Origin of the sequence: Vibrio diabolicus, from assembly GCF_011801455.1 — a bacterium.
Lineage (GTDB): Bacteria > Pseudomonadota > Gammaproteobacteria > Enterobacterales > Vibrionaceae > Vibrio > Vibrio diabolicus.
Genome location: NZ_CP042451.1, coordinates 576,712 through 634,382, shown reverse-complemented (window position 1 = coordinate 634,382; position 57,671 = coordinate 576,712). Strand labels below are relative to the sequence as shown.

Genomic DNA, 57,671 nt, shown 5'->3' with positions numbered 1-57,671 from the left:
AGAATACGCAGAAACCGGTGTCGATTACATCTCGGTGGGTGCTTTGACTAAGCACCTAAAAGCGATGGATCTTTCGATGCGCTTCAAGTAATTCCAGAGAACCAAGCGATACTAACTCTCTTAATCTCATAGAGTTACGCTTTTCAAACCGCAATAAAGAGCCGCAAGGCTCTTTATTTTTATCCGCTTAAAAAATAACACCACTCGCAAAACCTTGCATGCAATATGCAACTACAGTGCAAAGATTTTTATCTCACTCGAGAGCCCCTTCGTTTCCAGTTTCCACTTGTTTCTACTCTTTTTACTCTTCTGCCCCATGCATAAGCATTAACTAAATTAATCTTAAGGAAAGAAGATGAAAACGAATAAACAGAAGAAGCAGCAAGGTTTTACGCTGATTGAATTAATGATTGTGGTAGCGATTATCGGTGTTTTAGCAGCATATGCAATCCCTGCTTACCAAGACTATACAAAACGTGCGACTCTCGGAGAGTTCCCCAAAGCTGCATCTTCCGTAAAGGTAGCAGTTGAATTATGTGGCCATGAAAATGCAGCAGATTCTGACTCATTTAAAGATTCCTGTGTAGGTGGTACTGATGGAAACAATGGAGTTCCTGGCACATTTGAACTAAACCTTATGGAAATTACGACGGCTGAAGGTAGCGCATCAGGAGCGGTAGATATCCGAGTTAAAGCTACTGATGCCAAAGGGCCAATTAAACAAAATGAAACTTATGTATTAACTGGAACCTACTCCCAAAATGGTATTACATGGTCAGGCAAGTGTTATACCGATGCCGCTATGCAAAACGAACAAACAGATTACTGCCCATAATGCTAACCAACCTCTCAACAGTTCTTCGCCAAAAAGGGTTACTGACCTTTTCCCAAGAAGAATCGTTAATAGAGCAAGTCAAAGCTTCTGGCATTTCGATGCCAGAGGCTTTACTCAGTTCTGGATTATTGACATCAAGCGAACTCGCTGAGCACTTAAGTTCTCTCTTTAGTTTGAGTCAGCCCGAGTTATCTCAGTATGAGTACGCTTCGCTTTGTCAACAACTCGGTCTACGTGAATTAATCACTCGACATAACGCACTCCCACTCCAGCGTACGCCTTCAACTTTGTTATTAGCCGTTGCCGACCCGACGAACCAACAAACAGAAGATGACTTTCGTTTTGCGACAGGGTTACAGGTTGAACTAGTCTTGGCGGATTTTCGTCAACTCAGCGCGGCAATTCGACGCTTGTATGGTCGTTCATTGAGTCATGAGAAGTCTGGATTAAAAGAGATCAACCAAGAAGAGTTAGCCAATCTGGTTGACGTGGGCGCAGATGAAATCGACAACATTGAAGACTTGAGCCAAGATGAGTCTCCTGTTAGCCGTTACATAAACCAAATTCTGTTGGACGCTGTGCGCAAAGGCGCATCCGATATCCACTTTGAACCTTATGAAAAGATGTACCGCGTTCGCCTACGCTGTGATGGCATCTTAATTGAAACACAGCAGCCACCAAGCCACTTAAGTCGCCGCTTATCCGCTCGTATCAAAATCCTCTCTAAGCTTGATATTGCAGAGCGACGTTTACCACAAGATGGGCGTATTAAGCTCAAGTTGAATCAAGACACCGCGATTGATATGCGTGTATCCACGCTACCGACTCTATTCGGAGAGAAAATTGTATTACGACTGCTCGACAGCAGCTCTGCGTCACTGGATATCGACAAGCTTGGTTATAGCGAACAACAAAAACAATTGTACTTGGATGCGCTGCGTCGCCCACAAGGCATGATTCTGATGACAGGCCCTACCGGGAGCGGAAAAACCGTTTCTCTGTACACTGGGCTGAGTATTCTCAATAAGCCAGAAATCAACATTTCCACAGCAGAAGATCCGGTAGAAATTAACTTATCGGGCATTAACCAAGTACAAGTACAACCCAAGATCGGCTTTGGCTTCGCAGAGGCATTGCGCTCTTTTCTTCGTCAAGACCCCGATGTGGTAATGGTCGGTGAGATTCGTGACTTAGACACTGCGGAAATCGCCATAAAAGCATCGCAAACCGGTCACTTAGTACTTTCAACCTTACATACCAATTCTGCGGCTGAAACGGTGATTCGTTTATCAAACATGGGCGTAGAAAGCTTTAACTTGGCCTCCTCTCTTAGTTTGATTATTGCCCAGCGCTTGGCCCGTAAACTGTGCTCGCACTGCAAACAATCACAAGAGCTTACCGTTCAGCTACAACATCTCGGAATTCAAGCAAGCGACAACATTTTTAAAGCCGATCCCGATGGATGCAATGAGTGTACCCATGGTTATTCCGGCCGAACGGGGATTTATGAAGTGATGCGCTTTGATGAATTTCTTTCGGAAGCGCTTATTAAAGGCGCCTCGGTACATGAACTAGAAAAACTCGCCATCGCAAATGGTATGAGCACGTTACAAATGTCGGGCATAGAAAAACTCAAACAAGGGATCACAAGTTTTAGTGAACTACAGCGCGTACTTTATTTTTAATCCTTTAATCAGCAGTCTCCTCTATGAAAAGCACTACACCACAACTTAAAAACTTCCGCTGGAAAGGCATCAACAGTTCAGGCAAAAAGACGTCTGGACAAACCCTCGCGATGACAGAAATTGAAGTACGCGAGCGTCTAGACGCACAGCACATCAAGATCAAGAAGTTAAAGAAAAGCAGTATCTCGTTTCTCACTAAACTCAGCCATCGCGTAAAAGGCAGAGACATCACGGTGTTTACCCGTCAAATTTCGACGATGTTGATAACCGGTGTACCCTTAGTTCAGGCTTTAAAATTGGTCTCAGAAAACCATAAAAAAGCAGAGATGAAATCCATTTTGATGAGCGTGACACGCGCCGTTGAGGCAGGTACACCCATGTCAAAAGCCATGCGCACTGCAAGTGAACACTTTGACCCACTCTATACCGACCTTATCGCAACAGGTGAGCAATCCGGTAACTTAGCGGAAGTGTTCGAGCGCTTAGCCACCTACCGAGAAAAAAATGAGCAGCTTCGTGCGAAAGTGATAAAAGCACTGATTTACCCAGCCATGGTAGTGCTAGTAGCGTTAGGCGTGTCGTTTATCATGCTCACCAAAGTCATTCCCGAGTTTGAAAAAATGTTTGTTGGTTTTGGTGCTGACTTACCGTGGTTTACCAGGCAAGTGTTAGATCTTTCCGCCTGGACACAAAACTGGAGCCCATTTATAGCACTAGGCTCTATCAGTCTATTCATCTCGGCGAGAATCCTCTCTAAGCGTTCAGATTCTTTTCGCTTAATGCTCAATCGCTCTGTGCTTAAATTTCCTGTTCTTGGCCCTGTATTATCAAAAGCCGCTATCGCCAAATTTAGTCGAACACTCGCCACAAGCTTTACAGCGGGCATTCCAATTCTAACCAGTTTAAAAACCACATCAAAAACATCAGGAAACTTGCACTATCAACTCGCCATAGAAGAAGTCTACCGTGATACCGCCGCAGGTATGCCAATGTATGTTGCCATGCGTAACTGTAATGTGTTCCCTGAATTAGTGTTACAAATGGTCATGATCGGTGAAGAGTCTGGTCGACTTGACGATATGCTCAATAAAGTTGCAACGATCTACGAGTTTGAAGTCGATAACACCGTCGACAACCTTAGTAAAATTCTAGAGCCGCTAATTATCGTTTTTTTAGGCATCGTTGTTGGCGGATTAGTGACAGCAATGTACTTGCCAATCTTTAACTTAATGAGTGTATTGGGCTAGAATGAGCTGTTAACTCCTTTAAAACAGCATCTTGCTGATTTCACTCATCGCTCAAGAGACAAATATGGAAGTATTCCAGTACTACCCTTGGCTATTCGTTGTGTTTGCCACCATCTTCGGTCTTATCGTGGGTAGCTTCCTCAATGTGGTTATTTATCGACTACCTAAAATCATGGAACTAGAATGGCGACGCGAATGTGCCGAGTCATTTCCTGAATACAAAATAGAACCTCCTAAAGAAGTGCTGACCTTGAGCGTCCCACGCTCCTCCTGTCAGAAGTGCGCAACGCCGATACGTATTCGAGACAACATCCCTGTGATTAGCTGGCTGCTTTTAAAAGGCAAATGCCACAACTGTCAGACAGCCATTAGCGCACGCTATCCACTGATTGAACTGCTCACTGCGTTCTGCTCAGGCTTTGTCGCTTACCACTTTGGTTTTAGTTACTTTACTGTTGCCCTACTCTTTTTCACTTTTATCTTAATCGCCGCAACATTTATCGATCTCGATACTATGTTGTTACCTGACCAATTAACATTACCATTAACTTGGGCTGGCATTGCCTTAGCATTAGTCGAAATAAGTCCTGTTACTCTACAAGATTCTGTCATTGGTGCTATTGCTGGTTACCTATGTCTCTGGTCCGTTTACTGGGGCTTTAAGTTACTTACCGGTAAAGAAGGAATGGGATATGGTGATTTTAAACTACTCGCAGCACTAGGGGCTTGGCTGGGCTGGCAGTCACTGCCGATGATCATTCTACTTTCTTCTGTGGTTGGCATCGTATTTGGCATCATTCAACTACGCTTGCAAAAACAGGGAATTGAAAAAGCTTTTCCTTTCGGTCCTTACTTAGCAATTGCTGGTTGGATAAGCTTAATTTGGGGCGACCAGATTTTAAACTGGTACTTTACTTCAGTTCTAGGAGTGTAAATGGCTTTGGTTATTGGTTTAACAGGTGGTATCGCTAGCGGTAAAACAACCGTCGCGAATCTGTTCAAACAACAATTTAAAATCGATATCGTCGATGCAGACATTGTAGCAAGAGAAGTTGTCGAGCCAGGCACTCCCGGCCTAAACGCGATTATTGAACATTTTGGTCACGATATAGTTCGTGAAGACCAAACTTTAGATCGCGCAAAGCTGAGAGAGAAAATCTTTTCAAACTCAGATGAAAAAGCATGGCTCAACGCACTGTTGCACCCGATAATTCGTGAAAAGATGATCGAAGATTTGCAGCAAGTCACCTCAGAGTATGCGTTACTTGTGGTGCCGTTGCTCGTAGAAAACAAGCTAGACAGTTTGTGTGATCGAGTTCTTGTCGTCGATGTAGAACCGAATACACAGATATCTCGCACGATGAAACGAGACAATGTGAGTGAAGAACAAGCTCGCGCTATCCTTGCCTCTCAAGCATCAAGAGAGCAAAGACTCGCGCTTGCAGACGATGTGGTTAAGAATAATCCAAGTGACCCAGATCTTTTGCTTCAAATCACAGATTTGCACGAAAAGTACCTAGCCATGTGTAAGAAAAATCTGCGAAAATAGGAACGAAACTCACAAAGGCTTATGTCGATGACCACGCACAAATTTGAACATCCGTTAAATGAGAAAACTCGTATTTATCTAAGAGTAGAGTCTCTGCTGCGTCAGGCTCACTTGGCCTCTGGGTTTAGCGAAAATCACCAGTACCAACTGTTTTTCCGTGCGTTATTCGATATGGTTGAAATCTTCGAACAGATCCAGCTAAAAAGTGAACTGGCCAAAGATTTAGAGAAACAACGATTGTCGTACCGCCATTGGCTAAATGTTGATGGCGTCGATCAAGACGCATTAAATACCCTACTACAAGAGATAGATGTCGTTCATAGCCAACTGATGGGTGCAGAGCGTTTTGGTCAAGCACTAAAAGAAGATCGCTTCTTAAGCTCTATCCGCCAACGCTTTAATCTACCGGGTGGTTCATGCTGTTTTGATTTGCCAGCGTTACATTACTGGCTTCACCTACCCATTGAACGTAAAAAGCATGATGCACAGCAGTGGCAAGTAAGCTTAAAGCCCTTATCTGATGCGCTTTCGCTATGGTTGAAACTCACCAGAGAGACCGGACATTTCAAAGCTCAAATCGGTCGTGCGGGTTTCTTCCAAAGTGACGCTGATGAAGCCAATATTCTAAGGCTCCACATCCCAATGGAATATGGCGTTTATCCTATGATTTCTGGCCATAAAAACCGCTTTGCGATAAAGTTTATGTCGTTTGAAAACGGTCAAGCGTGCACACAAGATATTGAGTTTGAACTTGCTGTGTGCAGCTAAGACGACACTAAGCCTCACCCCCACAATCTAAAATTCAACGCTTTATTGTGCGTATATTGGATAAAATTTCGTAGCAGCAATAGCGCGTTGAATAAGCCATCTTGAACTCATTTAGGTATACTACCCTTTAACACCAATTAGTAATGGGACGCTCAACTATGTCTAAAATTACCATCGTTCAATGCCCACAATGTGGCGCCGACGTAGAATGGGGAGAACAAAGTCCTCATCGCCCTTTCTGCAGTAAACAATGCCAAATGATTGATTTTGGTGAATGGGCAGATGAAGAAAACACCATCCCAGGCGCCCCTGATATGTCCGACAGTGATGGCTGGTCTGAAGACCAGTATTAATTGAGGCACTAGGGTAAAGGAATATCCTAGGCTCCTTCTTGGGGAGTCTAAATCACGCTCTGTCGTCGCTGTCCAGAGTGACGAATTTTAACCGCGGAGTCCTGTAATCTTTGATCATCATTTGCCGTCATTCCGAGGAGCCATAGCGACATCAGGAATCTACTCACAGCAAGGATGAAGCTAACAACTTAAACAATTGCATTTTCGACTAGTAGATTCTGAATTACGCTCCTTCGTCGCTGTCCAGAGTGATGAATTTTAACCATTGCGGTCTGCAATCGGTATTCATTCACCCCTTTTCAACTCTGACTATTTTGATGATCTAGCAAAGCTATTTTTATTCGAGCAAGGCGGAAGCGTGGAGAGTACGTCAGTGCATGAGCATCGACAGTGCAGGTCGGGTGAAAAGAAACGAGCAAGCTAATTACACAAATAAAAAAACGGAGCCCTAAAAGGACTCCGTTTAAGATGAGAACGCTAGTTATAGCATTACTTCTTAGCAAGTTTCTCTTTGATACGAGCAGACTTACCAGAACGCTCACGTAGGTAGTACAACTTGGCACGACGTACTGCACCACGGCGTTTAACTTCGATGCTATCAACGATTGGAGAGTGTGTTTGGAACGTACGCTCAACACCTTCACCGTTAGAGATCTTACGTACAGTGAAAGCAGAGTGTAGACCACGGTTACGGATTGCGATTACAACGCCTTCGAAAGCCTGTAGACGCTCACGGTCACCTTCTTTTACCTTAACTTGAACTACAACAGTGTCACCTGGTGCAAATTTAGGTAGGTCTGATTTCATTTGCTCTTCTTCAAGAGCTTTGATGATGTTACTCATTTTTTAAATTCCTAGAATAAACTGATACTAAATAAATTAGGTTACTTTGCGTTATGTTCACTAATGAACTCAGCAAGTAATTGTTCCTGTTCGTCAGTCAGAGCTAGGTTTTCCAGGAGCTCTGGTCTTCTAAGCCAAGTTCGGCCCAGCGACTGTTTTAGTCGCCATTGACGAATGTCCTTGTGATTGCCTGACATCAGTACCGCTGGTACCTCTTTGTCATCCAATACTTCTGGACGCGTATAGTGAGGGCAATCTAACAAGCCATTTGCAAAAGAGTCTTCTTCTGCTGACGCGAAATCCCCTAGTACACCCGGAACAAACCGAGAGACAGAGTCGATTAACGTCATGGCTGGTATCTCACCACCCGTCATCACAAAATCACCAATCGACCATTCTTCGTCGACTTCAGATTGAATGATGCGCTCATCTACCCCTTCGTAACGACCACAAATCAGAAGCAAGTTCTCATTTGTTGCCAGTTCTTCCACTCCTTTCTGGTCGAGCTTACGACCTTGAGGAGAAAGGTAGATGACTTTCGTCTTGCCCGGTGAGGCTGCTTTCGCGGTATGAATGGCATCGCGCAAAGGCTGTACCATCATTAACATACCAGGGCCACCACCGTAAGGTCGGTCATCGACAGTGCGATGTTTGTCGTGAGTAAAATCTCTAGGATTCCAAGTCTCAATCGACAAAAGACCTTTTTTAACCGCTTGACCTGTTACTCCAAAATCAGTAACAGAACGGAACATTTCTGGAAAAAGGCTAATAACGCCAACCCACATGTTTATCTCGCTCTGTAATTTTGGAGATTAGAATCCAGGATCCCAGTCAACTTCGATCCGTTGAGCTTCGCGATCAACATTAATGATCACTTGCTCTTCAAGGAACGGAATTAATCGTTCCTTCTGCCCGAAAGCATCTTTAAGATTTGCTTTAACAACCAGAACATCGTTTGAGCCAGTTTCTAGCATGTCAGTAACGACACCTAGATCGTAACCTTTAGTGGTTACAACTTGCATCCCAAACAATTCGCGCCAGTAGAACTCATCTTCTGACAATTCAGGAAGTACCGCAGGGTCAATAGCAATTTCAAAGTTCGTCATTAGATGCGCGTCTTCACGAACATCCATGCCTTCCAGCTTAGCCACCATACCTTTGTTATGGCGCTTCCAGCTTTCTACTTTGTACTCAACCCACTTGCCCTTTTGGTTAATATACCAAGGGCTGTAATCGAAAATGCTTTCAGCATTGTCTGTGTAGGAAAAAACCTTAAGCCAACCTCGAATGCCGTAAGTAGCACCAAACTTGCCTACAACAATCTTTTCGTTGCTCATTGTTTCTTTACCTTTCATCGACATAAACTAGTTTCTACTTTTCAAGTAAAAAATTAAGCCGCTTTTTGAGCGTCTTTAACTAGCTTAGCAACGCGGTCAGATACAGACGCGCCTTGACCAACCCAGTGGTTAACGCGGTCTAGGTCTAGACGTAGACCTTCTTCTTGACCTTTAGCAGTTGGGTTGAAGAAACCAACTTTCTCGATGAAACGGCCAGTTGCAGCGTTGCGGCTGTCCGCTACTACGATTTGATAAAATGGACGCTTTTTAGCGCCGTGACGTGCCAAACGAATGGTTACCATGTCGTCCTCTTTGCTTTCTCAAAAATAAAATTAACCCCAAAAACCATTCAAGAAATTAAATAGTTTGGGGTCTCGTGCCAAAATAAAGCTCCGGAATTTTACTCTTCTCCCGGAGCAATGCAAGGAGTTTAGTTACTTTTTCACCAACATAAATTGAATTTAAAGTTTGTGACGTACCTAACACCCTGAATCTATGCGTGATCGATTAATTAACGACCAAATGGGTTGAAACCACCGCCTCCACCCATGCCGCCCATCATGCCTTGCATGTTGCGCATCATGCCTTTCATGCCACCTTTTTGCATCTTTTTCATCATCTTCTGCATTTGGGTGAACTGTTTTAGTAAGCGGTTTACGTCTTGAACCTGCACACCAGAACCAGCCGCAATACGCTTCTTGCGCGAGCCTTTGATAATCTCTGGGCGTTGACGTTCTTTCATTGTCATGGAGCTGATGATCGCTTCCATCTGTTTGAACATCTTGTCATCGACTTTGTCTTTCACATTGTCTGGTAGCTGAGACATGCCAGGAAGCTTATCCATCATGCCCATCATGCCGCCCATGTTTTGCATCTGGCCTAGCTGTTCACGGAAATCTTCAAGGTCGAAACCTTTCTTCTCTTTGAACTTCTTCGCCAGCTTTTCTGCTTTTTCTTGGTCAACGTTGCGTTGTAGGTCTTCAATTAAAGACAGAACGTCACCCATACCAAGAATACGTGAAGCAACACGATCTGGATGGAACGGTTCTAGCGCGTCAGTTTTTTCACCGACACCCAAGAATTTGATTGGTTTGCCCGTTACATGGCGTACTGACAGTGCCGCACCACCACGAGCATCACCATCAACCTTAGTTAGAACCACACCGGTAAGAGGTAGCGCATCGCCAAAGGCTTTTGCTGTATTTGCTGCGTCTTGACCCGTCATAGCGTCAACAACAAATAGCGTTTCTACTGGGTTGATAGCTGCGTGAAGATCTTTGATCTCCCCCATCATCTCTTCATCAATCGCCAAGCGACCTGCGGTATCGACAATCAATACGTCGTAGAATTTTTTCTTCGCATGGTCAATCGCTGCATTGGCGATATCAATAGGCTTCTGGTCTGGTGATGATGGGAAGAAGTCAACACCGATGTCTGATGCCAGCGTTTCAAGCTGCTTGATTGCCGCAGGGCGGTAAACGTCGGCAGACACAACCAAGACTTTCTTCTTGTCACGTTCTTTTAAAAGCTTAGATAGCTTACCTACCGATGTGGTTTTACCCGCACCTTGTAGACCCGCCATAAGAAGCACTGCAGGTGGTTGAGCGGCAAGGTTTAGCGCCTCATTCGACTCACCCATTACGGCTTCAAGTTCTGTTTGAACGATCTTGATAAATTCCTGACCTGGAGTCAGAGATTTAGAAACTTCTACACCTACCGCTTTTTCTTTAACGCGGTTAACAAATTCACGAACAACCGGAAGCGCAACGTCAGCTTCAAGTAAGGCCATTCGTACTTCACGTAGGGTCTCTTTAATGTTGTCTTCGGTCAGACGACCTTTGCCACTGATATTTTTCAGCGTTTTGGATAATCGATCCGTTAAATTCTCAAACATCTTTGTCTCTTCGCTAAAATGGCGATTAATTAGTGTGAGTATACATTAGCCAAGGTCTGAGTCATACCCGTACCGCTGCTCTATTCTTGTCTCTATTTCTATATGGTGCGGTAACTTATTAATTTCAATATCTCATCTCTCACGATTGATGTCGGATATAACGTAGCCCCAAAGTGTAATGCAAGGTATAATTTCCTCATTGTGCACAATAATATTTAGGATTCATGGATAGCTTAATAGCCATCGCGGCCGCCATACTTTATGTTTTGGCGATTGCGACCATCATACCCGGACTCTCACAGCAGTCAGGAATCAAAGCAAAAACAGTGTTTGCTAGTGCTGCCTGTGCGCTTGTTTTTCATGCGTGGATTTTGAGTGATCTGATTTTTGATGGTGCAGGTCAAAACCTTAGTATTCTCAACGTAGCCTCTTTGATCAGTTTTATAATTTCTCTGGTCATGAGCCTTGCTATGTTGAAAAATCGGTTGTGGTTTTTATTGCCTGTCGTTTATAGCTTTGCTGCCATCAATTTATCTGCTGCCACATTTTTGCCAAGCACGTTTATCAAGCACCTAGAGAATGACCCTAAGCTACTCATTCACATTTCTTTTGCGCTGTTCTCATACGCAACTTTAACTATCGGTGCACTCTACGCACTTCAGCTGGCTTGGTTGGATCACAAACTGAAAACAAAAAAATCTTTGGCGATTAACCCAAACCTGCCGCCTTTATTAATGGTAGAGCGTCAGCTATTCAAAATTATTTTGATCGGTAATTTATTGTTAACTGGCACGCTCATTACTGGCTTTGTCTTTGTGCAGGATATGTTTGCTCAAGGTAAAGCGCATAAAGGAATTCTTTCTTTCATCGCTTGGGTTGTGTACTCAATACTGCTTTGGGGTCATTATCAAAAAGGTTGGCGTGGTAGAAAAGTTACTTGGTTCGCTGTCGCAGGGGCAACGCTGTTAACTCTGGCGTATTTTGGCAGTCGCTTTGTGAAAGAAATCATCTTGAATTAAGGAGCTCTAGGGCTCCTATCCTTTATATTTTAGGCTAGATAAAATACAGTACGCCTTAACCCTTTGACTTAACGGACTTACTCAACCGTTATATAACCCAATACTTACAAGGAACAGCAACGTTTTGGACGACATCTCTACGGGTATCTTGTTTGCGCTACTCGCGTGTCTTATCGTCATATCAGGTTACTTTTCCGGCTCAGAAACAGGGATGATGTCTCTGAACCGTTATCGCTTAAAGCACTTAGCCAAAAATGGGCATAAAGGCGCTAAGCGAGTCGAAAGGCTATTAGACCGTCCAGATCGTTTGATTGGTCTTATTCTTATCGGCAACAACCTCGTTAATATTCTCGCGTCCGCCATCGCGACCATTATTGGTATGCGTTTGTATGGTGATTTAGGTGTCGCTATCGCAACCGGTGCACTGACTATGGTTGTATTGGTTTTTGCTGAAGTTACCCCAAAAACAATTGCAGCGCTGTACCCTGAACGCGTGTCTTACGCGAGCAGTATCCTACTGACCATATTGATGAAGTTACTATCGCCTTTGGTGATGCTCGTTAACTTTATTACGAATGGCTTTATTCGTTTACTTGGCGTAAAAGCCGATCACTCAGTAGAAGACCATCTTAGTTCCGATGAGCTGCGTACCGTAGTAAACGAAGCTGGCGGATTGATCCCTCGCCGACACCAAGACATGTTGGTATCTATTTTGGATCTTGAGCACGTCACTGTGAACGACATCATGGTGCCACGCAATGAGATTACCGGTATCGATATTAATGATGACTGGAAATCCATCGTTCGTCAGCTTACCCACTCACCACATGGACGCATTGTTTTTTATCGTGACCAAATTGATGAAGTGGTTGGCATGCTGCGCCTGCGTGAAGCTTACCGCCTGATGCTGGAAAAAAACGAGTTCAATAAAGAGACGCTATTACGTGCTGCGGATGAAGTCTATTACATCCCGGAAGGTACGCCACTGAACGTGCAAATGTTAAAGTTCCAACGCAACAAACAGCGTATTGGTCTGATTGTTGATGAATATGGCGACATTATTGGCTTGGTGACATTGGAAGATATTCTGGAAGAGATCATTGGCGAATTCACGACCTCGATTTCTCCAAGCCTTTCTGATGAAATCAGTCCTCAAGGTGACGGAAGCTTCCTCATTGAAGGCAGCACCAATATCCGAGATATCAACAAAGGCCTGAAATGGGATTTACCAACGGATGGCCCAAGAACGTTAAACGGTCTTATTTTGGAGCACCTGGAAGATATTCCAGAGAGCCATTTAAGCGTGAGAGTGGCTGGTCATCCAATGGAGCTTGTTGAGATTGAAGAAAACCGCATCAAGCTCGTTCGTGTTTATCCTAAAAAGAAAAAATAGCCTCTATCTACAACTCACGATGAGAAAAACTCAACGATAAAAAATAAAAGAGCCTGATCATGTCAGGCTCTTTTTAGTTCTGGATAAATATGCTTCTTGATAAGTTTTTAGCAACTAGTCGATGCGCAGCTCTTTTAGCATCGATTCAGGCAAAGCAAGTTCATCATTTTTGTTCACCGATACACCAGCATCCAAAATGCTCTTTGCGATCTGTTGTGCTTCTTCTAAAGAGTGCATCGCTGCCGTGCCACATTGGTATTCGTTGAGTTCAGGGATCTTGTTCTGGCTTTCTACCTTTAGTACGTCTTCCATGGCCGCAATCCAAGCATCCGCTACTTGCTGCTCTGATGGAGTGCCAATCAGGCTCATGTAAAAGCCCGTGCGGCAACCCATAGGCGAAATATCGATGATCTCAACAGAATCGCTGTTTAGATGATTGCGCATAAAGCCTGCATAAAGGTGCTCTAGTGTATGAATACCTTTTTCAGAAAGGATGTCTTTGTTTGGCGCGGTAAAGCGTAAATCGAAGACAGTAATCGTGTCCCCTTTTGGGGTCTGCATGGTCTTCGCCACTCGCACTGCCGGTGCATTCATGCGAGTGTGGTCCACGGTAAAACTATCGAGTAAAGGCATTACATCTCTCCTGATTGTAACTCCAATACCTCTCGGTACTGGATAAATGTCATTCATCCCTACAGCACATAAACAGGCTGTAGGTTAAAAGAACCAGCTGCTGTTGTCTTCCAATTCCTGACGACATTGCTTCAGCTGCCAGCCATAAGTTTTTGCAGTTTGTTCAACACGTCGAGCGACTTTGAGCAAGCTGGGCTTTCGCTTATAAGTACCTCGCTTGTACCCACCTCGACCTTCATGATAAGCCAGATATTGACTGTATGGGTCCCATAACGAAATCCCTAGTTGGCGCCTCGTTTCGTGAGTATACCAACCGACAAACATCATTGAATCATCAAAGTTGGTACGAGAACCGCCCTGACCCGTCGCATCTTGGAAATCTTCCCAAGCAGGATCTTGAGCTTGAGCGTAACCATACGCACTGCTGACTCGTCCCCAAGGGATAAATCCCAATAAATAGTCTTTGGGTGGTTTCGCATCGTGCCGAAAGCTGCTTTCTTGTTTAATGATAGCCATAGCGACATGAATGGGGGTTCCCCACTTTTCTTCCATATCTTTGGCATCATCATACCAGCCGGATTTCTCTCGAAATATCTCACATAAATTATTCTGCTGCTTTGGCGGTGCCGTGGCACAACCTGCAAGTAACATGCTTCCGAGTACCGATACTACTAACGGTTTAATGTTCAATCCCACCCAACCTTTACCTATTCACTACTGCTTCAGATAAGCAAAGTAATCTTCCAAAAAATCATCAAAAGATAGCGTGTCACTTTGTTCCGCTTGCTTTTGCTTTTCTACTGACGACGCCACTTCCGTTTCCATCGTATCTTGCGAGTAGTACTGATAACCGTGAGCTAGATTTTCCTCGCGGTACTTCATGCCAAGCGCACAGCCGACTTTACCTAACCCACCAAGCTCTTTCGTCAGCTCTAATAGTTGACCTGAAATCGTTAGTTCTGGGTTATCAATCCATGTCTCGAGTTTATTACACACATCTTGGTATGCACTGCCACCAGCAGCCATATCCATTTGCTGTGCTATCTGACGCAGCTCGACAAACACTCGATGCGCCCAATCTTGCAGAGATAGACGTTCACCTTGACAACCAATTTGAAGCATTAGCCCTTTTTCACGACCAGAAACAATGACTTTGTTCCAGTTGTCGCGCCAACACTCTAATTCACAGTTGTCCATTGGATCCGAGTCTGACAAGGCCGCCCAAGTCAGGAAGAGATCAAGGAATCGTACTTGCTCTTCATCCACCCCCACTGCGCTGAATGGGTTAACGTCTAGAGAGCGAACTTCAATGTACTCAACCCCACCGCGTCGTAACGCATCTGAAGGCTTCTCACCACTTTTCGACACGCGTTTCGGGCGAATTGGAGCGTATAGCTCGTTCTCAATTTGTAAAATATTGGAATTAAGCTGGCGGTATTCACCGTCCACTTTGACGCCTATTTTCGCAAACTCTTCTGATGGGTGACGAATCGCATCGCTCAAACCATCCAGATACTGATCAATGCTGTTAAAGCCAATTTTCAGTACACTTTGCGCACTATTGGTGTAGCCCAGATCGCTCAAACGCAAAGACGTCGATTTCGGCAAATACAAAGTGCCGCCAATTTTCTCGAATGGCAGATCGGTTTCACGACCTTGAATAAAAGAGCCGCATAACGCTGGCGATGCACCGAAGAAATACGGAATCATCCAACCAAAACGGTAATAGTTACGGATCAGCGCAAAGTAGGCATCAGACTTAGCATCTTGGCGGGCTTGTTCATCTTGCTCGCCGTATAGCGCATCCCAAAATGTCTCAGGGAACGAGAAGTTAAAATGCACACCTGAAATGATTTGCATCAGGCTGCCATAGCGGCGTTTTAGGCCTTCTCGGTACAGGGTTTTCATTTTTGCTGCATTCGAAGAGCCGTACTGAGCAAGCTGAATATCCTCTTCCGAGCCAACATAACATGGCATAGAAAGAGGCCACATCTTTTCTTCACCCATTTTTGTCTGCGTGAAGTGATGGATATCTTTCAGTTGTGCCATCAGTTCTGGAATTTCATGTGACACAGGAGTAATGAACTCTAACAATGATTCAGAAAAATCAGTCGTGATCCATTGGTTTGTGAACGCTGAGCCTAACCCCTCTGGATGAGGTGTTGTTGCTAGATGTCCATCCTGACGATAGCGCAAAGTTTCTCGCTCAACACCGCGTCCAAACTGCTTAAATACTTCGGGGTTTGATGCAACTTTTTTTAGTCGCGCAGCAAAATCAGTCAAAATGAGGTTCGCTTATATTGGGAGCAGGACACTTATCACAAAGGACAAGCGTAAGCTAAGTTATTGATATTTAATGCATCTAGATAAATAACCCACGAAAAGTCGCTTATCTAGATGAATAGCGGAGAAACGTTTCTCCGCTATTAAATGTGTACTCTATCGAATGATTTCAAGCTCTTCTACGTCTTTCCCCAACTTTTCTAATTGAGGACGCAGTGATTTAGCATCACCAACGACGATAATTTGATAGTCATTTGGATCAAACCACTTTTGAGCCAATGCATTCAAAGTCTGCTTATCGACTTTTTCTACGATAGCGTTTCTTTGCTGCAAGTAATCTTGATCGAGGTTGTACTTAAGAATATCACTGATGAGTTCCGCTTTTTGTGTTGGCGTTTCATACTTCAGTGCATCTTTTTGACCGACCGCTTGACGCATAAATTTCATCTCTTCATCAGTAATTCCTGACTGCGAGTATTCATTTAGCTCATTTTCCATCTCAATGATAGAAGCAACCGTTGCATCCGCTCGTACTTGCGCGGTGAAAACAACCGAGCCAGTTTCTGGATTTCCAGAGAAGTAGCCGTAAGCGCCGTATGTGTAACCCTTGTCTTCACGTAGGTTTTGGTTAATGCGGCTATTGAAGTTTCCAGCTAAGTTGAAGTTTGCCAGTTGGCTTAGGTAAAAATCGCCCGTTGCATCGTAAGGCATACCCTGACGAACCATCATGACCACACTTTGTGGTGCACCTGGTTTATCAACAAGATGGATCTTTTGCTCACCTAATGCAGCGATGCTTTGCGGTGCATACAATGGCGCAGCTTCATCCTGCCAGTTTTTCCAGAACGTCAGTTGCTGTTCAATTTCCTGTTGGTCAATGTCACCAACAACGACGATTTGCGCACTTTGTGGCGTGTAATGCTTCGAGTAGAATTCACGGACATCATCCAACGTTAGTGCACTAACACCTGCTTGCGTGCCGTCTTTTGGTCGAGCAAAAACAGAGTCTCCATAGAGCACTTGGCGACTCGCTTGTGATGCCATCCAGCTTGGGTTTTGGTGCTCATACACAAGACCTTCTAGCGCTTGCATCTTCACACGCTCAAAGTCTGCTTGCTTGAATGCAGGAGACAGCAACATCTCTTCGACAATTTTCAACGTCGGCTCTAAGTTCTTTTCTAAAGCAGAAACGCTGATGTTTGTTGTGTAGCCCGTTGCATTCACTGAGATGACACTACCTAGTTTATCGAGCTCAGCTTGAATCTCTTCGACACTACGTTTCGTTGTGCCTTCTTGCAACATCGCGGCAGTCAATTGGGCAAGACCTTCTTTGCCCTTTTCAACAAAACGTGTTCCCGCAGGTAAACTAAACTGCATCATGACCGTTGGTGTTTCATCGCTAACCGCACCAAGCAATTCCGAGCCATTATTGAAATGAAGCTCGTACAACTCAGGCATCGTCGCTTTCACTGGCTCCCCTACAGGCGGTTGCACAGAGCGATCGAAGTTATCGGTCGCACGACGATACGCCAATTGATCATCAGTGATCTTCTCGTATTCTGGTAGCGTACGCTTTGGCGTCACAAAGGTCGCTGGTTTTACGACAAGGTCAGTTTTTCCTTTTGGTACCACGCTTAGGGTCACTTTGTTCTTACCTTGGATAAAATCCGTATACGCTTTTTCTACCGATGCAGGCGTGACTGCGCGGATCTGCTCAAGCTGTTGCTCAAGACGATCAGGATCGCCGAAAAATGTCTCGTTGGAAGCCAACTGCGTTACTTTGCCTTTAACGCTTTCTAATGCAAAGATAGCATCCGCTTCCGCCTTACCCTTTAACTGCTCAAGGCGATCTTCTGTCACGCCTTTTTCAGCAAACTGATTGAGTGACTGTAAAAGCTCGTCGTACAGTTTTGATAGGTCGCCTTTGTCCCCAGAATCACCCATTGCATAAACGTAAAAGTTACACGCCAGTTCTGCACAGTCATGGAATGAGCCCGCATCGACGGCTTTTTGAGTCTTGACTAAGTCTTGGTAGAGCACGCTGTTTGTACCGCCACCTAGCACTTCAGATAGCGTATCGAGAGACGCTTGGCTTTCTTCGCCGTTGTAAGTTGTTGGCCACGCGATCATCACCATCGGTTGTTGAATCCGATCTTCTAGCGTGATGTATTTGTCTTCTTGCAGCTTTGCAGGTTGTTTCGGCGCATTTTCAACCTCTGGCCCACGAGGAATCGAACCGAAGTACTTATTTACCCACTCAAGAGTTTGTTCAACGTCTAAGTCACCACCGATCGTGATAGTCGCATTGTTTGGGCCATACCAACGCAAGAAAAACGCTTTGAGATCGTTCACATCAACACGGTCAAGATCTTCAACATAACCAATGGTTTGCCACGAATACGGATGACCTTCAGGATATAGCGCTTCAGACATGCGCTCCCAAATTAAGCCATAAGGACGATTATCGTAACGCTGAGCTCGCTCATTTTTTACAGTAGAACGCTGAATTTCAAATTTGCGTTGAGAAACCGCATCCAGCAAAAAGCCCATACGGTCAGACTCTAACCACAGCATTTTCTCTAGCTGGTTAGCAGGGACAGTTTCAAAGTAGTTAGTACGATCACGGTTTGTCGTACCATTTAACGTACCGCCAGCCTCTGTGATGATTCTGAAGTGCTCTTGGTCACCAACGTTCTCTGAACCTTGGAACATCATGTGCTCAAAGAAATGCGCAAAACCAGACTTACCCACCTCTTCACGAGCCGAACCAACATGGTAAGTCACATCCACATGGACCAATGGGTCGGAATCTTCAGGAGCTAAGACCACCGTTAAGCCATTATCGAGTTTATACTTTTGGTATGGAATCTTAACTTTGCCTTCTTCCGCTTTCGATGACTCGACGAAAGTTACCCCTTCCGGCAGTGATGAAACTGGCGTATTTGATACACAGCCCGTGATCACTAACAGTGAGCACGCGCCAACCCAAAACATCTTCATGTACTTTCCTTAAAATAATCCGAGATAGATGGCCGCAAGCAAGCTATACCTAGCAGCCTTTCCTAAAAATATTAAAATCACGCAAGGCAGAAACTTCATTCTCAGCCACCCTGCGGCTAAACACAGCGGGTCTCCAATCACGGGTAACCAGCTAAAAAATAATCCCCAATAGCCATACTTTGACAGCCACTTTAATGCGGTATGACCGTGCTTTTCTTCTTGCGCTTTGTTGGGAATCCACAAGCCAAGCCAATAATTTGTTAAGCCACCAAGCGTATTGCCGATAGTGGCGACCATAATAATTGACGAAACGGAATATTGATTTAATGAGAGAGTGGCAACTAAGCCCGCTTCAGAGCCACCAGGTAACAAAGTGGCACTGAGAAAACCGGTCATGAAAAGCACCCATAATGCTGAATCTGAAAACCAAAGCGCTAGACTTTCAAAGCTCGTATTAAATGCTTCTAGCATGTCATATCAAGCAACACCTTGCCTCTGGTTCTTCCTGATTCAACTTGCTGGTGAGCAGCAATCACATCACTCATCGGATAAACCTGTTGAATTTCAGTCTTCAGTAAACCAACGCCAACCATGTACAACAAGGTATCTAATTGCGCTGGATCTGGCTCAACCAACATGCCGTTAGCCTCAAAGCCTAGGAGTTTGGCTTTTTCACAAATCAGCTCAGCTGTGATGGTTGGAACGGTGATGACCCTCGCATCGTCTTTCAGGCATTTAAGCGCATCTAACGCGGCATCTCCACCTACTAAATCAATCAAAACATCAACGTCTTCAACACGTTCTGACACTGGTGCAAATTGATAGTTCACTGCGTGAGCGCCAAGGGTAGCCAGGTAGTCTAAATTTCGTTCACTGCAGGTTGTAAAGACTTCCGCTTTAGTCGCGACCGCGATTTGTACCGCGAGGTGTCCAACTCCACCGGCTCCTGCGAGGATAAGTACGCGATCGTTTTCTGTCACATTGGCTTTGCTGAGTGCTTGTGCCGCAGTTTGGCCTGCCAACGGCAATGCTGCTGCAGCCTCTAAAGTGACTGAACTGGGAACATGACTTAACTCAGCTTCTGGAACACATACGTACTGACTGTACCCACCGCCTCGGACTGGGAAACCGATAAATCCAGCCACCTCATCACCATCATTAAAACGCGACGCCCCCTCTCCACTGGACACGACTTTTCCTGATATGTCGTAACCTGGTACCCAAGGTAAATTATCCTTGTTCTGCGCAGCTGCCCAACCGAGTCCGGCTCGAGTTTTAACATCAATAGGATTTACGCCTGAAAAAGCGACTTTTACTAAGACTTCACCAGGCTGTGGTGATGGTGTAGAAGCATGTTGAATCGCGAGTACGTTGGCATCACCAAATTCAGTGATAACGATCTGTTTGTGTTCCATAAACCATTCCCTGCAAGAAAACAAAAAGGGATGCGAAAGCATCCCTTTGACTATAAACCATTTTGTTAACCGAAGTTAATCGTGATTTTGTAAATTGGTTGATCATTCCATTTTCGGTAATGACTAGCCGACAAGTGCTAGCAAGATACCAGCGGCCACTGCTGAGCCCAATACACCTGCAACGTTTGGTCCCATCGCATGCATCAACAAGAAGTTTTGCGGGTTAGCTTGTAAGCCGACCTTGTTCACCACACGCGCGGCCATTGGTACCGCAGAAACGCCAGCCGCACCGATAAGTGGGTTGATGTCTTCTTTTGAGAACTTGTTCAGCAACTTAGCCATTAGTACACCAGCACCCGTACCAATACTAAACGCAACCGCACCAAGACCTAGAATGCCTAATGTTTCTAAGTTTAGGAATTGATCCGCTTGCAGCTTCGAGCCAACCCCTAAGCCCAAGAAGATCGTCACGATGTTGATCAGCTCATTTTGTGCGGTTTTCGATAGACGATCGACCACACCCGCTTCACGCATTAAGTTACCAAGACAGAACATACCGACAAGAGGCGTTGCTGAAGGTAGGAAAAGAATCGTCATGAGTAATACTGCCATCGGGAACAATACCTTTTCCCATTTACCCACGTGACGCAGTTGCGCCATTTGAATCTCACGTTCTTCCTTAGTGGTTAGCGCCTTCATGATTGGCGGCTGAATGATTGGCACTAAAGCCATGTAGCTGTACGCGGCTACAGCAATCGCACCAAGCAAATCTGGTGATAACTTACTTGCTAAGAAAATCGCCGTTGGGCCATCCGCACCACCGATGATAGCGATAGACGATGCATCCGCCATGGAGAACTCCATGCCAGGTACATAGTTGAGCAAAATAGCGCCAAACAGTGTCGCAAAAATACCAAACTGAGCTGCCGCACCTAGCCACAACGTTTTTGGGTTTGCGATCAAAGCACCAAAGTCGGTCATCGCACCCACACCCATGAAGATCAACAACGGGAACACACCCGATTCAATCCCAATGTAGTAAACGTAGTAGAGCAAGCCGCCAGGCTCAGTAAAGCCAGCATTTGGAATATTCGCCAAGATAGCACCAAAGCCAATCGGCAATAACAGTAAAGGCTCAAAGCCTTTTTTGATTGCCAAAAACAGCAAGGTACAACCAACCAGCATCATACAGATTTGGCCGAACTCGAAGTTAGCGATCCCTGTTTCTGCCCAAAGGGTTAACAATCCGTCCATGATACTCCCTTACGCCAGGCTCAGCAGAGGCGCACCTACTGTGACAGCATCGCCTTCTTTAACGTTCAACTCTTGAACCACACCACCACGCGCCGCACGCACTTCTGTTTCCATCTTCATAGCTTCAAGGATGAGTAGTACATCGCCTTCAGCCACTTCAGCGCCAGGCTGAACATTCACTTTAAAGATGTTACCGGCAAGAGGAGCAGGCACCGCTTCAGCAGAAGCACTAGAAGGTGCGCTAGGTGCCGTCGATTTTGCAGGCGCTGCAGAAGGAGCGACAGAGGTTAGCTCGCCTTGAGGACCGACTTCCACCTCATACACCTGTCCGTCAACACGTACGCTATAAGTTTCTACGCTGCCAGTTGCTGTTTGCGCCGCAGGTACAGCAGGCTTCGCGGCTTCTAGCGTTGGTGCAGATTCAAATGCTTCTGGGTTGTCACGATTCTTAAGGAACTTGAGACCAACTTGAGGGAAAAGCGCATAAGTAAGTACATCATCAACACGCTCACTTGCTAGCTTAATACCCTCTGATTTCGCTTTCTCCATTAGATCAACAGTAAGCGTCTCCATTTCAGGCTCAAGCAAATCGGCAGGACGACAAGTAATAGGCTCTTTGCCATCAAGTACTTTAGCTTGCAGCTCTGCATTTAACTCGGCTGGCGCTTGACCGTATTCGCCTTTCAATAGACCAGCGGTTTCCTTAGTAATGCTCTTATAGCGTTCGCCAGTAAGAACGTTAATCACCGCTTGCGTTCCGACGATCTGCGAAGTTGGAGTCACCAATGGAATGAAACCAAGATCTTCGCGTACACGAGGGATCTCTTCTAAGACTTCATCAATGCGATCCGCCGCGCCCTGTTCTTTCAGCTGGCCTTCCATGTTGGTCAGCATGCCGCCAGGCACTTGAGCAATCAGGATGCGAGAGTCTACACCTTTCAACTGACCTTCCCACTTCGCGTACTTCTTACGTACTTCACGGAAATACGCGGCGATAGGTTCTAGTTGCTCGAGCTTCAAATTCGTATCTCGCTCGGTTCCTTCTAGCATCGCGACTACCGTTTCCGTCGGCGTGTGGCCATAGGTACAACTCATTGAAGAAATCGCTGTATCGAGAATATCAATACCAGCTTCAACTGCTTTTACCGCTGTCGCAGTAGACAAGCCTGTCGTCGCGTGACAATGAAGTGCTAATGGCACATCACAAGACGCTTTGATACGCGTGATAAGCTCTTCCGCTTCATAAGGCTTGAGTAAGCCAGACATATCTTTAATACACAGTGAATGACAACCTAAATCCTCTAGGCGTTTTGCCAAGTCAACCCAAGTGTCTGCGTTATGCACAGGGCTTGTTGTGTAAGACAGCGTACCTTGAGCATGTGCGCCAACATCGACCGTTGCTTTAACAGCCTTCTGGAAGTTTCGCACGTCATTCATTGCATCAAAGATACGGAATACGTCCATACCGTTAGCATGTGCGCGTTCAACGAACTTCTCTACTACGTCGTCGGCATAATGGCGGTATCCTAAAAGGTTTTGACCACGCAGTAGCATTTGCATTGGCGTATTAGGCATCGCTTTTTTCAGCTCACGTAAACGCTCCCAAGGGTCTTCCCCTAAGAATCGAATACAAGAATCAAACGTTGCGCCACCCCAAGTCTCTAGAGACCAGTAACCAACCTTATCCAACTCAGCTGCGATAGGCAGCATATCCTCAATACGCATACGCGTAGCAAATAGTGATTGATGGGCATCACGAAGGACCACATCTGTAATAGCTAGTGGTTTAGACATGCTCTTAAACTCCTTTTTAATCCTGGTTCGGCTACTTCGCGAATGAGGCGCGATGTTTATGAATCGCAGCCGAGATCGCCGCCACTACTTGTGGACTAACAGCTGAAGAGGTTGATTGAATATTAGTATTTGTTTTTGGTGCTGCGATCGGCTCTGGTACTTCTTCTGGTACCAATTTCGACATTAGCCGAACGAGATAAACAAGAATAGTGAGGAAAATAAATACGACCGCCATCCCCGTTAGCATCAGGGTGGCCGCATCTACTAGCAGGCTTCCTATATTAGTCATGTTGCTTCCTTTCTTTGTCATCCTGACAACGTGCAGGACTTTAATAGCGTCAAATCCCGACCAATGGATTATCTCGATTGGTTAAATTTTGTCAATTTTGTTTAAGGAAGGTTTGTAATAATCCTGATAAATGATTATTTATTCACTACCCAGATCACAGTTCATGACAAAATAATTACTGCGAATCTGCTATCTCCTTACGAACAGAGTAAAGGAGGACATAAATAAAAACTGCGATTTGGATTTCAAAACCAAATCGAGATTTACACATAAAAACTAATAAAAACAAAAGGATGTCATTAAATAACAATTAATAAACAAATAAAAAACAAAGAAGTTACATTTGAACAATTGAAGTGAAAGAAACGGAAATCAATATACAGGAGAGATAGTAAGGATGGATTCACAAACTACAGCTGAAACTTTATTCCAAATTGCTTAGATAAGCACATATTCGCTTTTGGAAAAGAAGGACCTCGCCTCTAACAACTCTAGGCTATATTTCCTGATGTCCAGATACAAAAAAGCCTCGCAATTGCGAGGCTTTTTCAGTAAATGGCGCGTCCTGGAGGATTCGAACCTCCGACCGCCTGGTTCGTAGCCAGGTACTCTATCCAGCTGAGCTAAGGACGCGCAAGTTTTCGATATCGACTTTCATCAATATCAGGGCATTACCCTTTAATAAGTGGCGCGTCCTGGAGGATTCGAACCTCCGACCGCCTGGTTCGTAGCCAGGTACTCTATCCAGCTGAGCTAAGGACGCGCAGTTTTCGATATCAACTTTCGTCAACATCAGGGCATTACCCTTCAATAAGTGGCGCGTCCTGGAGGATTCGAACCTCCGACCGCCTGGTTCGTAGCCAGGTACTCTATCCAGCTGAGCTAAGGACGCGCAAGTTTTCGATATCGACTTTCATCAATATCAGGGCATTACCCTTTAATAAGTGGCGCGTCCTGGAGGATTCGAACCTCCGACCGCCTGGTTCGTAGCCAGGTACTCTATCCAGCTGAGCTAAGGACGCGCAGTTTTCGACATCAACTTTCGTCAATATCAGGGCAATACCCTTTAATAAGTGGCGCGTCCTGGAGGATTCGAACCTCCGACCGCCTGGTTCGTAGCCAGGTACTCTATCCAGCTGAGCTAAGGACGCGCAATTTTCGATATCAACTTTCGTCAATATCAGGGCAATACCCTTTAATAAGTGGCGCGTCCTGGAGGATTCGAACCTCCGACCGCCTGGTTCGTAGCCAGGTACTCTATCCAGCTGAGCTAAGGACGCGCAATAATCTTATTTTACTTTGTATAACCCGTTTATCAAACGAATTATTAAATAGTGGCGCGTCCTGGAGGATTCGAACCTCCGACCGCCTGGTTCGTAGCCAGGTACTCTATCCAGCTGAGCTAAGGACGCGCAGATCTTCTTGCTAGGAAGTTGTGAAGCAAATCACATTCATTTCTTACGAAACAAAAAAAAGGCCATCGGGCCAGTCAATGAATGGCGGTGAAGGAGGGATTCGAACCCTCGATACGGGATAAACCGTATACTCCCTTAGCAGGGGAGCGCCTTCAGCCTCTCGGCCACCTCACCGTTTTCATTGTTATATCTCAGAAGAGATATGGCGCGTCCTGGAGGATTCGAACCTCCGACCGCCTGGTTCGTAGCCAGGTACTCTATCCAGCTGAGCTAAGGACGCACTTTCTTGTTGATGTCTCAACGTTGCAAGAATGGCGGTGAGGGAGGGATTCGAACCCTCGATACGGGATAAACCGTATACTCCCTTAGCAGGGGAGCGCCTTCAGCCTCTCGGCCACCTCACCGTCTTGCGGAGGCACATATTACGTTTTACCGAAAATATGTCAAACACTTTCTTTGAAAAAATCCACGAAACTGACTTAACCGTTGCTGATTTAATCAAAGTGACTATTAAACGAACTTTACCACTCTATTATGATGAAAAAAAGAGAGTCTTCTCTGAAAAAAAGACATTTATTTTCAAACGACTTCCTGGTGTTCGATTCAACAATATTGACGGATTCACCGCCACACTCAACACAATGGTTTCCGCAAATCTTCAAAAACATTAAAGACTAAAAAGGCCAACCCTTCGGTTAGCCTTTTTCATTCAAACTAAGCTCTGTAAACAGGAGCGACTTAGTAGTTACCTGAAGCAACGTTGCCATTGCCTTTTTCAGCTTGAATGCGCATGTAGATTTCTTCACGGTGAACTGAAACCTCTTTCGGAGCGTTAACGCCGATACGTACTTGGTTACCTTTCACACCTAGTACAGTTACAGTCACTTCATCACCAATCATCAGTGTTTCGCCTACGCGGCGAGTCAAAATTAGCATTCTTTGCTCCTTGAGTAATCTCTAAATTTTCTTGCTACAAAGCTATTATCCAACAAAAGTTATATTTTCGTAAACTACCTTGTTAGCGAAAATCAGCCTAAAAAGGCATGTTTTTGTTGAATGTTTAATGCTTCACTAGACGTAATGTAAGCATCATGCAGAATGTTTGCTGCTGTATCCACACATTCGGGTGCTAAAACTAGCATCATAGTGAGTGCATTCGTTGCGCTGAAATTGATCTCAATATCTCGCTTTGCCAACAAATCGCATGCGTGCTCTACCATTCCATTGGCCTCAAGCCCCACTGCGGTCAACAGGCTTACCACTTCACTATTACGGATTTTGTCGCTGAACACCAGATCGAACTTGGCACATGCATCTTGTTTTATCATGATACCTGCCCGTTCTGCTTCCTCGATCACATTCCAAATGTCTATACCCAACATCTGACATTGTTTTGTAGCACTAGATAAATGTTCTTTATCGACTTCGATAATGGCAAGGTCACGTTGAATGGCTATACCAGAGACGGCTTGACTGCCTGACTCCCCCTTTACCAAACTGCCTTCATTAACATCAAATGTCGAAAGCACGCGTAGTGGCACATTATTCTTCCATGCAAATTGCACTGAAGGTAAATGTAATACTTTTGCGCCTCGGCTTGCCATCGCTTCCATTGAAGGAAAATCGATAACCGCCAATTTGCGCGCATTTTTCACTACACGTGGGTCACAAGTATAAATACCATCAACGTCGGTAAAGATTTGACACTCGTTAGCGCGCAATGCGCCCGCCAGTGCCACAGCGCTCGTATCTGAGCCACCTCGACCTAATGTGGTGATATCCCCGTTCTCATTCACACCTTGAAATCCCGCAACAATCACGATTTGGTCTTGCTCAAGCAATCCCATAATTGTCGTGGTATCAATGTGTTTAATCGTTGCGTCATTGTGTTGATTATCCGTCACAATATTCGCCTGTGCTCCGGTAAGCGAGCGCGCAGCATGACCCATTTTATTCAAAGTCATGGCTAACAGTGCCATTGACACTTGCTCACCAGCAGAGAGCAAAACATCAAGTTCTCGAGCTGTAGGTACGCTATCTATCTGTTTAGCGAGATCCATCAGTCTGTTTGTTTCGCCTGACATTGCAGACACGACAACAACAACTTGATTGCCATCATTTTTCGCCTTAATGATGTGTTCAGCGACTTGGTGGATTCTTTCAATTGAACCCACAGAGGTTCCGCCAAACTTTTGCACGATAAGGGGCTTTTTCACCAGTCTTCACCTTCCCAAGACCGAAGTCTCTTTAGAACTGCTTACATCTTAAATATTTCCTTTGAGAAAAATTATATAAGCAGTAGTTACAACAAAAACCAAGCAGCTTAAATGACTCGGTTAACTTTTGGTCAATTAAACCACTTGGTTGCTAAAAAAAATTACGCTCAATCAAAGAAACTTGATTGAGCGTAATTTTATTAGTTAAGAGCTTATAAACGCTCTTCTAGCCAAGGCTGAACTGTTTTGATTGCCTCTGGTAGTGCTGAAACATCAGTACCACCGGCTTGAGCCATGTCTGGACGACCACCGCCCTTACCACCGACTTGCTCTGCAACCATTTTAACTAGATCACCTGCTTTTACTTTACCAGTGAGATCTTTAGTCACACCAGCAATCAAGCCAACCTTGTCACCCGTTACGTTTGCAAGCAGTACAACACCAGAACCCATTTGATTCTTGATGTCATCAACCATGGTACGTAGGTTCTTGCTATCAGCACCTTCAAGGGCCGCAACTAGAACTTTTGTGCCATTTACTTCAACCGCTTTGCCCATGATGTTAGCGCTTTCTGCGGCTGCCATCTTATCTTTTAGCTTCTGCACTTCTTTCTCTAGTGCTTTTGCTTTCTGTGCAGATTCTGCCAGTTTCTCTTCGTACTTCGCATTTTGAGCTTCAATGGCGTCTAATGCCGCCTCGCCTGTTACCGCTTCAATACGACGAATACCGGCTGCAATACCGCTTTCTGATGTGATTTTGAATAGACCAATATCACCCGTGCTTGATGCGTGAATACCACCACAAAGCTCAGTAGAGAAATCGCCCATAGATAGCACGCGAACTTCGTCATCGTACTTCTCACCAAACAGTGCCATTGCGCCTTTCTTCTTAGCAGACTCAATATCCATCACGTTGGTTTCAATCGTGTGGTTACGACGGATTTGCGCGTTAACTAGGCGCTCAACTTCTTTCAACTCTGCTGCGGTTACGGCTTCTAGATGCGAGAAGTCGAAACGTAGGTTGTCTGCCTTCACCAATGAGCCTTTCTGCGTTACGTGCTCACCTAAAACTTGGCGTAGTGCTGCGTGTAGCAAGTGCGTTGCTGAGTGGTTTAGAGAGATAGCTGCTCGACGCTCTGCGTCAACGATAGTTGCTACTTCGTCGCCTTTCGCTAGAACGCCTTCTGCCATTACACCGTGGTGTGCAATTGCGTTACCGAGTTTTTGAGTGTCCTCAACGCGGAATACACCAGACTCAGTACGGATTTCACCAGCGTCACCACACTGACCGCCTGACTCTGCGTAGAATGGCGTTTCACCAAGTACGATGATGGCTTTGTCGCCCGCAGATAGCGAATCTACTTCGTTACCTTCAACAAACATCGCGGCTACAGAGCTAGAGCCTTTAGTACCTGTGTAACCACAGAATTCTGTTTGCGTATCAACTTTGATTGCTGCGTTATAATCTGTACCGAATTGACCAGCTTCACGCGCACGTTGACGCTGCTCTTCCATCGCTTTTTCGAAACCCTCTTCGTCGATCGCGAACTCACGCTCACGTGCAACGTCGTTAGTGAGGTCTGCTGGGAAGCCGTAAGTATCGTAAAGCTTGAATACCGTTTCTCCGTCTAGCACTTTGCCATCTAGGTTATCTAATGCTTCGTTAAGAATTACCATACCTCGCTCAAGTGTACGACCGAAGTTTTCTTCTTCGATACGCAGTACTTTTTCAACCACTGCTTGTTGACGCTTCAGCTCTTCGCCTGCTGTACCCATTACTTCTGCTAATACGCCAACAAGCTTATAGAAGAATGCACCTTGTGCACCTAGCTTGTTACCATGACGTACGGCACGACGAATGATACGACGTAGTACGTAACCACGACCTTCGTTTGAAGGCATCACACCATCAACAATCAAGAATGAACATGAACGGATGTGGTCAGCAATAACGCGTAGCGATTGGTTCGATAGATCTTCATAACCAATGACTTCAGCCGCTGCTTTGATAAGAGTTTGGAATACATCGATTTCGTAGTTTGAGTGAACGCCTTGCATGATTGCAGAGATACGCTCGATACCCATACCAGTATCTACCGATGGTTTTGGTAGCGGTTCCATAGTGCCGTCTGCGTGACGGTTGAACTGCATGAATACGTTGTTCCAGATCTCGATGAAACGGTCACCATCTTCTTCAGGCGTGCCAGGACGACCACCCCAGATGTGTTCACCGTGATCGTAGAAGATTTCAGTACATGGACCACAAGGACCAGTGTCGCCCATTTGCCAGAAGTTATCAGACTCGTAAGGCTTGCCACCTTCTTTGTCACCAATACGCACGATACGATCAGCAGGCACGCCAACTTTTTTGTTCCAAATGTCGAATGCTTCGTCATCGGTTTCGTAAACGGTTACCAATAGACGATCCGCAGGCAGTTTAAGAACTTCGGTTAGGAATTCCCAAGCAAATGAAATCGCATCTTCTTTGAAGTAGTCACCAAAGCTGAAGTTACCTAGCATTTCAAAGAATGTGTGGTGACGAGCGGTAAAGCCAACATTTTCCAGGTCGTTGTGTTTACCACCAGCACGTACACAACGTTGAGCCGTAGTCGCTCGAGTATAGGCTCGTTTTTCTAAGCCTAAGAAACAATCTTTAAATTGGTTCATACCTGCGTTTGTGAACAGCAGGGTTGGGTCGTTATGTGGAACTAACGATGAACTTTCTACGATTTGGTGTCCTTTGCTTTCAAAGAACTTGAGGAACGCGTTACGAACCTCGTCAGTGCTCATGTACATGCAGCTCTTCCTGAAAATAGTCGAGTTAGAATTTTGCCGTATTGTAGATCATGCAAACAGCTGAGACTAGTTTTCTTGAGGAAAAGAGAGAGTAGAAGAAAAAATTTGAAGCAAAACAAAAATCAGCGCAATTGGATCAACGCTAATCTTGGTCTTCAAAGGCAAGCGCATAGCTAATTTGGTCGAAACTGTAGCCTCGGTATTGTAGAAAACGGACTTGTTTCGCGTATTCTTTTTGGTCCTTGGCTTTGACACCTTTGAATTTCTTTTCTGCCGCCTGCTTAGCAAGTTCAAACCAGTCTTGCGGTTCTTCAGCCATGGCTTGCTCAATCACCGATTCCGCAACACGTTTCTGGTTTAACTCTTGGCGAATTCGACGCTCTCCATGTCCTTTGTATACATGCTGCCGAATTTGGCTCTTCGCATAACGTAAATCATCTAAATAGTTATGGTCTAAGCAAAAATTAATCGCGATTTCGATGTCTGATGCTTCATAGCCTTTCATCGACAGTTTTTGGTACAGCTCATACTGACCATGATCGCGACGGCTAAGCAGTTGGATAGCCGCCTCTTTGCTCGATAATGTTGGTGTCTGGCGCTTTTGGTACATGGTGATCCTAAAGGTATTTTTGCTGTACAGACTCTCAATGGCCTTTGTGATGATTCGATTTTTGATGTCAATAGATACAACAAAGCCCCGCATTGCAGGGCTTTATCACTTTTTAATCTGTGAAGGGATTAAAACTCTTCAGCTTGCTCAGGCGCCTCGCCTGCTTCAGGAGCTTCCGCAAGGGCTGGCGCTAACAACATTTCACGCAATTTAGTGTCGATGGTTTTAGCCACTTCAGGATGCTCACGTAGGTAGTTGCACGCGTTCGCTTTACCTTGACCAATCTTATCGCCTTGGTAGCTGTACCAAGCACCAGCTTTTTCAACCAGTTTGTGCTTCACGCCTAGATCTACTAGTTCACCTTCGCGGTTAAAGCCTTGGCCGTACATGATTTGCGTATTGGCTTCTTTAAACGGTGCAGCAATCTTGTTCTTAACTACTTTGATGCGCGTTTCGTTACCAACGACTTCGTCACCTTCTTTGATTGCGCCAGTACGACGAATATCAAGACGAACAGAAGCGTAGAATTTAAGTGCGTTACCACCCGTGGTCGTTTCTGGGTTACCGAACATCACACCAATCTTCATACGGATTTGGTTGATGAAGATACACATACAGTTAGACTGTTTTAGGTTACCTGTTAGCTTACGCATCGCTTGAGAAAGCATACGTGCTTGCAGACCCATGTGGCTGTCGCCCATTTCGCCTTCAATTTCTGCTTTTGGTGTTAGCGCCGCAACTGAGTCAACAACCATTACGTCGATAGCGCCAGAGCGAGCTAGTGCATCACAAATCTCTAGTGCTTGCTCACCAGTGTCTGGCTGAGAAACCAAGAGCGCATCGATATCAACACCAAGTTTCTTCGCGTAGACAGGATCCAGAGCGTGCTCTGCATCGATAAACGCACAAGTTTTACCTTCACGTTGCGCAGCAGCGATAAGCTCAAGCGTTAGTGTTGTTTTACCTGAAGATTCTGGACCGTAGACTTCTACGATACGACCCATTGGCAGACCACCTGCACCCAAAGCGATATCAAGAGAAAGAGAGCCTGTTGAGATGGTTTCTACGTCCATTGCTCGGTTATCACCAAGGCGCATGATAGAGCCTTTACCGAATTGCTTTTCAATTTGACCTAGCGCAGCGGCGAGCGCTTTCTGTTTGTTCTCGTCCATTACTTTCTCCGATTTATTCATCTTCTTTGGGCGACGAATAGTAATTCATTTTTCTTAAGCAGCTAACCTGCTCAGCAATGAAAGTTATTATACTGTTGATTCATACAGTGTCTATACCTGTATAGAAAAAATTTAGTTCACTGCTTCTAAGGATTTGCTCTAGCCCTTATCAATTCTGGGCTAAGACAGTGTAAGAAATTCTAAATTAAATGTTGATGCAATCGAGTCAATGCATGCATCACCGCTTGTTGACGAACTTCCGCCCTGTCACCAGAAAAATGCATGGTCTCAACAAAGAGCCAGTCGTGCTTATCCGCAAAAGCAAAGCAGACGGTTCCAACCGGCTTTTCATCAGTGCCTCCCCCCGGTCCAGCAACACCACTGATGGAAACCCCAATAGTGGCATTCGAGTGTTGAAGCGCACCTTGCACCATTTCAAGCACAACAGGCTCACTCACGGCACCATGTTCCTCTAAGGTTTCCACTCTCACACCCAGCATTTCCATTTTGGCTTCGTTGCTGTAAGTGACAAAAGCTCTATCTAACCAACCTGAGCTGCCTGCAATATCAGTAATAGCGGTCGCAACACCGCCACCCGTGCACGATTCTGCCGTTGTTAAAACATGACCATACTTTGCCAATAATGCGCCTAAATCTGCGCTCAATTTTGTTGTTTTTTCCATAGCCAAAATGCCCTTTGTCTCTTTTTACTTGATAGGGATTCACGTATCCTAAGCCGCTACGGAAATAAACAAAAGAATTTACCTGTGAAAGCTGAACAAAAACACACTCCGATGATGCAGCAATACCTCAAGCTAAAAGCTGAGAACCCTGAGATTTTGCTGTTCTACCGCATGGGCGATTTCTACGAACTCTTTTACGATGATGCAAAGCGAGCGTCCCAACTGCTTGATATTTCGCTAACTAAGCGCGGTTCGTCAGCTGGAGAGCCTATTCCTATGGCGGGAGTGCCATTTCACGCAGTAGAAGGCTATCTAGCAAAACTTGTTCAGCTTGGTGAATCAGTCGCAATCTGCGAACAAATTGGCGATCCAGCCACCAGCAAGGGTCCGGTAGAACGTAAAGTTGTGCGTATCGTGACACCAGGCACTGTGACGGATGAAGCGCTGCTTTCTGAGCGTGTCGATAACTTAATCGCAGCAATTTACCATCACAACGGTAAGTTCGGTTATGCGACGCTGGATGTCACCTCTGGTCGCTTCCAACTGACAGAACCAGAAACTGAAGAAGCAATGACAGCCGAGCTTCAACGTACCGCACCACGTGAGTTGCTATTCCCAGAAGATTTTGAACCTGTACATTTAATGGCGAGCCGAAACGGTAACCGTCGTCGCCCAGTATGGGAGTTTGAGCTTGATACGGCTAAGCAACAACTCAATCAACAGTTTGGCACCAAAGATCTGGTTGGTTTTGGCGTAGAACATGCGTCCTTAGGGTTATGTGCTGCTGGTTGTTTGATCCAGTATGTGAAAGATACACAACGTACGGCTTTACCTCATATTCGCTCTTTAACGTTTGATCATCAGGACCAATCCGTCATCCTTGATGCCGCTACCCGACGCAACCTGGAAATTACTCAAAATCTAGCAGGCGGAACCGATAACACGCTCGCTGCGGTACTCGACCATTGTGCGACGCCGATGGGCAGCCGAATGCTGAAGCGTTGGTTGCATCAACCTATGCGTTGCATTGAAACGTTAAACAATCGTCTTGATGCGATTGGTGAGATTAAAGAACAAGCGCTGTTTGCCGATCTTCAACCAACGTTAAAACAAATTGGTGATATTGAACGTATCTTAGCACGCCTTGCACTACGCTCTGCTCGCCCTCGCGATATGGCTAGACTTCGCAATGCCATGCAGCAGCTACCAGAGCTAGAATCTGTCACCGCTTCTTTGACCCATCCATATCTAGCAAAACTGGCGCAATACGCAGCTCCGATTGACGAAGTATGTGATCTGTTAGAGCGTGCAATTAAAGAAAATCCGCCAGTTGTTATTCGTGATGGTGGTGTGATCGCTGAGGGCTATAATGCCGAGCTCGATGAATGGCGCAAATTAGCAGACGGTGCAACAGAATACCTTGAGCAGCTTGAGCGAGATGAGCGTGAACGACACGGCATCGATACGCTTAAAGTCGGCTACAACAACGTACATGGCTTCTTTATTCAAGTGAGCCGTGGCCAGAGCCATTTGGTTCCACCGCACTATGTACGTCGCCAAACACTAAAAAATGCCGAACGCTATATCATCCCAGAGCTTAAAGAGCACGAAGACAAAGTACTTAACTCGAAATCGAAAGCGCTGGCACTTGAAAAGCAGCTGTGGGAAGAACTGTTTGATCTATTGATGCCAAATCTGGAGAAGCTGCAGAATTTAGCTTCTGCTCTGTCTCAACTCGATGTACTACAAAACCTAGCAGAGCGTGCAGATTCGTTGGATTACTGCCGACCAACGCTTGTGAAAGACGCTGGCATTCACATTCAAGCGGGTCGTCACCCAGTCGTAGAGCAAGTAACAACAGAACCGTTCATCGCGAACCCAATAGAGCTTAACCCAGCACGTAAAATGTTAATCATCACCGGTCCAAACATGGGTGGTAAATCCACTTACATGCGTCAAACTGCGCTGATTGCATTGATGGCACATATCGGCTCTTATGTACCTGCAGAATCTGCACAAATTGGTTCTTTAGATCGTATATTTACTCGTATTGGAGCGTCAGATGATCTTGCATCTGGTCGTTCGACCTTCATGGTAGAAATGACGGAAACCGCTAATATTCTGCACAATGCAACTAAAAACAGTTTAGTGCTAATGGATGAAATCGGTCGCGGTACCAGTACTTACGATGGCCTATCTTTAGCTTGGGCAAGTGCGGAATGGCTCGCAACACAAATTGGTGCGATGACACTATTTGCAACTCACTACTTCGAATTGACAGAGTTGCCAAACCAACTGCCAAACTTAGCGAACGTTCACTTGGATGCCGTAGAACATGGTGACAGCATTGCCTTTATGCACGCAGTTCAAGAAGGTGCGGCAAGTAAGTCTTACGGCCTAGCTGTTGCGGGCTTAGCTGGTGTACCAAAAACGGTTATCAAAAATGCGCGTAACAAGCTATCTCAGCTAGAGCAACTAGGGCAAAACAGTGACGCACCACGTCCAAGTGCAGTAGATGTGGCTAACCAATTGAGTCTAATTCCAGAACCTAGCGAGATCGAACAAGCCTTATCTAGTATTGATCCTGATGATTTGACTCCACGTCAAGCACTTGAAGAGTTGTATCGTTTGAAGAAGATGCTTTAAATCGATTCACTTTAGCGAGCGCAAAAAAAAAGGCTATGGATAACCATAGCCTTTTGCATATCTACTGAAGTACGGATTATTTAATCATCTTCGACGTTAAATAAGTTTTCCATATTCAAACCTTGCTTGATTAAAACTTCACGAAGACGACGTAAACCTTCTACTTGGATTTGACGTACGCGCTCACGTGTCAAACCAATCTCTCGACCAACTTCTTCAAGCGTCGAAGGCTCATAGCCTAGAAGACCAAAACGTCGTGCAAGTACTTCTTTCTGTTTTGGATTCAACTCTTCTAACCAATGAATCAGCGATGATTTGATATCGTCATCTTGAGTCGAGACTTCAGGATCGGAGTTGTTTGCGTCGGGAATAATATCCAACAGCGCTTTTTCACCGTCACCACCGATTGGTGTGTCGACAGAACTGATACGCTCATTGAGACGTAGCATTTTGCTTACATCTTCGACTGGAATATCTAACTGAGCAGCAATTTCTTCTGCGGTAGGTTCGTGATCGAGCTTCTGAGAAAGTTCACGCGCAGTACGCAGATAAATGTTCAGCTCTTTCACGACATGAATAGGTAGACGGATCGTACGAGTTTGGTTCATCAACGCACGTTCGATCGTTTGTCGGATCCACCAGGTCGCATAAGTAGAGAAGCGGAAACCACGCTCTGGATCGAACTTCTCGACCGCACGGATCAAACCAAGGTTACCTTCTTCAATCAGATCGAGTAGTGCTAGACCTCGATTACTGTATCGACGAGAGATCTTGACCACCAAACGTAGGTTACTTTCGATCATACGTTTACGTGCCGCTTCGTCGCCACGCAGGGCTCGTCGAGCATAAAGCACTTCTTCTTCGGCAGTAAGTAGAGGTGAGAAGCCAATTTCACCTAAATACAACTGAGTTGCGTCTAAGCTTTTACTGCTCGCGTCAAATTCTTCACGCGCAGCCGTTTTGCTTTCTGTGGATGATGATTTTTCGAGTTCGTTATCAATGGTCTTCACTGACGCATTGTCAAATGCAAACTCTTCAACTTTGGTTACTGTGTTGCTGATACTCATAACGCCTCCCCCTGGCGAGTTAGCAAGACATGACAACTCAATATGTCGCTAAATGATGTCGCAAGTTGTTTTTCAAAGTTTTAAGGCAAATAGCGCTTTGGATTCACTGATTTACCTTGATAGCGAATTTCAAAGTGTAGTTTGACCGACTTTGCACCTGAACTACCCATGGTGGCGATTTTTTGTCCGCTTTTTACGCTTTGTCCTTCTGTGACCAGCAGTTTGTCATTGTGTGCGTATGCGCTTAAATAATTGTCGTTATGCTTTACTATAATTAAGTTGCCATAACCTCGTAGCGCATTGCCTGAATAAACGACTGTGCCGGCTGCGGTTGAAACGATAGGTTGACCACGCTGTCCTGCGATGTCGATACCTTTATTTCCCTGTTCTCCCGCCGAAAAGTTCTTGATTACTCTCCCTTTTGTTGGCCACAACCACTTAGAAACTTTATCACTCTTCGCCGTGGTAACTGGCGATTTTTGCTTCACTTTTTGGTTATCTTTTGAACCAACATACTCCTTTGTTTTCGATTGTTCAACCTTCTTTGGAGGCTGTTTTTGTACGACTTTAGGCTTAGTCTCTGTAGGTTTTTGACTAGAGTTTTTACTTGAAGTTTTCGGTTTAGAGGCTGTTGATGTTTTCGTCACTGGGGCTGGTGGCGTCGTAACAACAGGAACCACAACGGGTTCAACTTTTTGGCCATATTTAGGGGCGACATATTTCGGAGCCCAAAGTTTTAGCCTCTGTCCAGGGTAGATGGTGTAAGGCTGAGTTAACTCATTGTAACGGACAAGATCATTTACATCTTTATCTGTGACATAAGCTATGAAGTAAAGTGTATCGCCTTTTTTTACCTCATAATAACTCCCTCTGTAACTCCCTCTTTCAAGGCTTGAATAGTCTTTTTTTAGGCTAGAGACAGGTGCAGGGGAATGCGCTGCACAACCAACTAGTCCTGCAGCAAACACAAAGCTAATACCAATATGACGTAGTAACTTATTCACCTATCCCTAACCCTTAAGCTAAATCACCCGCAACCAGAGGTACGAACCGAACCATTTCTACAACGGTAGAGAGATATTCGTCTCCCTTACGCTCTATTTTTAATAACTGTTGTTCCGTATCTCCAACAGGAATGACCATTTTGCCGCCATCTCTTAATTGTGAGAGAAGAGCTTGGGGGATCACTTCTGCAGCTGCAGTAACAATGATGGCATCGAAAGGACCACGAGCTTCCCAGCCTTGCCATCCATCAGCATGCTTGGTTGAAACATTGTAGATATCCAATTGTTTCAGACGGCGTTTTGCTTCCCATTGCAACGATTTAATTCGCTCAACGGAGTATACATGGTCAACAATTTGCGCCAGTACTGCGGTTTGATAACCGGAACCCGTTCCGATTTCCAGTACGTGACTCGTTGGCTCTAGTTCGAGTAACTCGGTCATACGAGCAACAATATAAGGTTGAGAAATAGTTTGTCCCTGACCAATCGGTAACGCATTGTTATCGTAGGCTTGGTGCATCATCGCTTGAGAGACAAAGCTTTCTCGTGGTAAGCGTTGGATAGCATCCAGAACTCTTTGGTCTTTGATGCCACTGGAGATAAGAAACGCTATCAACCTGTCAGCATGTGGGTTACTCATTACTTCTCTTCCTTTAACCAACTATCCATTGCACGCAGCGACTCATGAGCAGTGAGATCAACTTGCAGAGGCGTCATTGAAACTCGACCATGTTCAATCGCATAAAAGTCGGTGCCCTCCCCCGCATCTTGCTCTTTTCCTGGAGGCCCTAGCCAATAAATATCATGACCTCTCGGATCTTTCTGCTTAATCATATTCTCTGCGTGATGACGCGCACCTAAACGCGTGACTTCGATTTCGCCCAGGTTTTCTGCTGGTAAGTCAGGCACGTTTACGTTCAATAACCGATTCGTTGGAATCGGAGACGCTAAATGCTGTTGCACAATTTGACGTGCAATTTTTGCGGCAGATTCGAAATGACGCTTACCCACCAGCGAAAAAGCAACCGACTGAACACCAAGGAAATGCCCTTCCATTGCTGCAGCTACCGTTCCTGAGTAAAGAACGTCATCACCCAAATTTGCACCATGATTGATGCCTGATAAAACAAGATCGGGCAAATCATCTTTCATCAGCTCATTCAGCGCGAAATGTACACAATCTGTAGGCGTTCCTTGCACTGAATAGATATTTGGGGCAATTTCAGTTACGCGCAATGGTTGCTCTAGTGTCAGTGAGTTCGAAGCACCTGAACGATTTCGGTCGGGTGCGACAATGGTCACTTCAGCGATATCTCGCAACTCATCAGCAAGTGCATGAATCCCTTGCGCATGTACGCCATCGTCGTTGCTGATTAAGACTCTTAGGGGCTTCGCGTTTAGTGAATCCTGTTCCATTAGTATTCTCTTTCTACTTCAACCTCATTAACTAACTCACGAACGATAGAGGTTGCAAAAGATCCCGCATCCAGTGAGAAAGTCAGCGTAATGTTGTTACCTTCAACCGTCCAAGCTAAATCTTTTGGCTTCAGCGCAATATCGCGACGGTCGTGGCGCATGCGATTACCACGAATCAGCGCCATGAGATCAGGCTCTTCATCTAAGAACGGTTGTTCTAAAGTAAGCGCATCCGCTTGAGTTGGAAGCGCATTATCACCTGCTAGAGCCGCGGTAATTGCCACTTCGCCTGCAGCAAATTGTGCTTGTAGATCTGCGATATTGCTTGCATCAACCAACTGAGTGCCAGAACTTGTCTGTGCAATATCACCATCGATGAATTTATCAAACACACCATTTTCTAGACGAGCAGAAACGATACGGTTGAAGATCCACGAACGCGCCGCTGATAAATACATGCTGCGCTTATTTTGATTACGGGTACGAACGTTTTCGCGTCCCCATCGACGTGCTTCTTCAAGGTTGTTGCCATCATTGCCAAAACGCTGACTACCAAAGTAGTTTGGCACACCAACTTGTTTCACTTTTTCAAGGCGTTGCTCTACATCTTCAACGTCAGTCACTTCAGACAAAGTGACAACAAACTCGTTCCCTATTAAGTCTCCAGGACGCAGTTTTTTGTTGTGTCGATCAGTCGCTAAGATCTCAATACTCGGATATTGAGCTAGGAATGCCGAGAAGTCCGGCGTTTCCCCTTTCGGTAAATGGACACTCAGCCACTGTTCCGTCACCGCATGGCGGTCTTTAAGGCCTGCCCAGCTAACGTCTTTCGACTTTACGCCACAAGCTTTCGCCAACTCATTCGCAACAAAACTGGTATTTTCTCCAGTTTTTCGAATACGCACCATTAGGTGCTCGCCTTCGCCAGTAAAGGCAAAACCTAAATCCTCACGAACCTGAAAATGTTCTGGTTGCGCTTTGATTTTTGCCGATGCAACAGGCTTACCCGTTAGATAAGCCAATGAAGATAAAATATCTGACATAATGTTTTTCCGCTGTTTACACAGCATTAAGGAGCAAGTTGGTTAATTATTGCTTGAACAGAAGCACCACGGCTTCCGTTGCAATGCCTTCTTTGCGTCCAGTAAAACCGAGACGCTCTGTCGTCGTCGCTTTTACGTTAATGTTACTAATATCGGTTTCTAGGTCTTCCGCAATCGCCGCACACATCGCGTCAATATGAGGTGCCATCTTAGGTGCTTGTGCCATGATGGTGACATCGGCATTACCAAGGCGGTAGCCTTGCTCTTTGACACGACGATAAACGTCCTTCAACAATTCGCGGCTATTTGCCCCTTTCCATTTATCGTCGGTATCCGGGAAGTGACGACCAATATCACCCGCAGCAATCGCCCCGAGTAGCGCATCAGTCAAAGCATGAAGAGCAACATCACCATCTGAGTGGGCTACTAAGCCCTGCTCGTAAGGGATAGCAACACCACCGATAATGACCGGGCCTTCACCACCAAATTTATGCACGTCAAAACCGTGACCAATTCGAATCATTTTTTATCCTTTCTTTTTTAGCCGCGCTCACGGCTCAGATAAAACTCGGCTAACGCGAGATCTTCTGGCTGAGTAATTTTTATGTTATTCGCATTACCCTGGACTAAAGCAGGCGTTTCGCCCAACCACTCTAAAGCCGATGCTTCATCCGTGATGGCTACGCCTTGTTCTAATGCGTCAGCCAGTGCTCGAGTCAGTTGTTGAGTTTTAAACATTTGTGGAGTTAATGCATGCCACAATGCTTCTCTCTCTACCGTATGACCGATATCTTGTGCTGCATTTGCTCGCTTCATTGTGTCTCTCACTGGAGATGCGAGGATGCCACCCGTTGGGTGAGCGCAGCAAACATCAATCAAACGGTCAATGTCGGATGTTAATACACATGGCCTTGCAGCGTCGTGGACCAATACCCACTCGCTTTCCAGATGTTCATTGACATAGTTTAGCCCTGAAAGTACGGAATCAGCGCGCTCTTTGCCACCCGCGACTTGAATTACATCGGGATGGTTCGCGATGGTTAACTCAGGGAAATAAGGGTCACCTTCGGTAATGGCGACAACCACTTTCGAAATTCGTGGGTGCGACAGCAACTTTTCTACAGTGTGTTCCAGCACCGCTTTTCCGTCGATCAATAAATATTGCTTAGGGCGGTCAGCCTTCATTCGACTACCGACACCGGCAGCAGGAACAATTGCGACATGCGATGAGTTCACATCCAACATTTTAATGATTTTCCTCACCTATAATGCGGTAGAAAGTCTCGCCATCTTTAACTAAACCAAGCTCATGACGCGCACGTTCTTCAATCGCATCAAGACCTTGCCTTAAGTCATCAATCTCAGCAAACATTTCATTATTGCGAGCTTGTAGCTTGCTGTTCACTTGTTGCTGAACTTCAATTTCATCTTTTACTGTGTAGTAGTCAGACACTCCGTTTTTACCAAACCATAGAGTGTATTGAAGCAAGCCAAACAGTAGCGTAAGGGCTATAACAAAGATTCGCATATCGCTGCTAACATTCTGTACCGGAAGGAATTAGATAAGGTGACATATATAGCATAAATGCGAGGTTGCCTCTAGGGGAGAAAGGGAGACTCACACGCTCCTTACAAGAAATAAGCAGCAAAATGAAACAAAGACATATGAAGCTATTCTTAGCACTCACCAAAGTAAGACCAAGAAATACAAGCCTATAGATACAAAAACACCCCGCAAAATCAGGGTATTTTCAAAGCTTCAATCTAAGCGGTTAATCCAATGAAGAACTAAGCTTGAACTTCTTTAAGACCGCTTCTTTGAAACATGGAGGAGCGTGCTCATCGCTCTTAAATAAAAAACGCCCCACCGAAGTGGAGCGTTTCTAGAAAGCTATTTAGCTAAACTTATTCAATTAAGAATTAAGCTTGACCTTTAACTTCTTTAAGACCGTTGAAAGGAGCGCGCTCACCTAGAGCTTCCTCGATACGGATTAGTTGGTTGTACTTAGCAACACGGTCAGAACGGCTCATAGAACCAGTTTTGATTTGACCTGCAGCAGTACCTACCGCTAGATCAGCGATAGTTGCATCTTCAGTTTCGCCAGAACGGTGAGAGATTACTGCTGTGTAACCTGCGTCTTTAGCCATCTTGATTGCAGCTAGAGTCTCAGTTAGAGAACCGATTTGGTTGAACTTGATAAGGATAGAGTTAGCTACGCCTTTCTCGATACCTTCAGCAAGGATCTTAGTGTTAGTAACGAATAGGTCGTCACCTACTAGTTGAAGTTTGTCACCTAGTAGTTCAGTTTGGTGCTTGAAGCCATCCCAGTCAGACTCGTCTAGACCGTCTTCGATAGAAACGATTGGGAATTGGTTAGCTAGCTCAGCTAGGTAGTGGTTGAACTCTTCAGAAGTGAAAGTTTTACCTTCGCCTTTCATGTTGTAGATGCCAGCTTCTTTGTCGAAGAACTCAGATGCTGCACAGTCCATAGCTAGAGTAACGTCTTTACCTAGTTCGTAACCAGCAGCTGCAACAGCTTCTGCGATAACTTCTAGAGCTTCAGCGTTAGATTTAAGGTTAGGAGCGAAACCACCTTCGTCACCAACTGCAGTGCTGTAGCCTTTAGACTTAAGAACTTTAGCTAGGTTGTGGAATACTTCAGCACCGATACGTAGACCTTCTTTAAGAGTCTTAGCGCCAACTGGTTGGATCATGAACTCTTGGATGTCAACGTTGTTGTCTGCGTGCTCACCACCGTTGATGATGTTCATCATTGGTAGAGGCATAGAGAACTGACCAGCTGTACCGTTTAGTTCAGCGATGTGCTCGTATAGAGGCATGCCTTTAGCTGCAGCAGCAGCTTTAGCGTTTGCTAGAGAAACAGCTAGGATAGCGTTAGCACCGAATTTAGATTTGTTTTCAGTGCCGTCTAGTTCGATCATTACTGCGTCGATTGCAGCTTGGTCTTTAGCGTCTTTGCCAACTAGAGCTTCAGCGATTGGGCCGTTTACAGCTTCAACTGCTTTAAGAACACCTTTACCTAGGAAACGTGCTTTGTCACCGTCACGTAGCTCAAGAGCTTCGCGAGAACCAGTAGATGCGCCAGATGGAGCTGCCGCCATACCTACGAAACCGCCTTCTAGGTGTACTTCAGCTTCTACAGTTGGGTTACCACGTGAGTCGATGATTTCACGACCTAGAACTTTAACGATCTTAGACATTAATGTTTCCTCTCGTTTCAAATATAAATGTCAATTTTAAAGGGCAGCAGCACAACCTTCGCCGCCGCCCGTATCCTTTTACTTCTCGAATTCGCCGCGTGCGTTTTGGCCCGCAGCCTTAACGAAACCTGCAAACAATGGGTGGCCATCGCGAGGAGTCGATGTGAATTCTGGGTGGAACTGAGCCGCTACAAACCATGGGTGAGCTGGGTTCTCAATCATTTCCACTAACTTCTTGTCCGCTGATAGGCCAGAAACTTTCAGACCTGCTTTTTCGATTTGCGGACGAAGCACATTATTCACTTCGTAACGGTGACGGTGACGTTCATGGATCGTCGCGCTACCGTACAGTTCACGAGCTTTCGTCCCTTTCTCTAGGTGACATAGCTGTGAACCAAGACGCATCGTACCACCTAGGTCAGACTTTTCAGTACGCTCTTCTACGTTACCTGACTCGTCTACCCACTCTGTGATCAAACCTACCACAGGGTACTTAGTCTCTTTGTTAAATTCTGTTGAATGTGCACCTTCCATACCCGCAACGTTACGCGCGTATTCAATTAGTGCAACTTGCATACCCAAACAAATACCTAGGTAAGGCACATTGTTTTCACGTGCGTATTGAGCTGCACGGATCTTGCCTTCAATACCACGATCGCCGAAGCCACCTGGTACTAGGATCGCATCTAAGCCTTCTAGCAGCTCAACACCTTTTGTTTCGATATCTTGTGAGTCTACATATTTAATTGTGACACTTAGACGGTTTTTCAAGCCAGCGTGTTTAAGCGCTTCGTTCACAGACTTGTATGCATCTGGCAATTCAGTGTATTTACCAACCATACCGATGGTTACTTCACCAGTAGGATTTGCTTCTTCGTAAATAACCTGTTCCCACTCAGAAAGGTCAGCTTCAGGAGCTGTGATGCCAAAGCGAGCACACACAAGATCATCTAGACCTTGAGACTTGATCAATTGAGGAATCTTGTAGATAGAATCTACGTCCTTCATTGAAATTACTGCTTTTTCTGGAACATTACAGAATAGTGCGATTTTCTTACGTTCATTCGCTGGAATAACGCGGTCGCTACGGCAAACTAGGATATCTGGCTGAATACCGATAGATAGAAGTTCTTTTACAGAGTGTTGAGTTGGCTTAGTTTTCACTTCGCCCGCTGCCGCTAGGTAAGGAACAAGTGTTAGGTGCATGAACATTGCGCGCTCACGGCCTAGTTCAACGGCTAGCTGACGAATCGCTTCCATAAATGGTAGTGATTCGATATCACCAACGGTACCGCCAACTTCAACGATAGCCACATCATGGCCTTCAGAGCCAGCAATTACACGGTCTTTGATCGCGTTAGTGATGTGAGGGATAACTTGAATAGTTGCGCCTAGGTAGTCACCACGACGTTCTTTACGAAGTACGTCGGCATAAACACGACCTGCAGTGAAGTTGTTACGCTTGGTCATCTTGGTACGGATGAAACGCTCGTAGTGACCAAGGTCAAGGTCAGTCTCTGCGCCATCTTCTGTAACGAACACTTCACCGTGCTGAGTAGGGCTCATTGTGCCCGGGTCAACGTTGATGTAAGGGTCAAGCTTCATCATAGTCACTTTAAGACCACGAGCTTCTAGAATAGCCGCAAGAGATGCTGCTGCAATACCTTTACCTAGAGAGGATACAACCCCGCCAGTAACAAAAATGTAATTTGTCGTCATGTTTAACCTGAAATTGGTTGAATGAGGGAAATGGAGTGCTTCTGGACGGGAGATAAATATACCAGAAGCTCCTTACCGCCACAACGTGAAATCTATCACACCGTAATTTTTTATTTTTTGCTTCAAATCAAAGTGAGCAAAGACAAACCAAAGTCCGTTTTCGTGTTAAGAGGCAAACTGGCCTCATATTGTATATTCCGCTTATTTTCCCCTATCTAGACTCTTCTCGCTTTACTTCATCCCAGAAATCGTCGAGCTCTGATAAAGAACAATCTGTAAGCGCTTTGCCTGACTGCTGGACCTTTCCTTCAACTTGCTTAAAACGTCTCGCAAACTTTAAGTTTGCTTTCCCTAGTGCGACTTCTGGATTTTTATCAAGATGGCGTGCCAAATTGACGGTCGCAAATAGCAAATCGCCGAGTTCCAACTCCACTTTTTCTTCATCAGGCTGAACTTGTAATGCTTCTTCCATGACTTCATCAATTTCTTCTCGCACCTTATCGACGACCGGGCCAAGAGAGTCCCAGTCAAATCCATATTTCGCACATTTTTTCTGTATCTTTGTAGCACGAGAAAGTGCTGGCAAAGAGTTTGGTATTGAGTCTAGGATACTTTCTTCCGCTTTGCCTACCTGCGCTTTTTCTTTTGCTTTTTCGGCTTCCCAGTTGGCGTTGATTTCCTCGTCCGATTCAAACTCAACATCTGAAAAAACATGCGGATGACGGCGAGTCAGTTTTTCATTCACAGTTTCGACAACATCCGAAAAGTCGAACAGCTCTTGCTCTTTCGCTAATTGACTGTAAAAAATCACCTGGAACAACAAATCACCCAACTCTTCTTGTAAGTTCGGCCAATCACGGTTTTGAATCGCGTCCACCACTTCGTAAGTTTCTTCGATGGTGTGCGGAACGATGGTGTCAAAGGTTTGTTTTAAGTCCCAAGGGCAACCGTTTTCTGGGTCACGCAACTTCGCCATGATTTGTTCTAATTGTTCAATTGGATGACTCATTTTTTGTTCCTTTAAACCTTTCTACTAAAGAAAAAGGTGAGCGGCCAAAACCACTCACCTTTGTTATACGTTGATCAATTCTCTAAATAATTGAAGCTGTAGCTAGGCGGCAAGCGAGCGAGACTCCTGAGCATAGCTCGTCTATGTGATGGAGCGAGTGAGCGCAGTCAACAACGCTATCAGCTTCAAGTATGACGAGAATTTTAGCCAAGGCGTTTCACCGTCATCACATCCTTAATCTGCTCAACACGTTTAGAAACACGAGAAAGCACCTCAATATTGGTGACTTCTAGATCAAAGTCCATGATGGCGAGTTGACGTCTGTAATCGACTCGGTTCTTCATACTGGTCACTTTGATCTTTTCGTTGGCGAACAGTGTCGTAATGTCTTTGAGTAGACCACCTCGCTCCATCGCTTCAACACGGACGGTGAGGATGTATGACCCGACGAAGCCGCTGCCCCAGACAGTATCGATGATACGCTCTGGCGCGTGATGGCGCAGTTCTTCTAGCTGTTCACAGTCACTACGGTGTACTGAAATCCCACGACCTTGCGTTATGTAACCACAGATATCGTCACCTGGAATTGGCTGACAGCAACGTGCTAGGTGTGTCATTAGGTTATCGACGCCTTCTACTACAACTGCGTCTTTTTTCGGTCGGCTTTGCGCGGGTGATTTGTGCTCAGCTTCTTGCAGTTTTTCCAGTGCTTGCTGGTCTTCTTCCTCTGCCGTTGGCTTGTTAACTAACGCGTTAATATGGTTAATGATTTGGTTGATACGCAAATCACCGCTACCTACCCCAACATACAATTCATCTGGTGTTTTGACATTAAACCGCTTGAGGGCGTAATGCTCTGCATCTTTTAACGTTGCGCCAATTTTGGCTAACTCATGCTCAAGGATTTCACGACCCGCTTCAAGGTTCTTCTCACGGCTTTGTTTTCGGAACCAGGCGTTAATTTTGGCACGCGCACGACCAGAATGAACGAAGCCTAATGATGGGTTTAACCAGTCACGTGATGGGTTAGGTTCTTTCTGAGTGATAATCTCGACTTGGTCACCCATATGTAATTTATGCGTGAACGGCACAATACGACCTCCGACTTTGGCACCGATACAACGGTGTCCCACTTCGGAGTGAATGTGATAGGCAAAATCTAGCGGCGTTGCCCCCATTGGCAAATCGACAACATCACCACGTGGTGTAAAGGCATAAACACGGTCATCAAAGACTTGGCTACGTAGCTCATCAAGCATTTCGCCAGAATCTGACATTTCTTCTTGCCAATCCAGTAGCTTACGCAGCCACGTGATCTTCTCATCATAACCGCTTCGGCTGCTTGCCCCTTCTTTATATTTCCAGTGCGCGGCAACACCCAGCTCCGACTCTTCATGCATTTGCTTGGTACGAATCTGGATCTCGATGGTTTTGCCTTCTGGCCCTAGAATTACGGTGTGGATCGATTGATAACCGTTTGGTTTAGGGTTAGCAACGTAGTCATCAAACTCGCTCGGTAGGTGCTTGTATTTGGTGTGAACTACACCCAAAGCCGCGTAACAGTCTTGCAGTTTGTCTGCGATGATACGTACTGCTCGAACATCAAACAGCTCATCGAATGCCAAACTCTTCTTCTGCATTTTTCGCCAAATGCTGTAGATGTGCTTAGGTCGACCACTCACTTCGGCGTTAATACCTGACACTTCCATTTCGTGCGTGAGGTCTTCAACAAAGTCTTTGATGTACTGTTCACGAACGATGCGTCGCTCAGAAAGCTGCTTGGCAATTTGTTTGTAAGTTTCCGGCTGTTGGTAGCGGAAAGCGTAATCTTCAATTTCCCATTTCAGCTGACCGATGCCTAATCGGTTTGCTAGCGGCGCATAGATGTTGGCACACTCTTTTGCCGCCGCACGTCGAACTTCATCAGGCGCTTTTTTAACTTCAATAAGGTTACAAATTCGCTCCGCAAGCTTGATAACCACGCAGCGGAAGTCATCCACCATGGCAAGCAGCATGCGGCGTACGTTATCTACCTGAGATGACGCCGCACTCCCTTCCATGTTGACATTGAGTTGGCCAATAGCCGCCATTTCTTCAACGCCATCGATTAATTTTATGATTTCTTTGCTGTATTTCTCTTCCAGAATTTCTCTGTTAAAAGCACCACTTGAAACCAAAGGAAACAGTTGTGCAGCCACTAAGGTGGCCTGATCCATAGACAAGGTGATCAAAATTTCGATCATTTCTCGTCCACGCCACAACAACAGTTCCGCTTGCTCGTTATCGGCTAATACCGTCTGGCAATCTCGATATACTTCGATTAAGCGTGAGGCTGTGTTTTTCTCTTGTCCTAGGCTAGCCACCCAGTTTTCGAGTTCAAACTGTTCATCTTGGTTTAAATGCGCGCTTCTTACCGCAACCATCTCATCATCCTAATTATTATATTCGTGTGGTTTGACTAACACCGTCCAGGTTAGTTCTTTTACCTGCGCGTAAACGCTGGCTTTATGACCACCCACCACAAATAAGGGGCCAAAGTCCTAAAGTTAGGACTTTTCAAACAATGCCATCGATTCTAGATGACTGGTATGAGGGAACATGTCCAGCATACCTAATTTAGTTAATTTATAGCCTTGCTCCATCAAGCTTTGGCTGTCCCTAGCAAGGGTAGCAGGATTACAAGAAACATAAACTACACGCTGTGCGCCAAGCTCAGAAACTTGATCGATGATCCCACTTGCCCCCGCGCGTGCTGGGTCTAACAGCACTTTATCAAACCGTTCTGCCGCCCAGACCTGCCCTTCAAAATCTTGCTCAAGGTTAGCGTGATAAAATTGCGCATTATTGATTTGGTTCAAGGATGCATTATTTGTAGCTTTTTCGACCATCTCTGCAACACCCTCGACCCCAACTACGTGCTTAGCTAACTTCGCAATCGGTAAACTGAAGTTGCCTACGCCGCAGAACAAATCTAACACTCGGTCACTCTTTTGCGGGTCTAACCACTCAACCGCTTGCTTGACCATTTTTTTGTTTACGGCTTGGTTCACTTGAATAAAATTATTTGGCGCAAAAGGAATTTTCACGCCAACTTCTTGATAGAAAGGCATATCGCCTTCAACAAGGTTTAGCTGATCTGTTGCTGGCATTAGGTACAGCGATGCATTACGACGTTTTGCTAGCTCCGTTAGAGATTGAGTTTCACTCGCTGTCAGAGCACTCAAGTGACGCAACGTAATACACGGCCCATTATCACCAAGTACCAGCTCTACATGGCCCAATTGCTCCGGCTTTTTAAACGCTTTTAGTGCTGAATAAATCTCTGGAAGCAGAACGTTCAATTCCGGCGCCAGCACTGGGCAGTCGGTCACTTGCGCGATTTGCTTACTCTGCTTTTTACGGAAACCAAAATGTAGCTGACGTGTTTTTTTATCGACAAATAAGCTCACTCGCGCACGACGACGATAGGCCAGTGAATCCCCTAATAATGGCGCATCAAGCTCGATATCATTGCCTGAAAATTTTCGCATCAGCTGACGCAGTGTTTGCTGTTTGTACGTCAATTGTTGGTCATAATCTAGATGCTGCAAATCACAGCCACCGCACTCATTATAATGTGGGCAAAATGGCTCCACGCGAGTGTCACTCGGCTTAAGAATCTTAATCAGTTTACCGCGAGCAAATTTACTTTTTTCTTCCACTAACTGCGTGACGACTTCTTCTCCCGGCAATGCGCCATCAATAAACAGCGGTTTTTTCTTTAGGTAAGCAATACCTGCGCCGTGGTGATCTAAACGCTCCACTTGCACCGCTTGATGACGAGTATTGAGTTGGGTTTTCTTTTTCGGTTGAAAGATGCGTGCCATTCTCTATGCCTGATTTATGTCTAATTGCTCTTCGGCTTCACTATTCTTGATTGCAGCCGTTGTGTGATTCGAGTGACTTGATTATGCTTACCGTTTATTAGGTGACGTCACTTCTTTGCTCAACGCCTTATCATGCGCTTGAGAAATAATGCGTTATTTTCCCATATCCAGACTCCGATGTAATTAGATAACATGACCAGATATGGCTTACGAGCACGTGTAATTACACTGACTCTCGCTCCCACTCTCATCATTGGTTTATTACTGAGCGGTTTTTTCTCATTTAATCGCTACCAAGACCTTGAGAAACAAGTTATCACCACTGGTAACAGCATCATTGAACCGTTAGCAATTGCCAGTGAAACTCATCTACTATCAGAAAGCCGAGAGGCGGTACGTCGCTTGATAAGCTACGCCCATCGCAAAAACTCTAAACTGGTTCGTAGTATCGCGGTGTTTGATGAACATCATGAGCTCTTCGTGACATCTAACTTTCACCCTAATTTCGAAGCCTTGATGTTTCCTAAAGATAAACCGATCCCGCAACTGGGCAATTCGGAAATCTACGAAAACTCACTGATATTGCGCGTACCTATTTTGTCAGAGGGTCACTATTTAGCGGAGTTGTCGAACGAAAGCCAAGGAACCAAAGCAATTGGTTATATTGCCGTTGAGTTAGATCTCTCCTCTTTGAGGCTGCAACAGTATCAAGAAGTTTTCTCTGCTTTTTTAGTTCTTATACTCGGTCTTGGCTTGGCAAGTGTGTTTGCTTCACGTCTGATGCACGATGTTACCCAGCCTATCACCCACATGAAGAATGTCGTTGACCGCATTCGCCGTGGTCACCTAGACGTGCGTATCGAAGGTAAAATGCACGGTGAGTTAGACCAACTGAAAAACGGTATTAACGCCATGGCGGTATCGCTATCGGAATATCACGTGGAGATGCAGCACAGTATAGACCAAGCCACATCAGACTTGCGTGAAACGCTTGAGCAGCTAGAGATTCAGAACGTTGAGTTAGATATCGCGAAGAAACGCGCGCAAGAAGCGGCCAGGGTTAAATCTGAGTTCTTGGCGAACATGTCGCACGAACTGCGTACTCCGCTCAATGGGGTTATTGGCTTTACTCGTCAAATGCTTAAAACACAGCTTTCTAACAGCCAAACTGATTACCTACAGACGATTGAGAAGTCGGCGAACAATCTACTGAACATCATCAATGACATTCTCGACTTCTCGAAACTAGAGGCGGGTAAGCTGGCGCTGGAAAACATTCCGTTTGATTTCCGAGAAAGTTTAGAAGAAGTGATTAACCTACAAGCCACAAGTGCACATGAGAAAGGGTTAGAAATCACCCTAAAAGTGGACCCTAAAATTCCACCGGGTTTAGTTGGGGACCCACTACGTATCCAGCAAATTTTGACGAACTTAGTCGGTAACTCAATCAAGTTTACCGAGCGAGGCAACATTGATGTTAGCGTTGAAATGCGCTCTCAATCTGGGGACTCCGTCGAACTGCAATTCATGGTGCGTGATACCGGCATTGGTATTTCTGAACGTCAGCAAGCGCAATTATTCCAAGCGTTCAGCCAAGCGGATGCCAGCATTTCACGTCGCTACGGCGGCACTGGGTTAGGTTTGGTTATCACGCAGAAATTGGTAAGCCAGATGGGTGGCGAGATCAGCTTAACTAGTCGCCTACACCAAGGTTCGACGTTCTGGTTTACGGTGCGCTTGCACTCAACCGAAATGCCGATGAGCGAACTGATTGAAGTGGAACTTCTGACTGGCAAACAGTTGCTGTTGATTGAACCAAACATGCAAGCCGCATCCGTAACCCAACAGATTCTAAGTCAAGAAGGTATCTTAGTAACCTATCGCTCTTCGCTACCGAAAAACGAAGAACAATATGACTATGTATTACTGAATTTAGCGGCAAATCAAACGCATGATGCAGACGTCATTACACCTTGGATAGAACAAGCGAAACGCATGGCTCCGAGTGTGATCCTAGGGACGCCGAGTACCGAACTGGCACTTGCCGACCAAATTATGACAGAGCATCACGTCCAATGCCTGACGAAGCCGTTGTCTCGCCGTAAACTGCTACAAAGCCTAATTAGCGAACATGTCGAATCACCACCAACATTGAGTGCTCCAATTACGCCAAGCGAAGGGGAGCGTTTACCTCTGACGGTGTTAGCGGTGGATGATAACCCAGCGAACTTGAAGCTGATTTCCGCTCTGCTTCGCGAACGAGTAGAAACCGTCACCGCCTGTAGCAATGGCCAGCAAGCGGTGAACCTTGCGACGGAGAAAAAGTACGACTTAATCTTCATGGATATCCAAATGCCACAAATGGATGGTGTGACCGCTTGTCAGCACATTAAAGAGTTGGAGTTAAATAAAGACACGCCAGTGATTGCGGTAACTGCGCATGCCATGGCGGGTGAAAGAGATCGCTTGCTCTCGGCAGGAATGGATGACTACTTGACCAAACCTATTGAAGAGCATGTGCTACAACAGGTTTTGGTTCACTGGAACCCAAATGCTTGTACAGAGAGCATTGGCAAAGTCGCCCCTTCATACGTTGATGAGCCTGAAGGGAGCGCGCCACAATCCGTTTCTTCGCCTCAGCAGGATGTGATTATTGATTGGCAAGCTGCCTTAAAACAGAGCGCGAATAAAGAAGATCTAGCCAAAGACATGCTGCGCATGTTGGTTGAGTTTATCCCTGAAGTAGAAGCAGTCGTTGACCAAGCTCTGGAGCAAGAAGATATCTCCCGTGATGACCTAATTCATGTCATCCATAAGCTGCACGGCAGTAGCTCATATTGCGGAGTGCCTAGGCTGAAATCACTCTGTGCGACGCTTGAGCAAGCACTGCGCTCAGGGATCAGTCTTGAGGAGGTTGAGCCTGAAATGTTCGAGCTGCAAGATGAAATGATTAAAGTCACAACGACTGCAAAATTATACCTTGAACAGTAATCTGCTCGAGAGACAAGAAAGCCAGAGCATCTGCTCTGGCTTTTTAGTATTTTGTTTAAGACTTACAAGCTAGGATTCAAAAATGACCGTCGCCACAGCGTAATGACGCTCATCGGAAATGGACAGGTGAATGTGGTTAACGCCCATCGCATCCGCTATTTGCTTTGCTGTGCCCGTCAATGCGAGCACCGGTTTTCCAAGCGCATCGTTCGAGATGGAAAAATCGTGAAACGTGACCCCTTTCGCGATCCCTGTCCCCAATGCTTTTGAGGCCGCTTCTTTGACCGCAAAGCGCTTAGCAAGATAACGGCCTTGCAGCTTAAGCTGTGAAAATTTAGCCATTTCTTCTTCTGAAAGAATACGCTGAGCAAAAGGCTCACCACTACGAGCTAACGCTTTTTCAATACGCTCAATTTCTGCAATGTCGGTCCCTAACCCTATAATCGCCATCTAGATAGCCCTATTACTGGCGTGCCTCAATCATCAGTGCTTTCATGTCCGCAACCGCTTTATTCAAACCATCAAATACCGCGCGACCAATGATTGAGTGACCAATGTTGAGTTCGTAAATTTCTGGTAATGCAGCAATTGGCGCGACATTGTGATAAGTCAGGCCATGCCCGGCATTAACAATAATACCTAGGTCATGAGCATAACTCGCACCAGCGGCAATCTTCTTCAGTTCTGCTTGCTGTTCGTCTTCTGTCGTCGCATCAGCATAATGACCCGTGTGCAGCTCAATAAACGGAGCACCACACTTTTTCGCAGCTTCAATCTGTTGACGATCAGCATCAATAAAGAGTGAAACTTTAATGCCTGCATCTGTCAGCTTTTTCGTCGCAGCTTTAATTTTTTCAAGCTGCCCCACAACGTCCAAGCCACCTTCCGTCGTCAGTTCTTCACGTTTTTCAGGCACTAAGCACACAAACTCTGGTTTAGTTTGCAGCGCAATCTCAACCATTTCGTCCGTCACTGCCATCTCTAGATTCATGCGCGTTTGAATGGTTTCACGCAGAATACGTACATCACGGTCCAAAATATGGCGACGGTCTTCACGTAAGTGAATTGTGATACCATCCGCGCCTGCACGCTCAGCAATTTCTGCAGCGTGAACAGGATCAGGGTATTTTGTACCACGTGCATTACGTAGAGTGGCAATATGGTCGATATTGACGCCTAAATAAATTGAGCTCATTTTCCGTTACTCCGTGCTCTGGGGGTCTGAATGAAAAATTCACGACTTTTTAAAGGTTTGCCGCCAAGATACGGCTTTAAGGCTATACGTGTAAAGCGTTTTGCCGCTTTTAGCTGCTCTTTAGTGACGAACCGCCGCTCACTGATAGCAATCAGCTCATTCCCTAAAAACGTAAGGTTATCGCGCCTAACCGAAGCTATGAAGCCTTTTTGTTCCCGGTAACGATACGTCATCTCTGGGTCGACGGGCTCGCCAGTACCTGCACAGTGCAAGAAATCCACGCCATACCCCATAGAAGAGAGCAATGCTAACTCAAAACGACGCAGTGCTGGCTCAGGGTTCTCGTTGTGTGCCAACTCTGTTAACGCATGCAAATAATCATGAAATAGCGCTGGCATCGGCACTTCAGCCATCAATATCCGACCAATCAGTTCATTAACGTACATGGCAGAGTAGAGATTAATGCCCGTTAACGGTAAACCTAGGCTTATCGGCTCAGCTTGACGCAAAGTCTTCATTGAACCTTTTCCCGACCATTTAAGTAACAGCGGAGTAAAAGGTTGCAATGCGCCTTTTAAGTTCGAACGCTTACTGCGCGCGCCTTTGGCCATTAAAGTCATTCGACCATATTCCTCACTGAATACATCAAGGATTAAGCTCGATTCACTGTAAGGGCGGCGATGTAATACAAAACAGCGCTGTAAACCTTCGGAAGAGAGATTACTCATCTAAGTCATTGTGCCTAAAAAGTGTGAAATAAAAAATAAGGAGCCGAGCGGCTCCTTATTTTAATCGATACTAATTTTTCATCGATGTTGGAGCGAAGCATCTTCGCAGCCAAGATTATAAGTCGTCGATATAACCCAACGAGCGCAGTGCTCGTTCGTCGTCTGCCCAGCCAGATTTCACTTTTACCCAGGTTTCTAGGTAAACCTTACGACCGAACAACTCTTCCATATCTAAACGCGCTTCACGACCAATGGTCTTGATCTTCTCGCCACCTTTACCAATCACCATTTTCTTCTGGCCATTACGCTCAACAAGAATCAAGGCATTGATGTGGAAACCGTCGGTTTCTGGGTTGTAATCAAAACGTTCAATCTCGACCGTTACCGAGTATGGCAATTCTTCACCCGTGAAACGCATTAACTTTTCACGCACAATTTCAGATGCCATAAAACGCTGGGAGCGATCAGTCACGTATTCTTCTGGGAAGTGGTGCGTTGCTTTAGGTAAGTGATTACGCACGTGCTTACGCAGTACATCAATGTTCTTCCCTTGCTTCGCAGAGATTGGCACAACGTCCACGAAGTCCATCTTCTTAGACATCTCAGCCATGTGTAGCATCACTTCGTTACGATCTTGCACGTTGTCGACTTTATTGACACAAAGCACAACTGGGAAGTTCGATTTTTGAAGCTTAGTTAGCACCATCTCATCGTCTTTGGTCCAATGCGTACCATCGACTAAGAAGAACACTAGGTTTACATCACTTAGAGATGAGTTAGCCGCACGGTTCATCAGGCGGTTAATCGCACGCTTTTCTTCAATGTGAAGTCCTGGCGTGTCGACGTAAATCGCTTGGTAATCGCCATCCGTGTCCACACCCATAATGCGGTGGCGTGTTGTTTGCGGCTTACGTGAGGTGATCGAAATCTTCTGACCCAAGATTTTGTTCAGAAGTGTCGACTTACCTACGTTTGGGCGACCAACAATAGCAATGAAGCCACAGTGCTGGTTTTCTGGCGAGCTTAGCTCACCTTGTGATGCGAAAAACGCATCGATATCGAATTCGTTATCAGCCATTTGTTAATTGCTCAAGTGCTGTTTCAGCAGCCGCTTGTTCTGCCTTGCGGCGGCTGGTGCCTTTCCCGATTACAGGCTTGTCCACACCTGCTACTTCACACTCAACCGTAAACTCTTGGTTGTGCGCTTCACCTTTAATATTAGTCACTGTGTACACAGGCAGCGGTTTTCTTCTGCCTTGTAGGAACTCTTGTAGGCGAGTTTTCGGATCTTTTTGTGAGACGCCAGGTTTAATGGCTTCAAGGCGTGAGTTGTACCAACTCAGTACAATGCCCCGCACGACTTCAAGATCGCTGTCTAGGTAAATTGCGCCAATAATGGCTTCAACCGCATCGGCTAAAATAGAGTCTCGGCGGAAACCGCCACTCTTCAATTCACCTGGACCTAATTTTAAATAATCTCCTAGATCGAATTCACGACCCAGTTCCGCCAATGTATGTCCACGAACCAAAGTAGCACGCATACGGCTCATGTCACCCTCGTTCACTTTCGGGAAACGATGGTACAGATCATCAGCGATGACAAAACTTAAAATTGAATCGCCCAGAAACTCAAGACGTTCATTATGCTTACTGTTGGCGCTGCGGTGAGTCAGCGCCAAGTTGATAAGCCCGGCATCTTGAAACTGGTAGCCGAGCTTTCTCTCTAGTTTATCAATTGGAGAATTCATACTCTCTCGATATAAAATGGTTAGTGAATACCACCGATGCGGTTAAAACGCACACCAGTTGGAATCCATGAAGGTAGAACGCTATCTGCGCCACGATCAAACTCGAAGCTGATCCAAATGGCGACAGCTTTGCCGACTAAGTTTGCTTCAGGAACGAAGCCCCAGTAACGGCTGTCAGCACTATTGTCACGGTTATCACCCATCACAAAGTACTGACCTTGTGGTACAACCCACTCTGTCGTGCCGCTACGTGGGAAGTATTGCTCCACACGGTTACGAACAAGAGGGTTAACCAAAATATTGTGCTCCACGTTACCCAATTTTTCATCCAGTTGGATCATTGGAATACCGTTCGAGCTAAACTGACTTTCTTCAACATTGCTCAGTTTAACTGGTTTACACGCCGATTCACCTTGGCTTTGCACGCAAAGCTGCTTATCACTTGAATAACGCACTATATCACCAGGCAAACCAACAACACGCTTAATGTAATCCACACTTGGTTGTGGCGGGTATTTGAATACCACGATATCACCACGCTCAGGTTTACCTGTTTCAACTAACTGCGTGCGCCATACCGGATCTTTCAAGCCATAGGCGTATTTTTCTACCAAGATAAAGTCACCCACCAACAAAGTCGGCATCATTGAGCCTGATGGGATTTGAAATGGTTCGTAGATAAAAGAACGTAATACTAAAACGAACGCAATCACAGGAAAAATTGAGACGCTATTTTCAACCCACCAAGGCTGACGCTCAACTTTTTGCAAGGTCACTGCATCCAAACCATTAGACGTCTGAGCTTGAATCTCCGCCAGTTTTTCCTGACGCTTTTTCGCGAAAACCAGCTTTTCCAATAGCCAAACCACGCCAGTTACCAAAGTCGCAATAACCAGCATCAGTGAGAATGTATTCGCCATTAAATTCCCTTATCTAAAAATACGAAAGTGAAAGAGCCGAAACCCTTTCACTTATTTTAATATCTAACGTCTTAAGACCGACAAGTGTGAGACAAAGTTCAACTTTAGTCTTTACCTACGTGAAGGATGGCTAGGAACGCTTCTTGAGGCAGCTCAACGTTACCGATCTGCTTCATGCGCTTCTTACCTTCTTTCTGTTTCTTCAGAAGTTTCTTCTTACGACTTACGTCACCGCCGTAACATTTCGCGATTACGTTCTTACGCAGCTGTTTTACAGTTGAACGTGCGATAATGTGGTTACCAATCGCTGCTTGGATTGCGATATCAAACATTTGGCGAGGGATAAATTCTTTCATCTTCTCTACCAGCTGACGACCGCGAGTCTGAGACTGGTCTTTGTGTGTGATCATCGCCAATGCATCAACGGTGTCACCGTTCAGAAGAACGTCTACACGTACCATGTTCGACGCTTCAAAACGCTGGAAGTTGTAATCCAAAGACGCATAACCACGAGATGTCGATTTCAGACGGTCGAAGAAATCCAGTACCACTTCTGCCATTGGAATATCGTAAGTCACGGCAACCTGGTTACCGTGGTAAACCATATCGACCTGA

52 protein-coding genes and 10 tRNA genes (2 of these 62 only partly in view) are annotated in these 57,671 nt (G+C 45.5%); 12 read left to right on the top strand and 50 right to left on the bottom strand.

Going from position 1 to position 57,671, the window contains the following annotated elements; all coding sequences use genetic code 11:
* From nadC to yacG, 8 genes are all read left to right on the top strand, one after another.
* On the top strand, positions 1–91 hold the 3' end of the coding sequence (gene nadC, locus FR741_RS03135) for a carboxylating nicotinate-nucleotide diphosphorylase (protein WP_167426250.1). The gene continues 797 nt to the left of window position 1, outside the view; the window shows 91 of its 888 coding nt (coding positions 798–888); the start codon falls outside the window, past its left edge; it ends in the stop codon at positions 89–91.
* A gap of 264 nt (positions 92–355) precedes the next feature.
* Positions 356–835, top strand: a complete 480-nt coding sequence (locus FR741_RS03130) for a pilin (RefSeq protein WP_167426249.1) — start codon at positions 356–358, stop codon at positions 833–835.
* Complete coding sequence (gene pilB / locus FR741_RS03125; RefSeq protein ID WP_167426248.1) at positions 835–2,520, top strand: type IV-A pilus assembly ATPase PilB; 1,686 nt, start codon at positions 835–837, stop codon at positions 2,518–2,520. Before FR741_RS03130 ends, pilB begins: the two co-directional genes overlap by 1 nt.
* 23 nt (positions 2,521–2,543) lie before the next feature.
* Positions 2,544–3,767, top strand: a complete 1,224-nt coding sequence (locus tag FR741_RS03120) for a type II secretion system F family protein (protein WP_017635918.1) — start codon at positions 2,544–2,546, stop codon at positions 3,765–3,767.
* Between the two features lie 64 nt (positions 3,768–3,831).
* Complete coding sequence (locus FR741_RS03115) at positions 3,832–4,701, top strand: prepilin peptidase (RefSeq protein ID WP_012841418.1); 870 nt, start codon at positions 3,832–3,834, stop codon at positions 4,699–4,701.
* Positions 4,702–5,316: a dephospho-CoA kinase gene (gene coaE / locus FR741_RS03110; RefSeq protein ID WP_047008979.1), complete on the top strand. Its 615-nt coding sequence runs from the start codon at positions 4,702–4,704 to the stop codon at positions 5,314–5,316.
* Between the two features lie 27 nt (positions 5,317–5,343).
* The gene (gene zapD / locus FR741_RS03105) at positions 5,344–6,084 is read left to right on the top strand and encodes a cell division protein ZapD (RefSeq protein ID WP_012841416.1); all 741 of its coding nucleotides are present in this window, start codon (positions 5,344–5,346) and stop codon (positions 6,082–6,084) included.
* A 158-nt stretch (positions 6,085–6,242) separates the two neighbouring features.
* On the top strand, positions 6,243–6,437 hold the full coding sequence (yacG, locus tag FR741_RS03100; protein WP_005396692.1) for a DNA gyrase inhibitor YacG: 195 nt from the start codon (positions 6,243–6,245) through the stop codon (positions 6,435–6,437).
* A gap of 489 nt (positions 6,438–6,926) precedes the next feature.
* On the opposite strand, the gene rplS is transcribed toward yacG, so the two are convergent.
* From rplS to ffh, 5 genes are all read right to left on the bottom strand, one after another.
* Positions 6,927–7,280, bottom strand: a complete 354-nt coding sequence (gene rplS, locus FR741_RS03095) for a 50S ribosomal protein L19 (RefSeq protein ID WP_005379971.1) — start codon at positions 7,278–7,280, stop codon at positions 6,927–6,929.
* 41 nt (positions 7,281–7,321) lie between these two features.
* Positions 7,322–8,065: a tRNA (guanosine(37)-N1)-methyltransferase TrmD gene (trmD, locus tag FR741_RS03090; RefSeq protein ID WP_005425529.1), complete on the bottom strand. Its 744-nt coding sequence runs from the start codon at positions 8,063–8,065 to the stop codon at positions 7,322–7,324.
* Between the two features lie 27 nt (positions 8,066–8,092).
* Complete coding sequence (gene rimM / locus FR741_RS03085) at positions 8,093–8,641, bottom strand: ribosome maturation factor RimM (RefSeq protein ID WP_005379964.1); 549 nt, start codon at positions 8,639–8,641, stop codon at positions 8,093–8,095.
* A 29-nt stretch (positions 8,642–8,670) separates the two neighbouring features.
* Complete coding sequence (rpsP, locus tag FR741_RS03080) at positions 8,671–8,919, bottom strand: 30S ribosomal protein S16 (protein ID WP_005379962.1); 249 nt, start codon at positions 8,917–8,919, stop codon at positions 8,671–8,673.
* Between the two features lie 209 nt (positions 8,920–9,128).
* Positions 9,129–10,511, bottom strand: coding sequence for a signal recognition particle protein (ffh, locus tag FR741_RS03075; RefSeq protein ID WP_005385423.1), 1,383 nt, complete (start codon positions 10,509–10,511; stop codon positions 9,129–9,131).
* A 224-nt stretch (positions 10,512–10,735) separates the two neighbouring features.
* On the opposite strand from ffh, the gene FR741_RS03070 reads away from it, so the two are divergent.
* Both FR741_RS03070 and FR741_RS03065 read left to right on the top strand, forming a co-directional pair.
* A complete protein-coding gene (locus FR741_RS03070; RefSeq protein WP_167426247.1) occupies positions 10,736–11,530 on the top strand; it encodes a cytochrome C assembly family protein in 795 nt (264 codons plus the stop codon).
* Positions 11,531–11,654: 124 nt separating this feature from the next.
* The gene (locus tag FR741_RS03065; protein ID WP_005396696.1) at positions 11,655–12,923 is read left to right on the top strand and encodes an HlyC/CorC family transporter; all 1,269 of its coding nucleotides are present in this window, start codon (positions 11,655–11,657) and stop codon (positions 12,921–12,923) included.
* Between the two features lie 114 nt (positions 12,924–13,037).
* Here the strand turns inward: FR741_RS03065 and luxS are convergent, their stop codons facing one another.
* The 25 genes from luxS to pncC form a co-directional block, all read right to left on the bottom strand.
* A complete protein-coding gene (gene luxS / locus FR741_RS03060) occupies positions 13,038–13,556 on the bottom strand; it encodes an S-ribosylhomocysteine lyase (RefSeq protein ID WP_005396698.1) in 519 nt (172 codons plus the stop codon).
* Between the two features lie 84 nt (positions 13,557–13,640).
* Positions 13,641–14,246: a transglycosylase SLT domain-containing protein gene (locus FR741_RS03055; protein WP_170891673.1), complete on the bottom strand. Its 606-nt coding sequence runs from the start codon at positions 14,244–14,246 to the stop codon at positions 13,641–13,643.
* A 24-nt stretch (positions 14,247–14,270) separates the two neighbouring features.
* A complete protein-coding gene (gene gshA / locus FR741_RS03050; protein ID WP_167426246.1) occupies positions 14,271–15,839 on the bottom strand; it encodes a glutamate--cysteine ligase in 1,569 nt (522 codons plus the stop codon).
* Positions 15,840–15,995: 156 nt separating this feature from the next.
* Complete coding sequence (locus tag FR741_RS03045; protein WP_167426245.1) at positions 15,996–18,839, bottom strand: M16 family metallopeptidase; 2,844 nt, start codon at positions 18,837–18,839, stop codon at positions 15,996–15,998.
* 9 nt (positions 18,840–18,848) lie between these two features.
* Positions 18,849–19,310: a YqaA family protein gene (locus FR741_RS03040; RefSeq protein ID WP_005396704.1), complete on the bottom strand. Its 462-nt coding sequence runs from the start codon at positions 19,308–19,310 to the stop codon at positions 18,849–18,851.
* Positions 19,304–20,254: an NADP-dependent oxidoreductase gene (locus FR741_RS03035; RefSeq protein ID WP_167426244.1), complete on the bottom strand. Its 951-nt coding sequence runs from the start codon at positions 20,252–20,254 to the stop codon at positions 19,304–19,306. The genes FR741_RS03040 and FR741_RS03035 overlap by 7 nt, the downstream gene beginning before the upstream one ends.
* 123 nt (positions 20,255–20,377) lie before the next feature.
* Complete coding sequence (locus FR741_RS03030; protein WP_005396706.1) at positions 20,378–21,508, bottom strand: sodium ion-translocating decarboxylase subunit beta; 1,131 nt, start codon at positions 21,506–21,508, stop codon at positions 20,378–20,380.
* Positions 21,509–21,517: 9 nt separating this feature from the next.
* Positions 21,518–23,302, bottom strand: coding sequence for a sodium-extruding oxaloacetate decarboxylase subunit alpha (gene oadA, locus FR741_RS03025; protein ID WP_167426243.1), 1,785 nt, complete (start codon positions 23,300–23,302; stop codon positions 21,518–21,520).
* Positions 23,303–23,333: 31 nt separating this feature from the next.
* Entirely contained in the window at positions 23,334–23,591 is a 258-nt protein-coding gene (locus FR741_RS03020; RefSeq protein ID WP_005379932.1) for an oxaloacetate decarboxylase subunit gamma, read from the bottom strand.
* Positions 23,592–24,147: 556 nt separating this feature from the next.
* Positions 24,148–24,224: transfer RNA gene (locus FR741_RS03015), tRNA-Arg, on the bottom strand.
* Positions 24,225–24,277: 53 nt separating this feature from the next.
* Positions 24,278–24,354, bottom strand: a tRNA-Arg gene (locus FR741_RS03010).
* A gap of 52 nt (positions 24,355–24,406) precedes the next feature.
* Positions 24,407–24,483: transfer RNA gene (locus FR741_RS03005), tRNA-Arg, on the bottom strand.
* 53 nt (positions 24,484–24,536) lie between these two features.
* Positions 24,537–24,613: transfer RNA gene (locus FR741_RS03000), tRNA-Arg, on the bottom strand.
* A gap of 52 nt (positions 24,614–24,665) precedes the next feature.
* Positions 24,666–24,742, bottom strand: a tRNA-Arg gene (locus FR741_RS02995).
* A 52-nt stretch (positions 24,743–24,794) separates the two neighbouring features.
* Positions 24,795–24,871: transfer RNA gene (locus FR741_RS02990), tRNA-Arg, on the bottom strand.
* Between the two features lie 55 nt (positions 24,872–24,926).
* Positions 24,927–25,003: transfer RNA gene (locus FR741_RS02985), tRNA-Arg, on the bottom strand.
* 85 nt (positions 25,004–25,088) lie between these two features.
* Positions 25,089–25,180 (bottom strand) — tRNA-Ser (locus FR741_RS02980).
* A gap of 29 nt (positions 25,181–25,209) precedes the next feature.
* A tRNA-Arg gene (locus tag FR741_RS02975) sits at positions 25,210–25,286 on the bottom strand.
* A gap of 32 nt (positions 25,287–25,318) precedes the next feature.
* Positions 25,319–25,410, bottom strand: a tRNA-Ser gene (locus FR741_RS02970).
* A gap of 334 nt (positions 25,411–25,744) precedes the next feature.
* Positions 25,745–25,942 carry a carbon storage regulator CsrA gene (csrA, locus tag FR741_RS02965; protein WP_004415691.1) on the bottom strand — a complete coding sequence of 66 codons (198 nt, stop codon included), beginning with the start codon at positions 25,940–25,942 and terminating at the stop codon, positions 25,745–25,747.
* Between the two features lie 92 nt (positions 25,943–26,034).
* Positions 26,035–27,222, bottom strand: coding sequence for an aspartate kinase (locus tag FR741_RS02960; protein ID WP_167426242.1), 1,188 nt, complete (start codon positions 27,220–27,222; stop codon positions 26,035–26,037).
* 212 nt (positions 27,223–27,434) lie between these two features.
* Positions 27,435–30,017, bottom strand: coding sequence for an alanine--tRNA ligase (alaS, locus tag FR741_RS02955; protein ID WP_109169448.1), 2,583 nt, complete (start codon positions 30,015–30,017; stop codon positions 27,435–27,437).
* Between the two features lie 142 nt (positions 30,018–30,159).
* Positions 30,160–30,627, bottom strand: coding sequence for a recombination regulator RecX (gene recX, locus FR741_RS02950; protein ID WP_005393871.1), 468 nt, complete (start codon positions 30,625–30,627; stop codon positions 30,160–30,162).
* A 128-nt stretch (positions 30,628–30,755) separates the two neighbouring features.
* Positions 30,756–31,799, bottom strand: a complete 1,044-nt coding sequence (gene recA, locus FR741_RS02945) for a recombinase RecA (protein ID WP_005393872.1) — start codon at positions 31,797–31,799, stop codon at positions 30,756–30,758.
* A gap of 200 nt (positions 31,800–31,999) precedes the next feature.
* Positions 32,000–32,482, bottom strand: coding sequence for a nicotinamide-nucleotide amidase (pncC, locus tag FR741_RS02940; RefSeq protein WP_104974807.1), 483 nt, complete (start codon positions 32,480–32,482; stop codon positions 32,000–32,002).
* Positions 32,483–32,566: 84 nt separating this feature from the next.
* On the opposite strand from pncC, the gene mutS reads away from it, so the two are divergent.
* Entirely contained in the window at positions 32,567–35,128 is a 2,562-nt protein-coding gene (gene mutS, locus FR741_RS02935; RefSeq protein ID WP_167426241.1) for a DNA mismatch repair protein MutS, read from the top strand.
* A gap of 80 nt (positions 35,129–35,208) precedes the next feature.
* Here mutS and rpoS read toward each other — a convergent pair whose 3' ends face one another.
* From rpoS to rlmD, 13 genes are all read right to left on the bottom strand, one after another.
* Positions 35,209–36,195 carry an RNA polymerase sigma factor RpoS gene (rpoS, locus tag FR741_RS02930; RefSeq protein ID WP_005393877.1) on the bottom strand — a complete coding sequence of 329 codons (987 nt, stop codon included), beginning with the start codon at positions 36,193–36,195 and terminating at the stop codon, positions 35,209–35,211.
* 80 nt (positions 36,196–36,275) lie between these two features.
* Entirely contained in the window at positions 36,276–37,199 is a 924-nt protein-coding gene (locus FR741_RS02925) for a peptidoglycan DD-metalloendopeptidase family protein (RefSeq protein ID WP_167426240.1), read from the bottom strand.
* A gap of 13 nt (positions 37,200–37,212) precedes the next feature.
* A complete protein-coding gene (locus tag FR741_RS02920) occupies positions 37,213–37,839 on the bottom strand; it encodes a protein-L-isoaspartate(D-aspartate) O-methyltransferase (protein WP_167426239.1) in 627 nt (208 codons plus the stop codon).
* Positions 37,839–38,615 (bottom strand): 5'/3'-nucleotidase SurE, encoded by a 777-nt coding sequence (surE, locus tag FR741_RS02915; RefSeq protein WP_005393882.1) that lies wholly within the window; start codon positions 38,613–38,615, stop codon positions 37,839–37,841. The genes FR741_RS02920 and surE overlap by 1 nt, the downstream gene beginning before the upstream one ends.
* Positions 38,615–39,658, bottom strand: coding sequence for a tRNA pseudouridine(13) synthase TruD (gene truD / locus FR741_RS02910; RefSeq protein ID WP_046875093.1), 1,044 nt, complete (start codon positions 39,656–39,658; stop codon positions 38,615–38,617). The genes surE and truD overlap by 1 nt, the downstream gene beginning before the upstream one ends.
* Positions 39,659–39,704: 46 nt before the next feature.
* The gene (ispF, locus tag FR741_RS02905) at positions 39,705–40,181 is read right to left on the bottom strand and encodes a 2-C-methyl-D-erythritol 2,4-cyclodiphosphate synthase (protein WP_005393886.1); all 477 of its coding nucleotides are present in this window, start codon (positions 40,179–40,181) and stop codon (positions 39,705–39,707) included.
* A 17-nt stretch (positions 40,182–40,198) separates the two neighbouring features.
* Positions 40,199–40,903 (bottom strand): 2-C-methyl-D-erythritol 4-phosphate cytidylyltransferase, encoded by a 705-nt coding sequence (gene ispD / locus FR741_RS02900; protein WP_065646112.1) that lies wholly within the window; start codon positions 40,901–40,903, stop codon positions 40,199–40,201.
* A gap of 1 nt (position 40,904) precedes the next feature.
* Positions 40,905–41,186, bottom strand: a complete 282-nt coding sequence (ftsB, locus tag FR741_RS02895; protein ID WP_005380907.1) for a cell division protein FtsB — start codon at positions 41,184–41,186, stop codon at positions 40,905–40,907.
* Between the two features lie 392 nt (positions 41,187–41,578).
* Positions 41,579–42,880, bottom strand: coding sequence for a phosphopyruvate hydratase (eno, locus tag FR741_RS02890; RefSeq protein WP_005383785.1), 1,302 nt, complete (start codon positions 42,878–42,880; stop codon positions 41,579–41,581).
* A 78-nt stretch (positions 42,881–42,958) separates the two neighbouring features.
* A complete protein-coding gene (locus FR741_RS02885; RefSeq protein ID WP_005393892.1) occupies positions 42,959–44,599 on the bottom strand; it encodes a CTP synthase in 1,641 nt (546 codons plus the stop codon).
* 211 nt (positions 44,600–44,810) lie between these two features.
* A complete protein-coding gene (gene mazG / locus FR741_RS02880) occupies positions 44,811–45,608 on the bottom strand; it encodes a nucleoside triphosphate pyrophosphohydrolase (RefSeq protein ID WP_164666366.1) in 798 nt (265 codons plus the stop codon).
* 203 nt (positions 45,609–45,811) lie between these two features.
* Complete coding sequence (gene relA, locus FR741_RS02875; RefSeq protein ID WP_005393896.1) at positions 45,812–48,031, bottom strand: GTP diphosphokinase; 2,220 nt, start codon at positions 48,029–48,031, stop codon at positions 45,812–45,814.
* Between the two features lie 123 nt (positions 48,032–48,154).
* Entirely contained in the window at positions 48,155–49,474 is a 1,320-nt protein-coding gene (rlmD, locus tag FR741_RS02870) for a 23S rRNA (uracil(1939)-C(5))-methyltransferase RlmD (protein WP_167426238.1), read from the bottom strand.
* Between the two features lie 192 nt (positions 49,475–49,666).
* On the opposite strand from rlmD, the gene barA reads away from it, so the two are divergent.
* Complete coding sequence (gene barA, locus FR741_RS02865; RefSeq protein ID WP_048625987.1) at positions 49,667–52,465, top strand: two-component sensor histidine kinase BarA; 2,799 nt, start codon at positions 49,667–49,669, stop codon at positions 52,463–52,465.
* Between the two features lie 69 nt (positions 52,466–52,534).
* Here the strand turns inward: barA and acpS are convergent, their stop codons facing one another.
* The 7 genes from acpS to lepA all read right to left on the bottom strand — a co-directional run.
* Positions 52,535–52,915, bottom strand: a complete 381-nt coding sequence (acpS, locus tag FR741_RS02860) for a holo-ACP synthase (RefSeq protein WP_012841407.1) — start codon at positions 52,913–52,915, stop codon at positions 52,535–52,537.
* A gap of 13 nt (positions 52,916–52,928) precedes the next feature.
* On the bottom strand, positions 52,929–53,660 hold the full coding sequence (gene pdxJ / locus FR741_RS02855) for a pyridoxine 5'-phosphate synthase (RefSeq protein ID WP_048625989.1): 732 nt from the start codon (positions 53,658–53,660) through the stop codon (positions 52,929–52,931).
* Positions 53,657–54,388: a DNA repair protein RecO gene (gene recO / locus FR741_RS02850; protein ID WP_006743310.1), complete on the bottom strand. Its 732-nt coding sequence runs from the start codon at positions 54,386–54,388 to the stop codon at positions 53,657–53,659. Before recO ends, pdxJ begins: the two co-directional genes overlap by 4 nt.
* Positions 54,389–54,503: 115 nt before the next feature.
* A complete protein-coding gene (gene era / locus FR741_RS02845) occupies positions 54,504–55,466 on the bottom strand; it encodes a GTPase Era (RefSeq protein WP_145532503.1) in 963 nt (320 codons plus the stop codon).
* Positions 55,459–56,136 (bottom strand): ribonuclease III, encoded by a 678-nt coding sequence (gene rnc / locus FR741_RS02840; RefSeq protein ID WP_005393907.1) that lies wholly within the window; start codon positions 56,134–56,136, stop codon positions 55,459–55,461. Before rnc ends, era begins: the two co-directional genes overlap by 8 nt.
* A gap of 20 nt (positions 56,137–56,156) precedes the next feature.
* Entirely contained in the window at positions 56,157–57,056 is a 900-nt protein-coding gene (gene lepB, locus FR741_RS02835) for a signal peptidase I (protein WP_005380933.1), read from the bottom strand.
* A 104-nt stretch (positions 57,057–57,160) separates the two neighbouring features.
* A protein-coding gene (lepA, locus tag FR741_RS02830; RefSeq protein WP_167426237.1) for a translation elongation factor 4 crosses the window boundary here: on the bottom strand, positions 57,161–57,671 show its end. The gene runs 1,283 nt beyond the window's last position; 511 of the gene's 1,794 nt are visible here — the last part of the coding sequence; its start codon lies off the right edge, out of view; its stop codon occupies positions 57,161–57,163.

Excerpts from the sequence above, each read along its gene's own strand:
- FR741_RS03130 (WP_167426249.1), top strand. The coding sequence starts at position 356 with ATGAAAACGAATAAACAGAAGAAGCAGCAAGGTTTTACGCTGATTGAA.
- pilB (WP_167426248.1), top strand. The coding sequence starts at position 835 with ATGCTAACCAACCTCTCAACAGTTCTTCGCCAAAAAGGGTTACTGACC.
- FR741_RS03120 (WP_017635918.1), top strand. The coding sequence starts at position 2,544 with ATGAAAAGCACTACACCACAACTTAAAAACTTCCGCTGGAAAGGCATC.
- FR741_RS03115 (WP_012841418.1), top strand. The coding sequence starts at position 3,832 with ATGGAAGTATTCCAGTACTACCCTTGGCTATTCGTTGTGTTTGCCACC.
- coaE (WP_047008979.1), top strand. The coding sequence starts at position 4,702 with ATGGCTTTGGTTATTGGTTTAACAGGTGGTATCGCTAGCGGTAAAACA.
- zapD (WP_012841416.1), top strand. The coding sequence starts at position 5,344 with ATGACCACGCACAAATTTGAACATCCGTTAAATGAGAAAACTCGTATT.
- yacG (WP_005396692.1), top strand. The coding sequence starts at position 6,243 with ATGTCTAAAATTACCATCGTTCAATGCCCACAATGTGGCGCCGACGTA.
- rplS (WP_005379971.1), bottom strand. The coding sequence starts at position 7,280 with ATGAGTAACATCATCAAAGCTCTTGAAGAAGAGCAAATGAAATCAGAC.
- trmD (WP_005425529.1), bottom strand. The coding sequence starts at position 8,065 with ATGTGGGTTGGCGTTATTAGCCTTTTTCCAGAAATGTTCCGTTCTGTT.
- rimM (WP_005379964.1), bottom strand. The coding sequence starts at position 8,641 with ATGTCGATGAAAGGTAAAGAAACAATGAGCAACGAAAAGATTGTTGTA.
- rpsP (WP_005379962.1), bottom strand. The coding sequence starts at position 8,919 with ATGGTAACCATTCGTTTGGCACGTCACGGCGCTAAAAAGCGTCCATTT.
- ffh (WP_005385423.1), bottom strand. The coding sequence starts at position 10,511 with ATGTTTGAGAATTTAACGGATCGATTATCCAAAACGCTGAAAAATATC.
- FR741_RS03070 (WP_167426247.1), top strand. The coding sequence starts at position 10,736 with ATGGATAGCTTAATAGCCATCGCGGCCGCCATACTTTATGTTTTGGCG.
- luxS (WP_005396698.1), bottom strand. The coding sequence starts at position 13,556 with ATGCCTTTACTCGATAGTTTTACCGTGGACCACACTCGCATGAATGCA.
- FR741_RS03045 (WP_167426245.1), bottom strand. The coding sequence starts at position 18,839 with ATGAAGATGTTTTGGGTTGGCGCGTGCTCACTGTTAGTGATCACGGGC.
- FR741_RS03040 (WP_005396704.1), bottom strand. The coding sequence starts at position 19,310 with ATGCTAGAAGCATTTAATACGAGCTTTGAAAGTCTAGCGCTTTGGTTT.
- FR741_RS03035 (WP_167426244.1), bottom strand. The coding sequence starts at position 20,254 with ATGGAACACAAACAGATCGTTATCACTGAATTTGGTGATGCCAACGTA.
- FR741_RS03030 (WP_005396706.1), bottom strand. The coding sequence starts at position 21,508 with ATGGACGGATTGTTAACCCTTTGGGCAGAAACAGGGATCGCTAACTTC.
- oadA (WP_167426243.1), bottom strand. The coding sequence starts at position 23,302 with ATGTCTAAACCACTAGCTATTACAGATGTGGTCCTTCGTGATGCCCAT.
- FR741_RS03020 (WP_005379932.1), bottom strand. The coding sequence starts at position 23,591 with ATGACTAATATAGGAAGCCTGCTAGTAGATGCGGCCACCCTGATGCTA.
- csrA (WP_004415691.1), bottom strand. The coding sequence starts at position 25,942 with ATGCTAATTTTGACTCGCCGCGTAGGCGAAACACTGATGATTGGTGAT.
- alaS (WP_109169448.1), bottom strand. The coding sequence starts at position 30,017 with ATGTACATGAGCACTGACGAGGTTCGTAACGCGTTCCTCAAGTTCTTT.
- recX (WP_005393871.1), bottom strand. The coding sequence starts at position 30,627 with ATGTACCAAAAGCGCCAGACACCAACATTATCGAGCAAAGAGGCGGCT.
- recA (WP_005393872.1), bottom strand. The coding sequence starts at position 31,799 with ATGGACGAGAACAAACAGAAAGCGCTCGCCGCTGCGCTAGGTCAAATT.
- pncC (WP_104974807.1), bottom strand. The coding sequence starts at position 32,482 with ATGGAAAAAACAACAAAATTGAGCGCAGATTTAGGCGCATTATTGGCA.
- rpoS (WP_005393877.1), bottom strand. The coding sequence starts at position 36,195 with ATGAGTATCAGCAACACAGTAACCAAAGTTGAAGAGTTTGCATTTGAC.
- FR741_RS02920 (WP_167426239.1), bottom strand. The coding sequence starts at position 37,839 with ATGAGTAACCCACATGCTGACAGGTTGATAGCGTTTCTTATCTCCAGT.
- surE (WP_005393882.1), bottom strand. The coding sequence starts at position 38,615 with ATGGAACAGGATTCACTAAACGCGAAGCCCCTAAGAGTCTTAATCAGC.
- truD (WP_046875093.1), bottom strand. The coding sequence starts at position 39,658 with ATGTCAGATATTTTATCTTCATTGGCTTATCTAACGGGTAAGCCTGTT.
- ispF (WP_005393886.1), bottom strand. The coding sequence starts at position 40,181 with ATGATTCGAATTGGTCACGGTTTTGACGTGCATAAATTTGGTGGTGAA.
- ispD (WP_065646112.1), bottom strand. The coding sequence starts at position 40,903 with ATGTTGGATGTGAACTCATCGCATGTCGCAATTGTTCCTGCTGCCGGT.
- ftsB (WP_005380907.1), bottom strand. The coding sequence starts at position 41,186 with ATGCGAATCTTTGTTATAGCCCTTACGCTACTGTTTGGCTTGCTTCAA.
- eno (WP_005383785.1), bottom strand. The coding sequence starts at position 42,880 with ATGTCTAAGATCGTTAAAGTTCTAGGTCGTGAAATCATCGACTCACGT.
- FR741_RS02885 (WP_005393892.1), bottom strand. The coding sequence starts at position 44,599 with ATGACGACAAATTACATTTTTGTTACTGGCGGGGTTGTATCCTCTCTA.
- mazG (WP_164666366.1), bottom strand. The coding sequence starts at position 45,608 with ATGAGTCATCCAATTGAACAATTAGAACAAATCATGGCGAAGTTGCGT.
- relA (WP_005393896.1), bottom strand. The coding sequence starts at position 48,031 with ATGGTTGCGGTAAGAAGCGCGCATTTAAACCAAGATGAACAGTTTGAA.
- rlmD (WP_167426238.1), bottom strand. The coding sequence starts at position 49,474 with ATGGCACGCATCTTTCAACCGAAAAAGAAAACCCAACTCAATACTCGT.
- barA (WP_048625987.1), top strand. The coding sequence starts at position 49,667 with ATGACCAGATATGGCTTACGAGCACGTGTAATTACACTGACTCTCGCT.
- acpS (WP_012841407.1), bottom strand. The coding sequence starts at position 52,915 with ATGGCGATTATAGGGTTAGGGACCGACATTGCAGAAATTGAGCGTATT.
- pdxJ (WP_048625989.1), bottom strand. The coding sequence starts at position 53,660 with ATGAGCTCAATTTATTTAGGCGTCAATATCGACCATATTGCCACTCTA.
- recO (WP_006743310.1), bottom strand. The coding sequence starts at position 54,388 with ATGAGTAATCTCTCTTCCGAAGGTTTACAGCGCTGTTTTGTATTACAT.
- era (WP_145532503.1), bottom strand. The coding sequence starts at position 55,466 with ATGGCTGATAACGAATTCGATATCGATGCGTTTTTCGCATCACAAGGT.
- rnc (WP_005393907.1), bottom strand. The coding sequence starts at position 56,136 with ATGAATTCTCCAATTGATAAACTAGAGAGAAAGCTCGGCTACCAGTTT.
- lepB (WP_005380933.1), bottom strand. The coding sequence starts at position 57,056 with ATGGCGAATACATTCTCACTGATGCTGGTTATTGCGACTTTGGTAACT.